Below are 57671 nucleotides of genomic sequence, written 5' to 3'. Positions count from 1 at the left end.
CCATCTGGCACTGCTTGCCCGTTCGCTGCACGCAGGCCTGCTTGACGGCTGGGAAATCCGCGTAAAGCCGCACCCCTACCTGCCGGTTCAGGAAAGGCTGAAGGCCTTGCTGGGCCGCCGTGCGCAGGATGTGCAGGTGGTAGACGGCCCCATTGCCGACCAGCTTGCTCCCGGCGTGGTGGTCTGGGCCTCCAATTCCACCACCGTTGCGCTTGAAGCCGCCATCAAGGGCTTGCCCGTGATGGCGATGCTGCCCACAGACGACTTTGACCTCTGCCCCCTGCAAGATGTACCCAGTCTGCCGCGCACCGGCAGCGTGGACGATGTGGCCCGCGCGCTGCAAGCTGCAGCGCCTCTGCACCTTCCACCCGAATATCTCGACCTGAACGTCTATCTTCCCAAATGGGAAACACTGCTGCATCTGAGAGGAAAACCATGAGTACGCATGACAGAGTGGCCGCCCTGGTGCGCCACTACTATTGGGACAGGGATCTCAACTGCGCCCGCACAACCCTGCGTTGTCTGGAAAATGTTCTCAATGAACCGCTGCACCCGCAGGTGTACACTGCCACAGTGGGTTGCCACGGCGCTGGCGGCACTGGCGGGCAGTGCGGCCTTGTGGAGGGCGGCTTGCTGCTCATCGGTCTGCGCGGCGCGGAACTGGGCAAGGAAGAATCCGAAATCGTTGATCTGTGCGCGCAATTTGCCGCCCAGTTTACGGAACGCTTCGGCAGCCTCTCCTGCAAGGATTTGCGGCCCGGCGGCATCCACCCCAATGATCCCCCGCACCTGTGTGAATCCGTTTCGGTGGACGCCATATGTTTTTTGCATGACTTTCTTGACGAAATGACACATTCCGCCGAGCCAAACCGCAGAAAACCTGGGTTTGAAGCTGATACGGCAAAATAGGGTTCCAATTCCACCATTTGACAACAATGCCCGGAGCGAATAGGTTCCGCGCAGATGGCCCTTTGCGGCCATGCACTTTTTATGCGTCTGCCTTCTGGCAGGCGCTCACCCTCAACTTTATGGAAGGAGCATCCTACATGTCGTCCGACAGTTGCCACAGTTCCCCTTCGGAACCTGACAGTTTACGTCGCACCACTCTTTCCACGCCATTCCGTTCCCGTAGCTGAAAATCTTCCTGCGGGTAACGCGTTGCGCGTGCTCTCAGGAGGCTTTTATGGTTCTGCGCTCTTTTCTGCCGCACGGCCTTGTTGTGCCGTTTGCCCGTATTTTTGGCCGCAAAGGTCACGCCGCCGCACATTCCGTCAGCACTGAGCTGGTTCGGCAGGCTGCAACCCGTCTGCTGGATGCCGCCCGCGTTGAGCCGGACGAAGCCCTGCAGACGTTCAACTCTTCGCCCGATGGGCTTACCCGCCATCAGGTGCATGAGATGCGCCACCAGTACGGGGCCAATATCCTTGCCGCAAAGGGCAGGGACAGCCTGCCCAAACGCCTGTTCACCTCGTTTATCAATCCCTTCAGCATTGTGCTCCTTCTGCTGGCCTGCATTTCTTTCTTTACCGACTATCTGCTGGCAGATGCCGGAGAAAAAGACCTCACCGCCGTTATTATTGTGACGGTCATGGTCTGCATCAGCGGCGTGCTGCATTTCGTGCAGGAGGCCCGCTCCGGCAATGCTGTGTCCCGCCTTGAATCGCTGGTCAAAACCACTATTGAAGTGGTACGTGAGGGCGAAGGCAAGGAGCTGCCCATCAATTCGCTGGTGGTGGGCGATGTGGTGCGCTTGGCCGCAGGCGACATGATCCCCGCCGACATGCGTATTCTGCGGGCCAAGGATCTTTTTGTCAGCCAGTCTTCCCTCACGGGCGAGAGCGAACCGGTGGAAAAGTTCCCCCATGCCCTGCCCGCCGACACCGCCGCCGCCTCGCCCCTTGATTGCGACAATCTGGCCTTCATGGGCAGCAACGTAGTCAGCGGCGCGGCCTACGGCCTTGTGCTGGCTGTGGGCGGAGCGTCGCTTTTCGGCTCTCTGGCGCGCCAGATTGCTGCCACCACCACGCCTACCAGCTTTGACAAAGGCGTGAATTCCGTTTCCTGGCTGCTTTTGCGGTTCATGATCTGCATGGCACCGGTGGTGCTTTTTATCAACGGCTTCACAAAGGGCGACTGGGTGGAGGCCGCCTTGTTTGCCCTTTCCGTCGCCGTGGGCCTTACGCCCGAAATGCTGCCCACCGTGGTATCCGCCAATCTGGTGCGCGGGGCCGTGTTTATGGCCCGTAAAAAGGTGATTGCCCGCCGGCTTAACGCTATCCAGAACCTTGGGGCCATGGACGTGCTGTGTACCGACAAGACGGGCACCCTCACGCAGGACAGGATTGTGCTTGAGTATTCGCTCGACATTCACGGCACGGAAGACGCCCGTGTGCTGCGCCATGCCTTTTTGAACAGCTGGTTCCAGACTGGCCTCAAAAACCTGCTGGACGCCGCCATCGTCAACCACGCCGATGAACTGAGCATGCAACCCCTGCGCAAGGAATACAGCCTTGTGGACGAAATGCCCTTTGATTTCAGCCGCCGTCGCATGAGCGTGGTGGTGGCAGACACCACGGGCAAAACCCAGATCATCACCAAGGGCGCGCTGGAAGAAATGCTCACCGTGTGCGCTTATGCCGAATATCACGGGCAGGTTGAGCCGCTTACACCCGAACTCCAGGCCGAAATACTGGAGCGTGTGCGCCGTTACAACAACGACGGCATGCGTGTGGTGGGCGTAGCGCACAAAACCATGTCCGCGCCGGGCGGCGTTTTCTCTGTGGCAGACGAAAAAGATATGGTGCTGTTGGGCTATCTGGCCTTTCTTGATCCGCCCAAGGATTCGGCGTCAAAGGCTCTGGCCGCGCTCAATGAGCACGGCGTGCGCGTAAAGGTGCTGACAGGCGACAACGACGCCGTTACCCGCAGCGTATGCCGTCAGGTGGGGCTGCCGGGCAAAAACATTCTGCTGGGCGCAGAAATAGAAGGGATGGACGATGCGGCCCTGAAAACCGCCGTTGAAGAAACCGACATTTTCGCCAAGCTCAGCCCGCGCCAAAAAGCCCGTATTGTGACCTGCCTGCGCGGCAACGGCCATGTGGTGGGCTTTATGGGCGACGGCATCAACGATGCCCCGGCCATGAAAAACGCCGATGTGGGTATTTCCGTTGATTCCGCTGTGGATGTGGCCCGGGAATCCGCAGGCGTCATCCTGCTTGAGAAAGACCTCACCGTGCTTGAGGCCGGTGTGATGGAAGGACGCCGCACCTATGCGAATATAATTAAATACATCAAGATTACGGTTAGTTCCAACTTCGGCAACATGTTTTCCGTGCTGGCGGCCAGCGTGTTTCTGCCGTTCTTGCCCATGACGCCGCTACAGATTCTGGTGCTCAACCTGCTCTATGATGTCTCTTGCACGGCCATGCCCTGGGACAATGTGGATGAGGAGTTTTTGCGCAAGCCCCGCAACTGGAACACGGACAGCATCCGGCGATTCATGTTCTGGCTCGGGCCTACCAGCTCGATCTTTGACCTCACAACCTATGCCCTGCTGTTCTGGGTGATCTGCCCTGCCGTGGTGCCCATGCCCGCAGGCGGCTGGCAAGCCATGAGCAGCGCAGATCAGGCGAGCTTTGCCGCCCTGTTTCAGGCGGGCTGGTTTGTGGAGTCGCTGTGGACGCAGACTATGGTCATCCACATGCTGCGCACCCCTGGCATTCCCCTGATGCACAGCCGCGCCGCGTGGCAGGTGACCCTGCTCACGGGCCTTGGCGTTGCTGTGGGCACGGCCATTCCCTTTACCGTTCTGGGTCAGGGGCTGGACATGGGCGCACTGCCAGCCATCTACTTCCCCTGGCTGGCTGCGGTGCTCGTGGGTTATCTGGCCCTGGCCACCCTGGTAAAGCAGGCCTTCATGCGCCGTTACAACACATGGCTATAAAAGAACTGCGGTCAGGGGGCTGACTTTCAACCTCCTGACCGCAGCACGAAAAGAAACAGTCATTTGTTCCCGGCAAGGCTGCCTTAAGCAGCCAGCAGGCAAAAGAGCTGTTCAGCGTTTGCTGTCAAAAAAATCCTTCTGATCTCCCACCCCATACAAAAACGCACCCCGGTGGTCGGCAGTGTCGCCAGCATATACGGCCTCAGCCCTGGCTCCCCCTGCGGTGATGGTGTAGCCCACGGCAAGGGTGGACACGTAGGGCGGCATGACCTCATCCACCTTGCCGTAATAGTAGCGGCAAGGCGTTGCCGAGCGCCACATGAAGGCCTGATTGTCGCGCAATCTGCGAAAAAATGTGTCCATGCCCGCCGAGGATTGGGCCATGACTTCCTCTTGCACTAGGTCGGCAATCTTGGCGGGTATCTGCGGCTGCAGCTCTTCCCAACTGATTTTGTTTTCGTAAAAATCGCGGCAGGCAGCCTGATACTCGGGCTTGATGATGGTTTGCGGCAGGCCGGGCATGTCGTAATAGTAGGCGTAGGAATGGGTAAACAGAATAACGCTGCCCGCGAGCCACGTGGCGTCAAGCGCTGAGGGGTTGTTTATCCAGCGGGTCAGCAACAGATACAGATCGGCTGGTGTAGCAGCCGTTGCCGCCGCCTTGACGGGCATGTTCAGGGATTCGAGCCGATGGCGGAATTGCTGGGTGCTCCAGCTGCCCTGCGACCAACCGCTGAGATAGAGGCCATCCTCTTCAATACCCAGATCAGCCAGCACCGCACGGGCGGCAAAAAGCATATCCATGCAGGCCTGCACTGTTGACTCGCGCACCATGTAGCTGTCCGGCTCGATGGAATCCCCCTTGCCGATGTAGTCCGCGCCTATCACCACATAGCCGTTCCCCGCCAGCCGCGCGGCTACAATGCGCGTTTCATCCGACTCCTCGGGGCGAGAGGGCACCGCCGTACGGGTAAATACCGTGCCGTGCTGATATGAGACCACGGGCAGTTTCTTTTGCGTGATTTGCGGCACTGCCACAAGGCCGGAAGCCATGGTGGGCCGATTGCCCTGTTCCGGAATCATGGTTGTGTACAGCACCTTGTACAGGCTCACGCCATTGGCGGCCTCCGAATACTGCATTTTGAAATTGCTGAATGCCGCCACTTCTGACGTAAGAATTTTATTCAGCCGTTCAACGCTGTAGTCGCCGATGTGCGTATAGCGCACACCTGAGGCCACATTCTTGTAATCTGCCGCGTTGGCAGTTACCGCCAGCAGCATGAACAAAAGAGCAATGATTGTGGTCTGCCGCATGGAGCCTCCGGGTTTGCTGGTGTTTTTTCCACACTACTGATGCTCTATTCTTTTGCAAGCCTCTGTGAACAGACCTGTGCTGATTTGAAAAAACAGATGAAAAGAGGCCCTGCCATGCGGCAAGGCCCCCCCGGACACTGATACAAAAAGACCAAGCGGCTAATGCCCGGATTTCAAACTGCTGATAAGCCCACGCAATACCTGTGCCTGCTGGGCCATGTCGGAAACCGCCCCGGCAGAATGCTGCATGGCGGAACTGGTTTCAAGCGAGATGCGGTTCACGTCTTCAATGGAGCGGTTGATCTCCTCACTGGTGGAGGACTGTTCTTCCGCAGCGGTCGCGATGGATTGCACCTGCTGCGCTGTGGCGTCCACCAGTTGCACAATTTCATGCAGGGCCTCGCCCGAAGTGCCCGCGAGTGTGGTGGCGGTATCAATCATATTCACAACCTGCTCCACGTTGCCCACGTTTTTGCGGGTGCCGTTCTGGATATCGCGGATGGCGTCGCCCACTTCCTTGGTGGCGGTCATGGTTTTTTCCGCCAGTTTGCGCACTTCATCGGCAACTACGGCAAAGCCGCGCCCGGCCTCGCCTGCGCGCGCCGCTTCAATGGCGGCATTGAGGGCCAGCAGGTTGGTCTGGTCGGCAATGTCCGAAATAACACCCAAAATCTGCCCCGTACTCTCGGCCTGCTTGCCGAGCGTGGTCATTTCCGATTTCAGCTCCACGGCGCTGGTCTGGATAAGGCTGATATCCTTTACCACACTGGCCACCACATCCGCGCCGCTTTCAGCCTTGCTCTTGGCTGCCTTGGCGGATTCCGCCGCCTGCCCGGCGTTGCGTGCCACTTCAAGCACTGTGGCGTTCATTTCTTCCATGGCAGTGGCTGTTTCGCCCACGCGCACGGTCTGGCTTTCAGCGCCACGGCTGGCCTGTTCCACCTGGGCCGAAAGTTCTTCCGAAGCAGTGGTTACTGCCTCCACAACGCCCTCAAGTTCGGTGGCGGCATGCAGCATGCCGTCCGCCTTGGCCTGCTCGGCGGCCATGCGGGCGGCTTCGGCATCTTGTGTTGCACGGGCGGCACGCTCTGATTCTTCCTGCGCCAGACGGCTTTTTCCGTCAGCCTCGGCTATCTTGTCTTTAAGGCTGCCCACCATGCTGCGCAGGCTGTCCGCCAGATGACCAATTTCATTGCGCCGCACCAGCGTCAGGCTGCGATCAAGCTCGCCCCCCGCCACTGACCGGGCATAGGATTCCAGCTCTTGCAGCGGCTTGACGATAATTTTTTCAAGGGCCAGCAGGGTAATACCCACAAGTAGCAGGATTGCGGCAAAGCCAGCGCAAACCATGATGTTGCGCTGGTTATTGGCCGAGGCTTCGATCTCCGCGCGATCCATGGTGATGACGACCTTCCAGTTCCAGCCCGGAACCGACGCCCACGCAAGCATTTTTTCCACGCCGCCACGGGTGAAGGATTCCACGCCCGTCGGAGTGGAAAGAATTTTGGCGATGCCTTCTTCCTTGGAAACATCCTTGAGTACGCGCTCGCTGTCGGGGTGCCCGACCATGACGCCTGTGGGTGCGACAATAAACGGATAGCCCGTTTTGCCCAGATGGATGTCGTTAATGTAGTTTTCCATCAGACCGTCAATGGCATAGGCCATGCCCACGCCGCCAATGACCCTGCCGCTGTCGTCCACTATGGCATCGGCAACGCCCACAATGGCCTTGCCCGTGATCGAGCTCTTTGACGGTGTGTCGCTCAGGCCGGGCTTGCCCTTGAAGGTTTCGCGAATGTACTCGCGATGGGCAAAATTTTTGAGGCTGCCTTCCTTGCCGTGAACACGGTTGATCAGCTGGGTGCCTTCCGTGTCAAACAGGAAGAAAGAGTTTACTTCGTCTGCCGAGCGCGACATGGCAGAAAGGAAACCTGCGGCCTCGCTATTATCATGCCGGTTACGCAAATATTCCTTGAGGGCTGGTTGCAGTACCGCTCCGTGGAGCACCATCTGCTGCTGCTCGCCAAAGTCACCCAGCGACTTGGCAATGGTGCCAGCCAGAAGGCGCATCTGATCAACGCTTGACGTCAGGCTGGCCTCATAGCTGTAGCGGGCGACCACGACAATCAGGGCTGACTGCACCGCAAAAACCACCCCGCCCACAAGAAGCATCATTGCCATTCTGATGCTGCGTACCGACATAAACTAGCCTCCTCACTGCAAAACAGATCATTTCAATTCAGGCTGTCCACTGCGATCTTGCTAAAAACATCAAATAGGAGGCGGATGCAATATACATTCCAATATATCAAGATATTTAATTTTTCTATTATCAACTGAAATAACTAACAATTCATTACTATCTGAATTTTGATTTCTTCACGCCACGTTCCCTCATGTCTACATTTTTTAACACTGATATTAAAATAATTAACAGTAACACCTGCACGTGCGCCTTGTGCCGGCGCAAAAACGAGGATGAAAAAAGCGGCCCCCACGTGAGCAGGAGCCGCTTGCAGTCAGACATCAAGCCTAATTTTAAAATACTTCAGCTACAAATCCAGCATAGCAAGGCATACCAGCCGTTGTTTTTCGTCATCCTTGGCTAGTTTCCGGATTTCATACTGCTGATAAGCCCGCGCAGCACTTGGGCTTGCTGGGCCATGTCGGAAACGGCCCCGGCAGAATGCTGCATGGCGGCGCTGGTTTCGAGCGAGATGCGGTTCACGTCCTCAATGGAGCGGTTGATCTCCTCACTGGTGGAGGACTGTTCTTCCGCAGCTGTAGCAATCGACTGCACCTGCTGTGCTGTGGCGTCCACCAACTGCACAATTTCATTCAAGGCTTCGCCCGAGGTACTCGCAAGCGTGGTGGCGGTGTCAATCATGCCCACAACCTGATCTACATTGCCCACGTTTTTGCGGGTGCCGCTCTGGATATCACGGATGGCGTCGCCCACTTCCTTGGTGGCGGTCATGGTTTTTTCCGCCAGTTTGCGCACTTCATCTGCAACCACGGCAAATCCGCGCCCGGCTTCGCCAGCGCGCGCCGCTTCAATGGCGGCATTGAGGGCCAGCAAATTTGTCTGGTCGGCAATGTCCGAAATAACGCCCAGGATCTGCCCCGTACTCTCGGCCTGCTTGCCGAGCGTGGTCATCTCCGTTTTCAGTTCCACTGCGCTGGTCTGGATGCGGCTGATGTCCTTTACCACGCGGGCCACCACATCGGCACCGCTTTCTGCCTTGTTCTTGGCGGTTTTGGCGGAATCCGCCGCCTGCCCGGCATTGCGTGCAACTTCAAGCACGGTGGCGTTCATTTCTTCCATGGCAGTGGCTGTTTCGCCCACGCGCGCAGTCTGGCTTGCAGCGCCACGGCTGGCCTGTTCCACCTGGGCCGAAAGTTCTTCCGAAGCCGTGGTTACTGCCTCCACAACGCCCTCAAGTTCGGTGGCGGCATGCAGCATGCCGTCGGCCTTGGCCTGCTCGGCGGCCATGCGGGCGGCTTCGGCATCTTGTGTTGCACGGGCGGCACGCTCTGATTCTTCCTGCGCCAGACGGCTTTTTCCGTCAGCCTCGGCTATCTTGTCTTTAAGGCTGCCCACCATGCTGCGGAGGCTGTCGGCCAGATGCCCAATTTCATTACGCAGGTTGATTGTCAGGGAAGATTCAAGATTGCCCTCAGCAACGTCAGAAGCAAAAGCCTGCAACTGCCGCAAGGGGCGCACAACCACCTTGTCCAGCGCGAACAGACAAATGCCCACCAATGACAGAATAGTGATAAAGCCCAGCACCAGCATAGCGTTGCGCTGTTCATGTGCCGGAGCTTCAATTTCATCGCGGCTCACGGTCACGCCCACGCGCCAGTTCCAGTTGGGGGCCACATCCCACGCCAGCATGCGTTTTTCGCCGTTACGCACAAATTCTACGCCATTGCCGGAATCAGCCTTGACCATATCGCTGACGCCCGGCTCCCCAGCCATGTTTTTGAGGATAAGGTCGCTGTCCACGTGGCTGATCACAACGCCCTCTGGCGAAACCACAATGACGCGGCCAGTCTTGCCTATGGTGATGCCCTTGAGGTTATTGGTCAGACTGTCAATGTCGTAGGACATGCCCACGCCGCCAACCACTTTGCCGTTGTCGTCAAAAATGGGCGTAGTGACGCTGACTATGAGCTTGCCCGTGGCAATGCTTTTGAGCGGGGCGGAACTGTACCCCACCTTGCCAGCCAGAGCAGCCTTTATGTATTCACGCTCAGCCAGATCGTTAACCTTGCCCAGTTTACCCTGTGCGCAAAGAATAACCTGCTTGCCCGAAGCATCAAACAGATAGAGCGTATTTATCTCGGGTGCAGCCTGCGACATGGCAGCAAGAAAAACTTCCGCGCCCTTTTTGTCTTCGCCCGTAAGCAGAAATTCACGCAGTCTTGGCGGCTTGGAAACACCGTTTACAAACATGCTGAGCTGGGTTCCAAAATCGCCCAGAGATTTGCTTACCGTATCTGCGGTGAGGTCCATTTCGTGAGTGCTTGCCTTAAGGTTCGCCTCATCCCCCATGCGCGTTACAACAACAACCAGAGCCGACTGCACCGCCAGGACCACGATGCTGATGACCAGCAACATGGCAGTTCTGATACTGCGTGAAAACATAAAAACATCCTTTGCGTAATAAACCTGTCATCTTAGCACATTGATCCTTGGCGATTCATACGCGGCATCTCCCATTTCGGGAGGATGATAATTCCCCAAGAGATCATGCCATGCAGCCCGCAACGCGGCTATTTTTCAAATACCACGCAATCTACGTACCAGAGCAGGGGCGGCATACCGCACAGCAAAAAAGAAGCGGCAGCGCAACAGATCTGCGCTGCCGCTTCTTTGATTATCGGCTTCTAAATTATAAACTTTACTTTTTTTGCAAAGAAAGTCGTCCGGCCACAGCATCCGCCCCCATGCGGGCGAATTCGGCCACTTCACGCCCCTGACGAGCGCTTTCGGGCAAGAGCAGTTCCGGCTTGTTAGCCAGGCTTTTGTCCGGCGTCACTCCATATTCCGGCGGGAAGGAGTCGTTGAAATACATGTCCTGAAAACCAGCAAACTTGAGCGCATGGGCTGTGGCGTCAAGCACGGCATGCTCCTTGTCGCTGATCAGGCCAAGGGCTTTGGCGTTCATAAGGCCCGCGAGGCACTCACCGCCCTGGGTGCAGGCAATGTGGCCGTGACGGTTGGCCACGATCATGGCGTCCATGATCTGCTGTTCGGTCACGCGCACCACCTGGAAGGCCCCCTCGCCACCCTTTTCGATAAACATCTCCGCCAGCTTGCGCACACGCGGGAAGGAAACGGGATTGCCGATCATGGCGGCCTGCGCCACGCTGGGCGTGACGGTTACGGGCTGCCAGTGGCGGGCATCCTTGGGCGCATCGTAATACCGCCACACCGGATCGGCATGCTCGGACTGCACGCCGAACACGCGGGGCAGCGAGGAAATGATGCCAAGCTCCAGCATTTTCAAAAAGCCGCACATGATGGCCGTGATATTGCCCGCATTGCCGATGGGCACAAAGAGGCACAGATCGGTCATGTCCCAGCCGTACCATTGAGCTGTTTCATACGCGTAGGATTCCTGCCCGAGGATGCGCCAGCTGTTCTTGGAATTGAGCAGGGCCACGCGGTAATTTTCTGCCAGCAGCTCGACCACCTTCATGCAGTCGTCAAACACGCCGGGCAGTTCAAGCACAGTTGCGCCGCTGCCCAAGGGCTGCGAAAGCTGCTGGGGCGTCACCTTGCCGTGGGGCAGAAGCACCACGCTCTTGAGGGGCGCGCCCACATACGAGGCGTAGAGGGCCGCCGCCGCCGAGGTGTCGCCAGTGGAGGCGCACACGGTCAGCACTTCGTCCCACTTGTTGCGGCGGCACAGCCACTTGAGGTAGCTGAACGCGCAGGCCATGCCGCGATCCTTGAAGGACGCGCTGGGATTCTGGCCATCGTTCTTGTAGGCAAAGGGCACGCCCACGCGGTCGCGCAGGGCCGGGGCCGCTTCAATAATCGGCGTGATGCCTTCGCCCAGATACACGATATCGTCCTCGTCCAGCAGAGGAGCAAGCAGCTCGTAAAAACGGAATATCCCCCGAAGCGCAGTGCTGCGGCTGGCGGAGCGGGCGTCAAAAAGCTCGCGCCACTCTGCGCCGCTGCGTTCTTTCAGTTTGTCGAAATCCAGGTTTTCCAGCAGAAACACGCCGCCGCACTGCGGGCAGGTGTACAGCAGGCTGTCGCCGGGATGACGCGCGCCGCAGTCAAGACAAACATACTCCATGCGGCCGCGATAGGCCGGAAAATCCGCATGCGCCATGAGAGAAACTCCTTGATAATGGCATCAGGAAGGGGCTTTGCAATCCCCATCCTCACCCCCGGTCTGCAAAAACATTTTGCGGCCAGGAGCGCTTGTGGCTGTGACAATGGCGGCACAGGAGACCGCAGCATTGCCGAAATCTGCGGGAAAGCCAGACTATCCCTTATCTTCCTGCTTTTCAGCGTGCTTGCCCTTGAGCCAGCTTTTTTCGGTGCCTGCGCGCAAGCGCGCGATATTTTCCTTGTGTTTCCAGACCACCACAGCCAGCACGCACAGGGAAAGAGGCAGCCACATCCACTGGCCTGTAACCGCCAGAGCCACAACCAGCGCCGCAACGAGGCTCAGTGACCCAAGCGAAACAAAGCCGCTGCGCCAGATGATCAGGCAGCACAGGGCAGAAGCTGCCAGCAATTGCCAGAAAGCCAGGGGCATGAACACGCCAATGCTGGTGGCAACAGCCTTGCCGCCCTTGAACTTCATGAAGCAGGAAAACACATGCCCAAGCACGCAGGCCAAACCCACTATGCTGACAAATACGGGCGAGGGGTTAATGCGGAACGCCAGCCACACCGGCAGCGCGCCCTTGCAGACGTCGCACGCAAGGGTTGCCACACCCCAGCCAAAGCCGCACAGGCGCGCCACATTGGTGGCCCCTGTGTTGCGGCTGCCGCTTTCGCGCGGGTCCAGATGGCAAAAGGTCTTGGCTATAACAAGACCCCACGGCACAGAGCCAAGCACATAAGCCAGCGCAATCCACAATACTTCCAGCATATAATTCTCCGCTGCAAGCCTCTGAAAATACGGGCAGATATGCCCGCAAACCCCAAAAGTCTTCTTAAAAACACAATCTTACATGGCAGCGCAAATACCTGTTGGCGCGCATGCCAAGCTGGGACGCCGCCCGACGGAAGCGAAAGGCCGATCTAGCCTGCCGTAACAGCTTCCAGAATCATGATTTCATTATACAGGGGCTGCACCTTGCCGATGCGCACATCCACGGCAAGGCCGGGGTGCGAACGCTCGTCAAAGAGCCGCCTTTTACCGCGCACAAACATACCCTGATCGGGCAGGCTCACGGTAATAAAAGCATCGTTTTCTTCAGTGATGACGCCGTTCCACCAGACCTTGTCGCCCTTCTGGCGGAAGAAAAGCAGCTTCCAGTAGCGTGGACGGAAGCGTTGCACCTGCCCCGCCGCGTCCAGTGCGGGCGAAAGCATGTTGAGCAGGTCAATCAGCTCGGCTTCTGTCCAGCGCGGCGCGCCAGTGCGGAAAAAATGCACCAACTGTTCTTCGTTGACAAGATCGGGATAACGCCTGAGCGGCGAGGTCACAGGAGTGTAACGAGCAAGCCCGAGAGCCGCGTGGGGCCGGGCCTGCACCTCGAGGCCGGAGGGCGTGAGCGCGCGCATGATGCGCGTCATGTCCTGCGGTGTTGTCCAGATGCCCGCGTATTCCCTGGGCAGGGCTACATCCTGCACGCGGTGCAGCATGGCGACGCCCTTGTCCGCAGCCCACTGGGCCACTGCGGCGCTGGCAAGGATCATCATTTCCGCCACCAGCATCTGCGCGTCCGAGGCCTGATAATCCTGCCCCACTTCCACCCGCACGTCTGCCCCTTCGCCCTCAAGGCGAATGACAGGGTCGGGCCTGTCCATAATTACCGCGCCGTCCGCAATGCGGGCAGTTTGCCGCTGCCGGGCAAGCTCAAGGCCCAGACGCAGCTGTTCGGCATAGGGCGTAGCCGCATTCTGCGGCAGGGGTTCGCCGGCGGCCTGCGCGTCAAGCACGGCCTGGCTGTCCACATAGGTCAGGTTGGCTGCAAGGCTGGTCTGCACAACCGAAATCTCGCACTCGCCAAGGGTGCCATCCGCCGCCACATGCACAAGCACGCTCAGCGCGGGGCGCGTCTGGCCCGCCAGCAGCGAATAGGCGTCCGTGCCCAGCACTTCGGGCAGCATGTGACAGTCGCCTTCCGGCAGATAGATGCTGGTGCCCCGGTGCAGCACCATCTTGTCGAGCGGCCCGCCAAAATTCCAGAACAGCGAGGGGCAAGCCAACATGAGGGTCAGCGCCCATCCGTCGCCCTCCGCCTCCACATGAAAGGCATCGTCCACGTCGCGCGTGGTCGCGCTGTCTATGCTGATGCAGGGCAGATCGCAAACATCAAGGCTACTTTGTTGCCCGTTTTGGGCAAGGGCAGCCAGAGGATCGCGCCCTGCGGCGGCAAGGGATTCGACCTCATCGGCGCAGGCCTGCCACCATGTGTCGCCCGAGGCATAGCCCGCGCGGTCAAGCCAGAAATTATAATGCGGCGGCACCTTGCCCCAGGCCACCAGCAGTTGCAGGGGCAGATGCGGCACATCAGGCATGCCCTTGCTCAGGGTGCGCCAGATGTTTTCCCATTCCTGACTTTCAGGATCAATCATTCGGGAAAAAAGAACTTCTTCCAGCCGCTCGGCCACTTCCTGCGGGGGCCATTCGCCAAGGGCTGCACCCTCACGCGGGGGCTGGGGCAGCTCGCGCTTGCGGCAGGCAACATCCCACAAAAGGCGCAGAAAGGCGGCTCCGCCTGCAATGAGCGATTCGCGCTCAAGGCGGATTTTCTCCTCGGCCATGCGTTTTTCAACCATATCGGCTGAAAAAACCTGAAAATCCGGAGGCTGAAAACGGAAATGACTTTTGCAGGCCAGCAGGGCCCGGCCATAGGCAGCCACATGGTCGGTGGTGGGATCGCTTTCAAAAAGCTCGGCAAACCAGCTTGCCGGGGCTACTTCCACCTCGCCCTGAGCGAGTTCCCACACGTCCATAACGGGGATCTGGGCGGCCATGTCCTCGCGGTTCTTCCTGTGCGTTTCAAGCACGCGCACCGCGTCTTCCCGCCCCATATCCGCCCCGTGCATGGGCCCTATCCAGGGCAGCAGGCGCGAAGAATTGAGCCGGGTTTCCCTTCTGTTGGGCAACAGCAGCCGCAGCCTGCCCCCGACCTCTTCAGTGACCAGGGCAATCTGCACGGCATTGCCTTCCATATATTCCACCACGCAACCCGGCGCCGGGTAGCGCACACAATCAGACATGCCCGCTCCTTCAGAAAAAGCGCGTCCGCTCTCCCATAGACCGTCGCGCTTGCAGCCAAAGACATTCCTTTATTTTTGGTCTTCTGGCAAGTGCCGCCGGGGGCGTAGCACTAGGCATACTGGACGCAAGGGCTGTAAACCGCTATATTAGCGGCTTACGGCAACAATTTTTACCACGCGCATAGCGCGAGCAGGGCGGACACCCAATGAGCAACATTATTCACCAAACTGGAGGCAGCCGTACCCTGGTCATGCAGGAGCCGGAAAAACCGCAGCTCTACCGTGAGCTTTTCCCTTACACCAGCGTTTGCCGCACCTCGTTTGACGAGGTTCTGCTGTCCCCCCGACCGGCAGATCAGATGCGCATTACCGACACGACCTTTCGCGACGGCCAGCAGGCCCGCCCACCCTATACGGTCAAGCAAGTGGCAAAGATGTTCGATTTTCTGCACCGACTCGGCGGAAAAACCGGACTCATCACGGCTTCGGAATTTTTTCTGTACTCGGCCAAAGACCGCAAATGCATTGATGTATGCCGCGCCAGAGGCTACCGCTTTCCACGCGTAACCGCCTGGATACGCGCCACCAAGGACGACCTCAAGCTCGCGCGCGACATGGAATTTGACGAAACCGGCATGCTCACCAGCGTGTCGGACTACCATATTTTTCTCAAGCTGGGCAAAACCCGCCAGCAGGCCATGGACATGTACGTGAGCATGGCCGAGCAGGCGCTGGAATGGGGCATCATCCCCCGCTGTCACTTTGAAGACGTGACCAGAGCCGATATTTACGGTTTCTGCCTGCCCCTGGCCCAGCGGCTCATGGAACTTTCGCGCGAGAGCGGCATGCCGGTCAAAATCCGCCTGTGCGACACCATGGGCTACGGCGTGCCCTACCCCGGCGCGGCGCTGCCCCGCTCGGTACAGCGCATTGTGCGCTGCTTTACGGACGAGGCCGGCGTTCCCGGTCAGTGGCTTGAATGGCACGGGCACAACGACTTCCACAAGGTGCTGGTCAACGGAGTTACCGCATGGCTCTACGGCTGCGGCGCGGTCAACGGCACGCTGTTCGGCTTTGGCGAGCGCACGGGCAACACCCCGCTGGAAGCCCTGCTGGTGGAATACATCTCGCTTACGGGCGACGATGCCGCCGCTGACACCACAATTCTGAGCGAAGTTGCCGAGTTCTTTGAAAAAGAACTGAACTACCGCATTCCCCACAACTATCCCTTTGTGGGCCGCGACTTCAACGCCACCAGCGCGGGCGTGCACGCCGACGGTCTGGCCAAGAACGAAGAGATCTACAACATTTTCGACACCAAGCATCTGCTTGGCCGCCCGGTGCCCATCATCATTACCGACAAAACGGGCCGCGCGGGCGTTGCCTACTGGATCAACGCCAACCTTAATCTGCCCAACGACCAGCAGGTCTCCAAAAAGCATCCTGCCGTGGGCCAGATATACGATGCCATCATGGCCGTGTACGAAGAAACGGGCCGCACCACCAGCTTCTCGCACGAAGAAATGGAAGCCCTTGTGCAGCGCTTTATGCCCGAACTCTTCGCCTCCGAATACGACCACATGAAGCAGCTGGCTGGCGAACTTTCGGCCAACATCATCATCCGCCTTGCCCGCAGCAAGGATCTGCTGGACTTCAGCAAACACGCCTGCGGACGGTTGGACGAATTTGTGCGCGAATACCCCTTCATCCAGTACTGCTACCTCACCGACGATCAGGGCAAGCTGCGCTGCTCGGCCATCACCGACCCTGTGTACCGGGAAACCTACGAGGCGCTGCCCATCGGCTACGATTTCTCGGAGCGCGAATGGTTCAAGATGCCCATGAAAACCGGCGACCTGCACATCATGGATGTGTACCAGTCGCACTTTACAAGCAAGCTCATCATCACCGTTTCATGCGCGGTGACGGATGACAAGGACAACATCGTGGGCGTCATTGGTGTGGATATCCAGCTTGAACTGCTCCTGAAACGCGCGCGTGCGCTCCAGCAGGAAGTGGCGGCAGCTGACGACAGCGACAACGACTAAGGTAAGGAAATTCCATGAACAAGAGAATCTACTGGATTGAAGGCGACGGCATTGGCCCCGAAATCTGGAAGGCCGCGCGCCCTGTCATTGAAGCTGCCCTTGCTGCCGAGAATACCGGCATCAATCTGGAGTGGACAGAGCTGCTGGCGGGCGACAAGGCCGTGAAAGAAACCGGCTCTCCCCTGCCGGAAGAAACCATGCAGACCCTGCGCAGCGCAGAGCTTGCCATGAAGGGCCCCCTCGGCACCCCCGTGGGCACGGGCATCCGCAGTCTCAACGTGGCCCTGCGCCAGGGGCTTGATCTCTACGCCTGCATCCGCCCGGTACGTCATTTTGAAGGGCTTGAAACGCCCGTCAAACACCCCGAGCGCGTCAACATGGTCATTTTCCGCGAAAATACCGAAGACGTTTACGCCGGTGTGGAATTTGCCGCCGGGACTCCTGAGGCCCGCAAGCTTATTAACTTCCTGCGCGAAGAACTGGGCGTGAACAAGGTGGGCGATGCCGCCGCCGTGGGCATAAAGCCCATGACCGAGGCTGGCTCCAAGCGTCTGGTGCGCCGCGCCCTGCGCTTTGCCCTTGACCAGAAGCAGCAGAGCCTCACCCTTGTGCACAAGGGCAATATCATGAAGTTCACCGAAGGCGCCTTCCGCCAATGGGGCTACGATGTGGCCGCGCAGGAATTCGGCGACCTGACCTGCACGGAAAAAGAACCCGTGGCAGGCAAGCTGGTGGTCAAAGACCGCATTGCCGATGCCATGTTCCAGGAGGCCCTGCTGCGCCCCGAGCAGTACCAGATTCTCGCCACGCCAAACCTCAACGGCGACTACATCTCTGACGCGCTGGCGGCGCAGGTGGGTGGCCTTGGGCTGGCCCCCGGCGTCAACATGTCGGACACCCTGGCCTTTTACGAAGCCACCCACGGCACTGCCCCTACAATTGCAGGCAAGGACAAGGCCAACCCCGGCAGCGTCATTTTGTGCGGCGCGCTGATGCTTGAACACATCGGCGTGCCCAAGGCCGCCGAGCGCATCCGCAATGCCGTGAGCAAGGCCATTGCTGCCAAGGCCGTGACCGAAGACCTCGCCGCTCAGGTGCCCGGTTCGCGCACCGTGGGCTGCGTGGAATTCGGCGACATCATCGGCGCGAATCTGTAGCATGCGCAGCGCTGGCCCCGACACCCTGCCCGCAGCGGCATTGGGTGTGGCGTGGCTGCCGCTGATATGTCTTTAAGAGCAAGAGGAGAAAAGGAGTGTTTTTACGGCGCGGCCCGGCGGTCAACCGACTGCAGGGCGCAACCGCAAGGCGCTCCTTTTCTCCCATCCGCTCTGGCCTGAATGAAGGACTGCACCATGATCTCGCTTGACAATCTGCTGCTCTTTGTACCCATGGCCGCCATTCTGGTAATGTTGCCGGGGCCGGATTTTGCACTCATTGCCAAAATTTCACTCATGAATGGCCGCCCGCAGGGGCAGGCCGCCGCAGTGGGCGTGGCCCTTGGCATCTGCGTACACACCTCCGCCGCCATGCTGGGCATTTCGGCCATCATCGCACAGTCCGTGCTGTGGTTCAGCATCCTCAAATACGTAGGTGCGGCCTATCTGGTGTGGCTGGGCATTCAGGCCATACGCGCCGGGCAACGTGCTGGCCAGCCTGTAAGCGCTGCGGTGGTCAAAACCGCTCAGGAGCCGAATCCCGCCCGGTCTGTGCAGCGTCTGACGTTGCGCCAATGGCTGCACTTCTTCGGGCAGGGCTTTCTGACCAATGCGCTGAATCCCAAGGCTGTGCTGATTTTTCTGACTTTCCTCCCCCAGTTCATGGATCCCCACGCACCGCTTGCCCCGCAGTTTCTCACCTTGGGCAGCATCATGTCTGGCCTGTGTCTGTTCTGGTATGTGCCGCTGGCCTATATGCTGGGCCGCGTCCGGCACATCTTTGAGAACAGCCGCTTCCAGAAGTGGATGCAGCGCTGCACTGGCCTTGTGTTCATTGCCTTTGGCCTCAAACTGGCCACGGCGCAAGCTCGCTAACCCGCGTCGCGCCAGCGACCCGCAAACCCCTGAAGGTCTGCCATGATCGAAATTGTGAACAGTTCTGTCGTGATTGACGCCAACGGCATACGCATGGCTGAAGAAGCCCGCGCCAAGGGCGTGGACATTGAAGCCGCCCGCAAGAACAGCCTTTCCGCCCGCATTCTGGCGGCACACAATACCGGCACGGACGACAACGTGCTGCGCATCCGCTTTGACGCCATGGCCTCGCACGACATTACCTATGTAGGTATCGTGCAGACGGCCCGCGCCAGCGGCCTCAAGGAATTTCCCGTTCCCTACGCGCTGACCAACTGCCACAACAGCCTGTGCGCGGTGGGCGGCACCATCAATGAGGACGACCACCTCTTTGGTCTTTCCGCCGCACGCAAGTACGGCGGCATCTTTGTACCCCCGCATCTGGCGGTCATCCACCAGTATGTGCGCGAAATGATGACCAAGTGCGGCGGCATGATCCTTGGATCAGACAGCCACACCCGCTACGGCGCGCTGGGCGTCATGGCCATTGGCGAAGGCGGGCCGGAACTGGTCAAGCAGTTGCTTGGCAAGACCTACGATGTGACCAACCCGCAAAAGGTGGTCGTGTGGCTTGAAGGCGCGCCCCGGCCCGGTGTTGGCCCGCAGGACGTGGCCCTTGCCATAATTGGCGCGGTGTTCAAAAACGGCTTTGTGAAGAACAAGGTCATGGAATTTATGGGCCCCGGCGTGGCGGGGCTTTCTGTGGAATACCGCTGCGGCATTGACGTCATGACTACGGAAACCACCTGCCTGTCGTCCATCTGGACCACTGACGAAAAGGTGCGCGACTACATGTCCATGCATGGCCGCGCTGGCGACTACGCCGAGCTGCGCCTTGAAGGCCCGGCCAGTTACGATGGCCTTATCAGGGTTGACCTGAGCCGTATTGTGCCCATGATCGCCCTGCCCTTCCACCCCAGCAACGTGTACCCCGTGGCCGAAGTTGCCAAGCACGGGGCCGAATTGCTGGCCGAAGTGGAAGCCGAAGCCCAGCGCCAGTTTGGCGATGCGGCCAAAGGCCTGAATATGCGCGCCAAGGTGCGCGACGGCGGCGTGTGGGTGGATCAGGGCATTATTGCTGGCTGCGCTGGCGGCAATTTTGAAAATATCGCTCTGGCAGCCGCCATTCTGGACGGCAAATCCACAGGCAATCAGGCCTTCAATCTGGCTGTGTACCCCGCCAGCGAACCGCAGGGCCTTGCGCTCGTCAAAAACGGCGCAACCGCCAAGCTCATGCTCGCAGGCGCCGTGATGAAGACGGCCTTCTGCGGCCCCTGTTTCGGCGCGGGCGACACCCCGGCCCACGGCGCGCTCTCCATCCGTCACACCACCCGCAACTTCCCCAACCGCGAAGGCTCCAAGCCTTCCAACGGGCAGGTTTCCACGGTGGCCCTCATGGACGCCCGCTCCATCGCCGCCACTGCGGCCAATGGCGGCCGCCTTACCCCGGCGACCGAGCTTGACTGGTCCGCGCCCGCGTTGGCCAATGTCGATCTTTCCTACACGTTTGAGCCGCTCATCTACCACAGCCGCGTGTACAACGGCTTTGGCAAGGCAGAACCCGAAGCCCAGCTTGTACGCGGCCCCAACATTGCCGACTGGCCGAGCATGAGCCCTCTGCCCGAACATCTGCTCCTGCAGGTGGTAAGCGTGATCACCGACCCGGTCACCACCACTGACGAGCTGATCCCATCCGGCGAAACTTCGTCTCTGCGCTCCAACCCGCTCAAACTTGCGGAATACACGCTTTCCCGCAAAGACCCCGGCTATGTGGGCCGCGCCAAGGCTGTTAACGCCATGGAAGCCGCCCGCCTCGCCAATCCCGCCGATGCAGAACTGCTTGCCAAGGCGCGTGGGCTCTTTACCGTGTGCGGTCTTGATGTATTGCAGGCCGCAGCCGACCTCAAGCAGGTGGGCCTTGGCTCCACAATCTTTGCCGTAAAGCCCGGCGACGGCTCGGCCCGCGAACAGGCGGCCTCCTGCCAGAAAGTGCTGGGCGGCTGGGCCAATATGGCTGTAGAGTACGCCACAAAGCGTTACCGCTCCAACCTTATCAACTGGGGCATGCTGCCCTTTATCGTTGATCCCTCGCTGGCCGACAGCCTGAAAGTCGGCGACTGGCTGGTGGTGCCCAACGTGCGCAGCGCCGTGCAAAACGCCGACCCCACCTTCACCGGCTACGTTGCCAGCGAAGGCGGGCAGGCTCAGCAGATCAGCCTCGCACTCAAGGAACTGACCAGCGACGAGCGCAAGATCATCCTCGATGGCTGCCTGATCAACTTCTACAACAGCTAGGCGAGAGTTTTACGGGGGAGGGACCCCCTCCCCCTAAATTTTTTATTCTCCTATCTCGTATTCAAAGCACCAAAAGGCCTCTGTGGGAATCCACAGAGGCCTTTTTACGTAATATGCTAAAAGAGAGCTGCTTACTTGGCGGCTTTCTTGTCTGCCTTTTTATCAGCTTTTTTATCCGCCTTTGCGTCTGCTTTGGCATCGGGCTTGCTGGCGGCAGGCTGGGATTCTTCCACAGCGGGGACCTTTTCCAGTTCCTGCTTGATGGCAGCCTTGAGTTCTTCGCTGGCAGCGGCATCGGTCAGGCCTGCGCGCAGGTGTTCCGCCCCGCGCTTGGGATCTTCAAGAAAGTAGATGTACAGCACGCCGAGGCTGTAGCGTACCGAGGCTTCGTCCTTGATCTTCACGACCTGCTCAAGGGCTTCAGCAGCTTCCTTGTGGCGGCCCTGATTGTGCTGGATAACGCCAAGCAGATACAGGGGCTTGGGATTGCTCACGTCCATGGTCACGGCGCGCTGGGCAAAGGTTTCTGCCGCATCCCAGTTCTGCGCGGTCACAAGATGCTCGATCAGGTGAATAAGCGCGCCAAGATCCTGCGGGTTTTCCGCCACCTGACGCATGAGCTTGCCCACGGTCTGGGCGTCTTCGCCAGCTTCACCCCCGCCCATGCCCTGCTGTTGGCGGGCGGGCACTGTCAGATGCGGATTCTGGAACCGCGCCTTGAGCGAGGCCCCAAGCATCACAGCCAGCGCAACAGCCAGCGCGATAATGAGTATGCGGGCGGAAAGGTTGCCTTTTGTTGTATCAGTCATGGTTAAGCATCTCCATCTGGGCAAGGCGCGCGGCCAGTGAACGCTGGCGAGCCGCCAGAAAAGCCATATACGAGCCAATGCCAATCCACACGGCGGCATTGGCCATGATTACCCATGTCAGTGTATCCATAGTTCCTCCGGGTGGAGTGAATGATTTCAGTTAGGGGCCGAAATATCAGGCGCTCAGCCGATTTTGCGCCAGCGCGTCAAGGCGGTCGCGCAGATCAAGCTGACGCTTGCGCAGCCACACCAGGGCCGCCCACAACAGACCAAAACAGGCAACGCAGGCCATGACGGTGACGCGCATTTCAGGTTCCAGCCCGCCGCCCTTGCTGCCAAAAACAGCCGGGTGGATGGACCGCCAGATGCGCGCCGACATAAAGACCAACGGCACATCCAGAAAGGCCACCACGCCCACCACGGCGCACACCGTATTGCGGCGCTGCGGCGGCAGATCAAGCCCGCGCAAAACCAGATAACCCGCGTACACGAACCACATGATCAGGGTTGTGGTCAGGCGCGGATCCCACGTCCACCACACGCCCCACGAGCGGCGCGCCCAGAGCATGCCCGTGACCAGCGCAAGGCCGCCCAGCAGCACGCCCACTTCTGCGGCGGCGGCAGCCAGCCTGTCCGCAGCGGGATTACGCCGCCACAGATAGGCCACAGATGCGCCAAACACCACAAAAAAACTCACCAACGCCCACCACGACATGGGCAAATGGATGTAAAATATCTTTTGCGCCAGCCCCAGAGTGACTTCCTCGGGGGCATAGGCAAACACAAGCCACTGACAGGCGGCAAAGGCAACGCCCCCCAGCAGGGCCAGAATCTGCGGCAACGCCGAACACTTGGGCATTACTCGTCCCCCGCGTAGATGTATCCAAACAGCAAAAGCCCGGCACCCAGAAAAACGGCGTCAAAAGCTGCGGCAACGCCGAGCCACGCCCCTGGCCCATCCGGATTGGGCGCGCCGAGCGCCTGCGCCCCCACGCTGATGCCGGCAAGCAAAAGCGGCGTCAGCAGCGGAAACAGCACAATACTCAGCAAAGACTCACGGGCGGCCTGCCCCTGCGCCAGCGCCCCCAGCAGGGAGCCAAGAGCGCACATGCCGATATCCGTCAGCACAAGGGCCAGCAGAGCCTCGGGCAATGGCCCGCCAAGCTCCTGCCCCAGAAAAACTACCGCCGCAGGCAGAAAAACAACCTGCGCCAGCACCAGCAGAGCAAGACCCGCGCAGCCCTTGCCAAGCCATACGGCCTGCACCGGGGCGGGGCAGAGCAAAAGCCCGAGACGGGAATTGTTAACTTCTTCCAGCGCATAGAGCTGGTTGAAAATAAGCACCTGACAAAAGGCGGAGCTTATCCAGAACACAGCCGCAGCGCCTTGCGGCGCCATGCGCTCGCCAATGCCCTGCGACAGGCTGAATACAAAGAGCAGCAAAAGCCCGAGCAGCAAGGCCTGCACCAGCCCGCTGCCACGTGCCAGCGTGAGGGCCAGATCCTTGCGGGCCATGGCAAACATCAGGCGCAGCATGCGGGGCCTCCCTGCGCGCGTTCAGAAGCCTCGTCGGCAGCACCAGCCGGTGTTTCCACCGGAGCAAAGCCGCCAAAGCCAGCGGGGGAGCCGTCATAGGCCAGCTTGCGGTGTTCCAGCGCCAGCAGCCTGTCGGCCAGAGGCGCATCGCCCGCCAGATCATGGCTGATAAGCACCACGCAGGCTCCGCGCTGCCGCGCTGCCATAATTTCACGCCGCAGCAGTGCCAGCGAGGCAACATCAAGGCCTGTGCCGGGTTCGTCCAGCAGGAGCACGTCCGGGGCCTGCATGAGCACCCGCGCCAGATTGAGGCGCTGGGCCATGCCGCGCGAGAACACGGCCGCCCGTTCGTGAGCGTGGGCTTCCAGCCCCACGCGGGCCAGCCCTGCCATGATATCGTCACGCGTCAGCTTGAGGCCGTAGGCATCGCGCCAGAAGGCCAGATTTTCCACCGCCGTGAGGCCGGGATACAGAAAGGTGGCGTGCCCCAGATAGCCCACGCGGGCCTGATCTGCCACGTTGGCAGCGCCTGCGCTTGGGCGGGAAAGCCCTGCCATAATACGCATGAGGGTACTCTTGCCCGCGCCGTTGCCGCCCACGAGCAGCGAGACACTGCCCGCAGCAAGAGCGCAGCTTACGTCTTTAAAGACGACCTTGACGCCATAGACCTTGGCAACGCGCACAAGTTCCAGCAAGAGGGCCTCCTGCGGCTAGGCCGCGCTGTTCTCGCTGTCCGACTCCGGCGCGGAATTCTTGCGGCGGCGCAGCCCGGCGAGCGGCACAAGGCACATGATGGTGCCGCCGATCCACAGCCAGTTGACCAGCGGTTCCACGCTGACCTTGACCACAACCCTGGAACTTTCATCCAGCCCCAGCAGGGAGGCGTAGATTTCGTTGCCAAGGCCGGGGATCACGTCCACTTCGGAGAACTGCATGGTGCCGAACTTGTCGTACAGGCGGCGCTCCGGCGCGACGATGCCGATGGATTTGCCGTCCTTGAAGATTTCCAGCCGGGCGGCGATGAATTCATGGTCAACGCGGCGGCCCTCGCCCAGTTCGAGCAAGGTGGCGGTATAGCTGCCCACGGTGCTGCTTTCGCCCTTGGCGAGGATCATTTCGCGGTCAGTGGTGTACGGGCCGGAAAAGGAAATGCCGATGGCAACCAGCGCCATGCCGATGTGCGCGCCCAACGCCCCGAGGGTGACAGGCTGCGAGCGGTTGGCCTTGTCTGCCAGCAGCATGACGGCCCCAAGCACAATAGCCACAGCGGCGGAAGCGCCCAGCAGGGCCGTGGGCTGATGGTAGCCCAGCGCCCAGATAACCCCGGCGCTGACCACAAATGCGCCGATCACGGCAAAAAAGCCCTTCTTGTTGCGCAGGCCCCCGCCCCAGCCAAGCCAGGGACAGGCAGCCATCATCACCACCAGCAGCGCGCCGAGGGGCAGGCACACGCGGTTGTAGAAGCGGGCGTCAAGGCCGCGCGGCGCGGCGGACCACAACTTGCTGATAACAGGCCACATGGTGGCAACCAGAATAATCACGGCAAGCGCCAGCAGCACCCAGGCCACAAGGGTCAGAAAGCCCTCGCGGCTTTCAAGCCCGGCAAGGGGTTTGCCGGTTTTGGGCGTGGCAAAGGGAATCCACAGGGCAATGACAAGGCCGCCCAGCACAAAGATGGTCAGGGGCGTCCCCACGCTGCCGTCGCCAAAGGCGTGCACGGAGTCGATAACGCCGCTGCGCACAAGGTAGGTGGCAAAAAAGGCCGAAACCGTGGTGAGCACCATCATGGCAACGTTGACGCGCCCAAGCTTGCCCCGGCGGTCTTCAACAATCAGGGTATGCAGCGAAGCCGTGGCGATAAGCCAGGGCACCAGAGAGGCGTTTTCCACAGGGTCCCATGCCCAGTAGCCGCCCCAGCCAAGCTCCATGTAGGCCCACCATGCGCCAAGCACGATGCCCGCCGTAAGGAAGAGCCACGCCAGAATGATGAAGGGCCGCGAAAGGCGGAACCACGAACCCTCGCTGCTGCTCTGCCCCGAAAGACACTGGGCCAGCGCCAGACAGGCAGGCACGGCAAAGCCGCCGTAACCAAGGAACAGCAGCGGCGGATGAAAGATCATGCCGGGATTCTGGAGCAGGGGGTTCAGGCCGTTGCCGTCTGCCGGAACAGGCGATTGCAGCACAAAGGGATTGCTCCAGCTGGTGAGGATAAGGGCAAAAAAGCCCATGATGACGTAAAAAAAGCTCCAGTACCACAGACGCGTTGGGCGGCTGAGGTTTCTGTAAGCCCGCGTGAGGGCAAAGGCGCTGCCGCTCAGGCCCACTGCCAGCGCCCAGAAGAGCATGGAGCCGGGCTGCCCTGCCCAGAAGGCGGTGAGGCGGTAAAATACGGGCAGCACGCGGTCAGTATAGCTGGCAACGTAGGCCACGCTGAAGTCGTTCCAGAACAGGGCGTGCAGCAGCAGTGCCGAGGCCAGCAAGAGCGCGCCGCTGATAACGAGGTGGGCTTTTTCCACCACGGCGAGGGAGTCTTCCCGGTTTTGCCACAGTTGCAGTAGGGCCAGACCACAGCCGCCAAGTGCGGCCAGCAGGGCCACCAGTTGAAGGGCAAAGGCAAAAACGTACATAAGACTCCTTTATCCCGCTGAGGGGGCGGCCCGCCGCAGGGCGGGGCGTTGCTATCGTTTGGGCATCGGGTGCCCGATTACGGCTCTGCGCACTGAACTGAAACCCGGCCATCTTTGCAGGGAAAGCCCGCGCCCGTGGCCCGCATGGCCCGCAACTATGGACAGAGCGAAGGGCCAGTAAGGCCAATCGCACTCGCCAAACGGCAATGCCGCTGAGCAGGCTCAGCTATTGCGGTTCTCTTTCTGGTATTTGGAGGGGCATTTGGTCATGAGCGTCTTGGCCTGAAAGCGGCCTTCCGGCCCCATGCCGCCTTCAACAATAACTTCCGCGCCAGCCTTGAAGGTATCCGGCACCGCGCCGGAGTAGCTTATCTGGATGGTCTGGCTGGCGTTGTCCTTGTCTTCAAGGCGAAAATCCACACCGGGCGCGCCCCGGTGCTTCTCAATGCCGTCTTCGGCCACAGTACCAAAAAGCCGCGCCGCCACGAGTTTTTCGGGCGTTGCGGCCTTGGCTTCCGACACGTTCAGAAAATACACGCTGTTTTCAGAAAAGCCGGAATATGCAAGATAGCCCACCCCGCCCAAAAAGAGCAGCAGCGCGGCTATGTAGATGCCAGTATTTTTTTTGCGGGCCATGCGTTTCTCCTGAAACATTGGGTCATGTTTGGTGCTGCCCGAAAGGGGCCATGACCTTCGGCCCGTTGCGCCGCAGGGGCGCGCAGACCGAACCTGCCGGGCTGGGGCTTTTGCCCTGGGCCGCCCGGCCCTGATTGCTCAAAACCTTACGCTATTTTACACCTGCTGACAAGATAGGAATTATTTTTAATAGAAGTATAATGCAGCTTGGGGCGCGGGTTCTGTGATTGCGGTCACACTTGCTGCAAGCTTTGTGTGCGGGCGCACACGACTGTATCAGCAGGCAAGCACGAGCGGCATCCGCACAAGCGCACGCATAAGCACACAGGCAAGGCAGAATGTGGCCTGCGTCTTATCATACTACTGCAATAAGATTTCTGCCGCAAGGGATAATACAATTATTCCTCGCTGCCCAAGCCGCTCCAAATGGCGCGAAAATGCGGCACGCCGATTTTGCAAGCCGGACATGGCGGGCGCAGCACAGGACAAGGCAGCAGATCAGCCCTGTCGGTTCACGCTCAGTTCGCGCCGCCGTTGACGCGCAAGCGCGCGCAGATCATCCACATTATCGCTTTCGTCCACAATTTCGCTGCCGAGGATTTCTTCCAGCACGTCTTCCAGCGACACCACGCCAGCAAGCCCACCGTATTCATCCAGCACCACAAAAAGATGCACGCGGGCCTTGAGCAGATCGTGCAGCAGCACGTCAAGCGTCTGGTTTTCAAGGATAAAGTGCGCCGGGCGCATAATCTTGCTGAGGGTCACATCCTTGCGGCCCTCGTTGATGCAGCGGCCCAGGGTGCGGCGCTCCACCACGCCCACGATGTCTTCGTTATTGTCGCCGTACACGGGTATGCGGCTGAAATGCCAGGTGCGCTGATCTGTGTAGGCCTGCTCCACGGTGAGGTCGTCCGGCAGTTCAAAAACCACCGTGCGGGGGGTCATGATCTCGCGCACGCGCTTTTGATCCAGCGCCAGCACATTGCGGATAAAGGCTTCTTCATAGGGCTTGATGCGCCCCGCCTGACGCGAAAGGCTGGTGACGGCGCGGATGTCGTCCTCAGAAATGACCGGGCCAGCAGGCGGCGGGGACACAAGGCGGGTTATCATGCTCGTAACCCACAGCAGGGGCGACATGAGCTTGACCATGATGGCAAGCGGGCGGGCGAGCATTACGCCGAGCGGCTCCGCCTTGGTCACGCCCAGATTCTTGGGCAGGATTTCGCCCATTGTCAGAATCAGCACCGTAAAGCCCACGGCAAAAATCGACATGTATTCCGGCCCGTACACAGCCAGAAAGGCCGCGCCCGCTACCGTGGCCCCGGCGGTGTTGGCAATGGTGTTGAGCGTAAGGATGGCGGCAATGGGTTTGTCCACCTGGGTGCGCAGGGCGTACAGCAGCTCGCCGGACTTGCTGCCGGACTTGCGCAGCCGCTCGATGGTTGACCACGAAAGGGAATACAGCACCGTCTCAAGCAACGAACAGGTAAAGGAAACGGCAACAGCAATGACAACGGCCAGAACAAGGGTGAGCATGGCGAAACATCCGAAAGATTTGATGCGGCGGGTCGCCCTGCAAAACGCAAGGCGGCGCTGACAGCCGAAGTTTAGCCCCGCGCGGCCCTGTTTGCAATCGCCGGGGCGTTGAGCGAGGGGGGATGTGGATGCTGACCAGCAAGCCCCGGCGTAATCTCAGCAAATGGAATGGAAAAAAGGAACGACAGTTACTGCGGCAACTGGCAAATGAGATTATGCTGACTGAAAAATGCGACTCAAAACAAAAATATTTTTGAGAAGTAAAAGGCAATATCACTGCGCAAACAAAGGGTTTCAGGCCCTGACAATCATTTTTAAATTACGCTCTTTCAAAAAAATTTATAAATTTCCTTGACAGTCAGAGGCCAAGCGCTTAGATATCTGTTCTCGCAGCGAGAAACGCTGCACGTGTCGCGGGGTGGAGCAGCTCGGTAGCTCGTCGGGCTCATAACCCGAAGGTCGTAGGTTCAAATCCTGCCCCCGCAACCAGATAATACAAGCCCTTACGGAGACGAGCCGTAAGGGCTTTTTTTATTGCTCGCACGTAAGAGTCTGCGGTAGGACTTGGCGAACTTTAGACAAGGAAAGACACTCCTCCCTTTCGTAATTCGCCGAATTCTTGATTTGATTTAACTTTTGTCAATTTTTTCTCTTTAAAGAGCTCATAAATAAAAACCCAGTATTCATCATCAAGCCCCAGGGAGACGATCTCTTTTGCAAAGTCAATCAAATTTCCGGTGGGTGCAGAGTTCTCCTTGCTATATAAATACAAAGCCATAATAAGAATACAATCTTGAGATGAAATTATTTCATTCATAGAATTTATTAATATATCTACTTTCTTTTTATATTTTAGGGCCGTAAATAATGCATATGATGCTGATGACCATTCTTTTGCGATTAGAGAATTTGAAAATATATATTCAATACATTCATTAAATATATGATCATTACAATCTTTAAGAACACTCGGAAGCAACGGAGCTAAATACGGAAACAAAAAAATTAGATGCGCGGCTTTTTTTTGAAAATATTGTGACGCTTTTGGGGACATTTTTGCACCCAAAAGCATTTTTATTGCATAGTTCAAAACTGCTGCATTATTTTCCTGTATTTCTAAAGATATCGCATAATCAAAAAAATCTGACATTTCATGAATCGATCCATCATCAATCAATATTCTATTTTGCTGATTTCTTTTTTTAAAATTATATGTACGCAACTCTCTTGCCCAAGAATTATTTATACAACACGGGAGTTCCCGTATTGTCGTTTTATTCGCATTCAATCCAAGGCGCAGCTCATTTAGCAAATCTGCAAGTGTAACAATAAATAGAGACGCCTCGTCTCTAGTTTTTGTATAGCATTTATAGTCGTCAATATACCTAGTAAATGCAAATCCTTTTTGCAACAATGCATTATCCACTTGTGACAGAAGGATATCTGAAATTAAATTTGATGAATGCGGACCAATATGAATACCATTACTTTCTTCATTCTGAGAATTTCTTATATAAAAATCTAACGTGTTAAACCATTTCTTATTATTCTTCATTCTAAAAGCATTTTTTCTTCCAACAATTGACCATGCAATACTATGTGTATATATTCCTGGAAAAAAATTTGCTATATCTGTTTCTACTAAAAAACGCTTTCCAATTGATATATTAAGATATTCAAAAGCTGCAAAATTAGTTCTCGAGGCATAATTCATCTCAAATATCTTATTTGAATTGTTTATTTTTCGTACACATCCTAAATTACAAGTACCTCCGACCCATCTCCTATTTATAAGTGCACTTATTTTACCCCAATTATCTCTTATATGCTTACAAATTGTAAAATATGCTCTTGGGTGTGGGATTGAGTATTTTCTAATTTTTGATTTATTGCTTAATGCACGTTGCGATATATAGCCATATTTTGTGTTTATATTATTAGAACAGAAATCTGTTGCTCCATCAGATAAGACAAATTTGTAAAAATTATCACTAGTAAAAATTGGAATAATTTTGTCTGAAAAAAAACCATGCGCAAGTAGCCCTTGGAATACGTAATCCGCATTATTGAGAAAAGGAAATCCGCATAGTTTGGCTATGTTACCCATGGCGCATCCTCACCAACGTTACAATTTTATCCTCTTCTATCGCTTCCGCTGGCATTTTCCAAGTCTCTATCCGCGTTACAGATCACCAACAAAATGTTCACCACCACCACCTCACATCAACCCCACAAGCAGGGTCTTGCCGTCTGGCGCGAGCTTAAATACCCCAAACTTTGCGCCAGCGTACTGGTGGGCGGTTCCTTCCTGAAAATAGAAGGCCGTGGCGGCGGTGAGCACTTCGTAGCCGCGCAGCCTGTAGGCCAGCAAAAATTCATCAGCTTGCAGGGGGCTACCATCGTCCAGCCGCACAAATGATGCCGCGTGCGGCACCGGGTCATTGGTAATGCGCAGCACGGCAAAGCCTTCCGCGTTCCTGCTTTCATCATCTATATTGCGGCTGTTTGCGCTCGCTGTGGGGGAACTGGCACTGCCATCCGTGCCTCCGCCGTTTTCCGCATTCATTTGAGCAGCCTTTTGGCCCGCGCTCTGTGCGGCGCTCTGCCTTCGCAGTGCATTACGAATATCGTTGTTCACCACATAGCGCAGGGCCATGTAGTCGCCCATGAGCGGCGCGCGCGGGTCAACCGGGGCAAGGGGCAGCAGGATTGTTTTGCCCTCCGCCAGCACGGTTTCCAAGCGATATACGGAAAGGGCGTAGCCGCCCAAAAACAAAACCAGCACTGCAAGAATATAGAGCTTACGCATGTGCTGCCTCCCGCGCCGCAGCTTTTGCCTGCCATAGCCGCAGAATCAGGGCCAGTACCAGCAAGCCAAGGCCTGTTGCCATCAGATAGATGGATTTTTGGGAAAACGGCACAGCCAGACTGTAGTAATAAAAAACCATGTAGGCGAAGAGATACGCCAGCACAAAGCCCTGCATAACCACGCTGCCCATCCGCCTTGCCAGCGTTAGCCCCAAAAGGGCCAGCCCCGCCCCCGGCAGATACCACGACACCGCAAACACAAGGGGCATGCCCGCCATTGTGAGCAGCCGGGCAGTCCTGCCCGCCCCTTTGCCTAACCAGTATGCCAGCGCGGCCACAGCCAGAGCCGGGGCAAGCCCCAAATATCCCGTAGCCAGACCGGGCAAACCCATATCGCTGGCGAGGCTGTACGCCGGAGCAAGGGTGAACATCTCAAAAATCAGCACGGAAGCGTAAAAGCCGTAAAACCACCCTTCCGCCACTTTGCCACGCGCCGTGCCGCGCCACATGTGTTCACGCAGGCAATAGCAGGCCAGCCCCGCGCAAACCAGCGCCCACCACAGCGAAAACAGCTCCACCGCGCCGCCTATTTCGGAGGCGGCAAAACCATTGCGCGCATACCCGTAAGAGAACGCAATCCCCAGCGCCACAGAGTTGCCAATCACCACAGCCATAATTCCCGAGTAACCAGCATTGCGCATGAAAATACTGAGAACAGTAAACGCCGCTGCCAACGCGAAGCAGGCCAAGCCTTCGGGGTTGATGCTCATGCACAGGGCAATGCCAACCCCGGCAGTGCCCGCAAGGGTCAAGGCAAAGCCAAAGTGCCGGGCAAACAACTGCTGCCTTGCCAGCAGCACCCGCCCCATAAGCAGCACCGGCACAGATGCCGCAAAAACGGTCAGTTCCTCATTGGAGCTGATCCCCAGACTCTCAAAAAGCAAAAATCCAAAAAAGGCGATGAAGAAAACCGCCGCCACCCATCCGCCAAAGGCCAGCATGCCCCTGACATACCAGGGGGAGGGTTGCGCCCCCAGCCTGCCCAATGCGTCAGACAAGGGCTGATTGAGCGGCACAAAATCGCCCGCCTGCAAGTGCGCCCACAGCGTTTGCCAGTTATTCCCGGCAGCGGCGCGGGCAAGGATTGAAGGGGAAATAGCCACTGCTTCGGCCTCATGCCGGGGGGCCGTTATCATGCTGCGCTGCAGGTGCAGCAGTATCTTTGCCAGCCCCGCAGTCACGCCGGTGACAAGCAAACCCCACAGCAAAAAGGTTGCCATGCTTCCGGCGCTGAAAAACAGCTCCGCTTCCGCCAGAATGGAAAGCAACACTGCCGCGCCCGCTGCCAGAAGGGTCGCAAGCATAAAAAGGTCGGGTTGCCGGGTGCGATACCACCACCACGAAAAACCCGCCGTGACCAGGGCAAAACCTACAACAAAATTGGGCGAAAGCCAGAGCATCTGCCCATCCCTGAAATACAGGTCAAAAATAGTGGCAATCAAAAAAAACGTGGTGCGGGAAACCATGTCAAAAAAGAGCAGTCTGGGCATCCAGCGCGAGCAGAGCCACGCCTGCGCATGGGCCTTGTTTTTACTTTGGCTTTCATTCTGGCCTTTGCTCTGGCCTGGGGCATTATCTGGGCCATCATCCAGATTCTGTTGCAGTCTGGTTGCCGCCCTGCGGGCCATCCACTCCCAGCACGCAATGACGCAGGCAATGGCAACAAGCCACTCCGGCACCATAAAAAACTGCCCCAAGGCATCAAGAGGCGATGAAAGGCTACGCCCAAGCCAGAGCGCCGCAAAAATATTGGCCGAAATCCACGCGGCAAACCACAACCCGGCCTGCCTGCCCGCCAGCGCAAGCAGCACCAGCAGCGCCGTCCATACCCGAAACAGCTCCCACAACTCGGCCCCTGTCTGGTAGGTCTGCCCAAACACCGCCAGCATCGGCCCCATTGCAATGCCGCAGGCCAGCAGCAAAACCTGCCCCAGCCGCGTATCCGGCCCCAGCAGCACAGGCCCAAGGCCGCTCCCGGTCACCAGCGCACCCGTGAGCGCCATGCGCGCAAAGGGCGTCATGGCTCCCCAGTTCCAGGCAATGAAGCAGATCACGCCCGCCAGAAAAAACAGCGCCCCGCCCAGCAAAAACATCTGCCGCCAGTAGGCGAGCCAAGCCTTGCCGTCCGGCCTGAAACCGCAAAATTCCACGGCCCGCTGCCATGCTACAGTGCTGATTACCCCGGCATCGCACAGGGTGTTGAGCGAGGTCTTGGTCAGCGGCGGCAACACTCCGCCACCGGGGGCGAGGTCTGGCGCAATATTTGGCGCATGACTGGGCGTTGCAGAAGGATCAGAATTTTCAAATTCACTCATGGGCGGCTTCCTAACAGTGCGCAGGGGCTTGAAAAGCAATGACGGTTATCAGCGTAATGCCAGCATAACAAAACACCCTCTGACGGAGAACAGGAATATATCTCTGTAATTATAGCGAGATATACAACTCTGCCGCCACGTGCGGCAGCAGGTAAAGCAGCGCGCATGCTCAGCGGCGGCACCCAGGCGCGGGCAACAAATCATAGTGAACGGGTTTTATACGGTTGCCTTTCAGCGCAAGCTGTACCAATCTTGGGAGCTTGAGACAGCGCGAGTGCGCGGGCAGGCCATGCGCCCTGCCCTTGCGCAGCGTAAAACCGTTTTTGTAAACCACTCTATTGGCCCCAACGCGGCACCAATTCATGAAATATACAGCCCACATACTGTGCGCACTGGCGCTGCTTTTTACCGCCGCCTGCTCGCTCCTGCCAGAACACACGCCGCTCACAATGGAAGAACGCCGCTGGATCAAGGAACACCCGGACGGCGTGCGCGTGGGCGTAAGCCTGCACTATCCCCCCTACGAAATTTACGACATGAACGGGCATTATCAGGGGCTGAGCGCAGACTACATCCGGCTTATTACGGAAAAGACCGGGCTGAAATTCGTGCCTGTCCGCTTTCGCAACCGGGAAGAAGCGCTCAAGGCGCTTGAATCGCACAAGGTCGATATGGTGGCGGCTCTGGAGATGACCCCCGAGCTTCAGGAGTATCTGGATTTCACCCAGCCCTACATCAGCGTGCCCGCAGCCATCATATCCCGTAAGGAATACGCGGACGACCTCACCCTGGACAAACTGGTGGACATGCGCATCGGCGTGACTGTTTCCGACCATTTCACCAAATATCTCAACGAGCATTACAGCGGCACGAGCCGCACCATCCTTCCCGTTACCGGCGGCTATATCGGCGGCCTGCGCGCGCTGGCCGTGGGCGATGTGGACGCCCTCATCTGCGACATGGCCCTTGCCTCTCACTACATTGCCAATGCCCGCATCAGCAACCTGCGCATAGCTGGCATTACCAATTATTCCATAGATCTGCGCATAGCATCCCGCAAGGATGAGCCCATGCTCGGCAGCATCGTACGCAAGGGGCTTGCCCTGATTCTTCCCCACGAACGGCAGGTTATTGAAGAGGAATGGCTTTCCCTTCAATACCGCCCCTTCTGGGCGAGCCGCACGTTCTGGATGGGCGTGTTTGCCGTATTTGGCCTTGTGTTTGGCAGCATTGTGCTGGTGCTGTTCTGGAACCGCAGCCTCAAGCGGCAGGTCAACCAGCGCACCCTTACCCTGCGCTCCATCAACACCGTGCTGCTGGGGTCGCTGGATTGCCATACGGAGCAGGAGGTTATGCTGCGCTGCCTCATGGAGGCCCGCGTCATGTCCGGCAGCGAACACGCCACCCTGGCCCAGTTGCAGCCCCAGGGCACGCTCAACCACCTGCTGACGGTCTATCCCGAAGATGGCGAGCCGGACGGTAAAAACACCAGCGGGCGCGACGCCATCCAGCTTGGGGAAGCCCAGCTCAGCGAACTGCGCTCCGGCAATGTTGCCCGCGCGCATCTTGCCAGCGAAGGCCTGCACATGGTGATCGTGCCCTTGCAGCAAAAGGACGCCGCTGTTCTGCGCTGCATCACGGTAATACGCCGCCGCAAGGATTACACCCCAACGGAAATACTCGGGCTGACGCAGGTACTTTTTGCCTTTGAAGAAGCCCTGCAACGCAAGCGTGCAGAAATCTCCCTGCACGACAAAGAGCTGCAATTGCAGCGAGTGCAGCGCATGGAGGCCCTTGGCACTCTGGCAGGCGGCATTGCCCACGACTTCAACAACCTGTTGGGCGTCATCATTGCCAATGGCGAAATGATCGAACTGTTCCATCTGGAGGGCGATGCAACGCTGGAATCCAAGACCAAGGCCATTCTTGCCGCAGCCTACCGGGGCCGCGACCTTGTGAGCCAGATTCTCAGCTTTACCAAACGCAGCAATCAGGAAGTGCAGCTCGTACACGTCAGCCATATTATCAAGGAAACCGCAAAGTTCCTGCAAACGTCCTTGCCTGCGCCCATCTCCATCCACTACAGCATCGGCGACCCGGAGCCTCCGGTGCTAGCTGATCCCACGCAGTTGCACCAGGTGCTCATGAACCTGTGCACCAATGCCGCCCAGGCCATGGAAACCAGCGGCGGCGTGCTGACCATCGGCATAGAAACGGCGAATGAAGCCCCCTGCGCCGCAAAAATATCCGAACGCGGTTTTTTGTGCCTCACCGTTTCAGACACGGGCTGCGGCATGAGCAAAGAAGTGCTCGAGCGCATTTTTGATCCCTTCTTTACCACCAAAACGCCGGGAAAGGGTACGGGGCTGGGGCTGGCTGTGGTGCAGGGCATCGTCAAGGCCTGGGGCGGCTGCGTGCAGGTTTCCAGCGAGGCGCGGCGCGGCTCTGTGTTCCGGGTGTACATTCCCGCAGCGCGTGAGCAAAAGTACGCCCAGCCAGCCAAGACCGGGCCGCAAAAAATGCCCGCAGGCACAGGCTCCATCCTCTTTGTGGATGATGAACGAGAACTGGCGGAGACCTTCCGCGTGTTTCTCGAAAGTCTCGGCTATACCGTGCATGTGGAGACGGAAAGCAATGCCGCGCTGGAACGCTTTGCCCAGTGCCCCAAGGCATACGATCTGGTCATCACCGACTACAGCATGCCGGGCCTGTGCGGCGACAAGCTCGCCCGCGCCATACTGAACATCCGGCCCGATGTTCCCATCATCCTGTGTACCGGCTACAGCCATACCTTTGGTGAAGACGAGGCCGCTGCCATTGGCATTGCGGCATTTCTGAACAAACCTGCGGAGCTGCACAGTCTGGCCGAAGCCGTGAAAAAACTGCTGCATCCTGACGATACCAATCCATAATATTTCTGAGACATTGCAGCGCCGCTGGCGCTGTCTGGCACTACGGAGGAACGCATGGCCCGCATGCTGGTGATAGATGACGACAAACTGACCTGCGACGCACTGGTGGAACTGGTGCGCACTATCGGACACTCGGCTGACTTTGCGCTCACCGGGGCCGACGGCAAACGCATGGCTCAGGCAACGGAATATGACATCATATTTCTGGATGTGCGCCTGCCCGACACCAACGGGCTGGTCATTCTGCCAGACCTGCGCCAGGGCACGCCCCCGCCCGAGGTCATCATGCTCACAGGGTTGGGCGACCCGGACGGCGCGGAGCTTGCCATACGCAATGGCGCGTGGGATTACCTGCAAAAACCGCTTTCTCCCAAAAAGATATTGCTGCCGCTGCAACGCGTGCTGAAATACCGTGACTCGCTCAGGGAATGCAGCGCTCCGCCGCTGCTCCTCTCCCGCGCTGGCATCATCGGCCACAGCCCGGCGCTGGAGCGCGCCCTGGAACATCTGGCCTCCGCTGCCAGAGGCGACGGCAGCGTGCTTATCCACGGCGAGACGGGGACGGGCAAGGAACTGTTCGCCAAGGCCCTGCACCGCAACAGCAGGCGTAAATCCGGACCCTTTGTGGTGGTAGACTGCGCCTCGATCCCCGCGACTCTGTTGGAGAGCACCCTGTTCGGTCATGTTAAGGGAGCCTTTACCGGGGCGGACAGAGCCAGCGACGGTCTGGTGCTTGGGGCCAACAACGGCACTCTTTTTCTGGATGAAATCGGAGAACTGCCGCTGGAACTGCAAAAAAAGCTGCTGCGCGTGCTTCAAGAGCGGCGCTACCGCCCTGTGGGCGGCAGTATTGAGGTGGAAAGCGATTTTCGGCTGGTGGCCGCCACCAACCGCAATCTGGAGCAAATGGTCGAGGACGGCGATTTCCGCCGTGATCTGCTCTATCGACTGGGGGCCACCACCCTCCATTTGCCGCCCCTGCGCGAGCGGAAGGAGGATTTTCCGGAATTAGTGGAAAGCATGGTGCGACGCATGGCCCGGCAGTATGGCGTTCCGGAAAAGAGGCTCAGCACGGGCTTTCTGGAAACGCTGGAATCCTACGACTGGCCGGGAAATGTGCGCGAACTGGACAATGTGATTGAAAGCGCCTTTACAGGGGCCTTTGACCTGCCGGAACTGTGCGTCCACAACCTGCCGGAAGGCGTACGCATTCGCATTCTCAAGCATTCCATCGAGCTTAATGGCGAACATAACGGCCCTGCAGCGCCACACCCAGTGCTCTCCGCCAGCGGGAACCTGGGCGCGGCCCCGTCCGCTGTGGGGTCGTACAAAGACTTTCGCCAGCAGGTGCTGGCCGTGGCCGAGCGGGAATATTTTTCACAACTGATGGAAACCTCGGCCTGGGATATCAGGAGGGCCTGTGAAATCTCGGGCCTTGGCAAGAGCAGGCTGTACGCACAGCTCAAACACTACGGGTTGGAAAAAGACTAAATTTTCCACCAAAAATGGAAAAATCTGGACTATGCGTAGGCGTTCTGTCCACCTTTTTTGTAAAAAGCGTGACAGTAAATTTCAACATACTGATGTTAAACGATATTTTATTTGGCACATAAATTGTTAAGCCCGCTCATATGTACTGATTGGTTACAAATTTCACAATAAGACCTTGAGAGTAGATATGAGCAAAAAAAATCCCCCCGAAACTGCGCCTGGCGGAGAAATCACACGGCGCTGCGTTCTCAAGTGGGTTGCCGCTCTGGGCGGACTGGCCGCAGGCGGCGGGCTGTTCTACGGCCTCAACTACGCTGTGAGCGCGCCCGCCAAGGATGGAAAGACCATCTGGACCTCGTGCAACGTCAACTGCGGCAGCCGCTGCCTGTTGCGCGCCCATGTCGCCGACGGCGTGGTTACACGCATTGATTCGGACACAAAGGGCGACAGCGAATACGGCCTGCACGAAATCCGCGCCTGTCTGCGTGGCCGCTCCATGCGGCACCGCCTGTACGCTCCCGACCGGCTCAAATACCCCATGAAGCGCGTTGGCGCTCGCGGCGAAGGCAAATTTGAGCGCATTTCGTGGGAGCAGGCGCTGGACGAAATTTCTGCCCGTCTGAAAAAGACCATTGCCGACTACGGCAACGACGCCGTCTACATCAACTACGGCACGGGCAACCTCGGCGCCACGCTCTCCATTTCATGGCCCACGGGCAACACCCCGCTGGCGCGCCTGATGAACTGCCTTGGCGGTTATCTGAACATGTACGGCACGTACAGCACCTCCCAGATCAGCCAGGCCATGCCCTTCATGTACGGCGAATATCTGGGCAACAATGCGCTGAGCGACATTGCCAATACCAAGCTTGCGGTCTTTTTTGGCAACAATCCCGTAGAAACGCGCATGAGCGGCGGCGGCATGACCTACGATCTCATGCAGGCAAAGCAGAAGGGCAACGCCCGCATTGTGGTTATTGACCCCCGCTACACCGATACCGCCGCCGTTGCCGATGAATGGATTCCCATCCGCCCTGGCACGGACGCCGCCCTTGTGAGCGGCATGGCCCATGTGCTGATTACGGAAAATATGGTGGACACTGATTTTCTGAAGCGCTGCACCGTGGGCTATGACGAGGATTCCCTGCCGGAGGGCATCCCCGCAGGTAATTCCTATAAGGCCTACATACTCGGGCATGGTGAGGACAAAACCCCCAAAACGCCTCGCTGGGCTTCAGCCATTACCGGGATTCCGGAAGACAAAATCATCAGCCTCGCGCGCGAAATCGGCGGCGCAAAGCCCTGCTACATCTGTCAAGGCTGGGCTTCCCAGCGCCATGCCAATGGCGAGCAGACCTCGCGGGCCATCACCATGATGGCCATGCTCACCGGCAACATGGGCCTGCAAGGCGGCAGCACGGGCGCGCGCGAAGGCAGCGCCAACCTGCCCGTTGCAGTCTTCCCCTTCCTGACCAACCCGGTCAAAAAGGCCATCTCCGTTTTCTCGTGGACAGAAGCCATCAAGCGCGGCGCGGAAATGACCGCCCTGCGGGACGGCGTACGCGGCGCGGACAAGCTGGACGTGCCCATCAAGTTCATGTGGAACTACGCGGGCAATGCCATCATCAACCAGCACTCCGACGCCAACGAGACCAGCCGCATTCTCAAGGATGAATCCCTGCTGGAAACACTGGTGGTCATTGACAACTTTCTTACGCCAAGCGCAAAGTTTGCAGACTATCTGCTGCCGGGCACCTTTAACCTTGAAGAAGACGACATCATCCCGCAGGGGTCTTCATCCCAGCTCCAGTACGTCATCTTTGCCCAAAAGGCCGTGGAGCCGTTCTTTGAATCGCGTTCTATTTACGACATCTGCACCGGCATTGCCGAGCGCTTCGGCGTTCAGGAAAAATATACCGAAGGGCGTACGCGCGATGCATGGCTGCGCAAGCTGTATGACGACACCCGCAAGAAAATCCCTGAACTGCCCGCAACGGTAGAAGAAGCCTTCAGCATGGGCGTGCTCAAGCGCAAGGCTCCCCAGCCGCCCGTTGTGCCGTACAAGGCCTTTCGCGACAATCCCGAGGCCAATCCGCTCAAGACCCCCACGGGCAAGGTGGAAATTTTCAGCAAGAAACTCTGGGATATCGGCCACACCTGGGAACTGCCCGAAGGGGACCGCATCACCGCCCTGCCCGAATACCTGCCCACATGGGAAGGTGTTTCCGACCCGCTCAGGAGCAAGTACCCGCTCCAGCTCATCGGGCACCACTACAAACAACGCACCCACTCCACCTACGGCAATGTGGACTGGCTGAAAAAGGTGGCCCCGCAGGAATTGTGGATCAACCCGGTGGACGCCGAAAAACGCGGCCTCAAGGCGGGCGACACGGCCAAGGTCTTCAACGACCGGGGCACGGTGTTTGTTCCCGTCAAGGTCACGCCGCGCATCATGCCCGGTGTGCTCAGCCTGCCGCAGGGCGCGTGGTATGAACCGGATGCAAAAGGGCAGGATCACGGCGGGTGCGTGAACGTGCTCACTTCCTTGCGGCCCAGTCCGCTTTCAAAGGGCAACCCGCAGCACACCAACCTTGTTGAAGTCGTCAAGGTCTAAGGAGAAGCTTCATGTACAAAAGACCTGCCTTTCATATCGACACTTCACGGTGCACCGGGTGCAAGACCTGCATGATCGCCTGCATGGACAAGCATGACCTGCCCGAGGGTGTGCTGTGGCGGCGCGTTACGGAATACGTTGGCGGCGAATGGGCCGCGCGCCCTGACGGCACCTATACCCAGAATATTTTCGGTTATTATCTGTCCATTGGCTGCAACCACTGCCAAAACCCCATCTGCGTGCGCTCCTGCCCCACCACGGCCATGCACAAAGGCAAGGACGGCATTGTTTCGGTAGACCACACCAAGTGCGTGGGGTGCAGATATTGTGAATGGGGCTGCCCTTACTCCGCCCCCCAGTACGATGCCAAACTCGGCAAAATGACCAAGTGCGATTTTTGCCGCGACTATCAGCAGGAAGGCAAGGCACCGGCCTGTGTGGCGGCCTGCCCCAACCGCGCGCTGGATTATGGCGAATATGAAGAGCTTGCTGCTAAATACGGCGAGGTCAACGTTATCGCGCCCTTGCCCGATCCCGGCATTACCCAGCCGAATCTTGTGATCACACTGGGCAAAAATGCCAAACCGGCTGGTTCCAAGGCCGGGAAAGTCAGCAACCCTGAGGAGGTGTAGCCATGCTGTCCAGCGAATGGAGTCTCGTCATGTTCACCATCCTCGTGCAGGCAGCTGTGGGGATGGTGCTGGTTTCCGAGGCGGCGCGGCTTTGCTTTGGCGTAAAGGCTGCAAGCCTGCGCTGGCAGACCCCGGTGGCCTGCGCAATGTCGCTTGTGGCCGTGCTGCTTTCCCTCACGCATCTGGGCACGCCCTCGCACAGCATCTTTACCGTGCTGAACATCGGGCATTCGTGGCTGAGCCGCGAAATAGCCTCTGTGGGCTGTTTCAGCGGCCTCCTGCTGGTTCTGTCCGTACTGCGCAGAAACAACGCCTCAATTGCTCCGCTGGCTCTGGTCACGGTGTGTATGGGCCTTGTGACCGTGGGCATCATGTCCAAGGTCTATCTGCTTGAAACCATCCCGGTCTGGAACACGGTTTCTACCGTGTTGGGCTTCTTCAGCACCGTGCTGCTCACGGGCGCTGTGGTCAGCGGCATGGTCTACAGCCTTGAGAAAGACGCGGGCGGCATGGGGGATGCAAACTCCGGCAGGCTCATGGGCGTGGGCAGCCTTGCCGCCACTGCGGGCCTGGCTCTCAAGTTTGTGAGCATTCCTCTGAGCATGCTCACCCTGGGCGTGGTCGGCAGCACAGGCGCCAGCGGTATGGACATGCTCGCCGGAACAGGTGTGGGCATACTGGTGATCTGCATCCTGCTGGTCTTCTTTGGCGGCGCCCTGTTTGCGTGGAGCGCGTGCCGCACGGTTTTTGCCGGGCACGACAGACCGCTGATCGGCTCCACCCTGTGCGCGCTGGCCCTTGTGCTCGCCGGCGAAGTTCTGTCCCGGCTCATGTTTTACGGAAGCTACCTGCGCATCGGCCTGTAACATTTCACATTGGCCCGGGGGGCAACCTCCGGGCCACTCCATACCTATGAATACAGAAACTCTTGGCGCATGCGCCCTGGCATACAATTTTTTCAGCCGTATTTTTCTGCATGCCCCTGACCCTTTGTTGCTTGATCTGCTGGCCAGAGAGCGCCTGTTTGAAAACTGGCCCATGCAGCCGGAAACTCCAGAGGGCGTCAGCGGTTTGGCCCTGCTTGCGGACTTTTTTCGCAGTTACACAGATGCGGCCTTGCCGACACTCAACGCTGATTACACGGCCCTGTACGCAGACCCGGCGCAGGCAATCCCCCTGTGGGAATCTGTGTGGACGACCCGCGACCAGCTGCTCTTTGACGGCCCCATGTTTGACGTGCGCGCCGCCTATGCTGAGTATGGCCTTGTGAGCCCACGTGCTGCGCATGAGCCGGACGATCACATAGGGCTGGAGCTTTCCTTTTTGGGCGGTGTACTTAACGAAGCCGCCGGGGCCGCAGACAGGCAAAACCCTGAGGAAGCGTTGAGCCATCTAAAAGTCGCACGCAATTTTCTGAACAGTCATCTGGCACGCTGGGCCGGAAATTTTTTGCTGGAAACCGCCGCGCGAGCCACGACGCCACTGTACGGCGGAGCTGCGCTGCTTTGCCATGATACGCTGTTTCAGACAGGGGCATTGCTGCAAGCAGATTCTGCACACTCCCTGTAAATCCTGCACGATACATTCCGCTGACCGCACTGTAAGCAGCTTTGGTATTGCATGTGGAATCCCCCGGCGCTCCGCCCGAGCGCCGGAACGGCGGTTTGCCGAATCATGCAACGCAGACCGGCACAACTTCCGGTCGATTCTGGCAACTCCTCTCTCGGTTCAATAAATCTTCCCCATATGGGCTTCCTGTTCACCGACAGTTACGCGGCAACGCCCTTGCGCCCAGCAAGCAGGTGTTACTTTTTTGTGCCGTTATACTAGCGAGGGCCTGTTCTCCCTATTGTTTTTCCCTGCGCGTCCGTTTAGAACCAAGCATCACATCTGTCATTCTATGATATAACTGCGAGGGAACGGCAATGCTGAAAAATATCTCTGTTGCCAGAAAGTTCACCATTCTTATAGCTTCTGTATTTTTGGGGATGACTGCCCTTTTTGTCATTTCAACATACACGATATCAAAAACATCAATTGGTTCCGCAACATATCAATCCATAGAGAACAGCAAGGATTTGCTTGCCGATATTTTGCCGCCACCGCTCTATGTGATTGAAACATATCTTGATGCATTGCAAGCTGTTAGCTCCACAGATGCCGCCAGCCTTGAAAAAATTTACGGATCCATTGCCCAGCACAAAAAAGCATTCCAGCGGCAATATGAACTCTGGCATTCCGGCGCTATTGACCCCAAGATCAAGGAAATTCTCAATCAGGAACTGTATCCCACCGGAAAAGCCATCTTTGAAATATTTGAAACCAGGCTCAAGCCTGCGCTCCAGAGCGGCAACAAGGCGGAAGCTGAAAGCATTTGCCTGAGCCAGCTTGCGTCTGCCTATCAAAAGCACCGGGCCGTGGTGGACAAGCTTGCAGTCCTGCTGGATGACTATTCCAAAAAAGTTTCGGACGAAGGGCGCAGCGTTGTTGAAACCGGGCGCATTTTCTTTACCGCCATGTTTATTTGCGGTCTGGCGCTCATCACGGTGATCTCGCTGGCCATTGCCATGGGCATTATCAAGCCGCTCAGGGAGTGCATCTGTTTTGCAAAAAACATCAGCGACGGCGCGCTTGATTCAGAAATGACCATGCAGAGAAAGGACGACTTTGGCACGCTGGCAACAAGCCTCAGCACCATGCTTGTGGAGCTGAAACGCAAAATTTCTTTTGCGGAAGAAAAAAGCCAGCTTGCCGAGCAGGAGGTCGCCAAGGCCACCCGCGCCGCAGAAGAAGCGCACGAAGCCAGACAAAAAGTGGAAGAGAACCGCAACAAGCTTGTGGAAACAATCCACAGGCTTGAGAGCGTGGCAGGTGTTGTGACTGCGGCCTCCGAGCAGCTTTCTGCGCGCGTTGAGCAGTCCAGCCGGGGCGCGGACGAGCAATCAGGCCGAGTGCGGGAAACCGCCACAGCCATGGAAGAAATGAACGCCACCGTGCTTGAGGTGGCCAGAAATTCCCAACGGGCTGCCAGCGCCTCCACCGAAACGCGCGGGCAGGCTCAGGACGGAGCCGCCATTGTGGACAAAGCGGTTAAAGGCATTGAAGACGTGCGCGCCCACTCCCTTGCCATCCGCGAAGACATGGCGGTACTGGGCAAACAGGCGGACGGCATCGGGCAGGTCATGAACATCATTGCAGACATAGCCGATCAGACCAACCTGCTTGCGCTCAATGCCGCCATTGAGGCTGCGCGCGCAGGTGATGCGGGTCGCGGCTTTGCCGTGGTGGCCGACGAGGTGCGCAAACTGGCGGAAAAAACCATGACGGCAACCCAGGATGTGGGCCGCGCGGTAAACGAAATTCAGGCTGGTACACGCAAAAATATTTCCAGCGTGGAAACCGTGGTCAAGGCCATTGAAAACGCCGCCGCCCTTTCTGCCCACTCTGGCGACTCGCTGAAAAATATCCTCGGCTTTGTGGATCAGGTCAATGATCAGGTACAGTCCATTGCCACGGCCAGCGAGCAGCAGTCCGCAACCAGCGAGGAGATCAACCGTTCCGTTGAGCAGATTGCCACCATCTCCGCAGAAACCGCGCAGGCAATGGAACAGGCCTCCACAGCGGTATCCGACCTCATGCAACAGACCCAGATATTGCATCAACTCATAAAGGACATGAAGGCGCAAAGCCAGACAGCCTGAGTAATCCCCGCACAAGATCGCAAGCTCCCCAATGGCCGCCTTTGGGGAGCTTTTTTGCGCACTGCCCATGCCGGGCAACTGGACGCGTATCAGGCATAACGGTATAGCTTGCCCATGATACCCCGCGCTCGCTTTATCATGCTGAATCTGTACCACATCCTGATTGACGGCCTTTTCGATTCCGTTCCGGTTGTGCTGGCATTCATGGCTCTGGCCCTTGGCAGTGGAGAAACGGACGTGGGCCTTGTGGTGTCGCTGGGCGCGGCCCTGAGCACTGCCGTGGGCCTTGGCACGGGCCTGTTCTCGCGGCGGTTCGGCTTTTACGGTTCTGTGACCTTGCTCATAGGCATGGCCGGGCTTGGCTATCTGGGCGCGGCCTTTGCGGGCAGCATGAAGACCGCCGGTGCGTGCTTTGTGCTGGCAATGGCTGGCTTTGCCGCCTTTCATAATATTTCTTTTTCCTACATCACGGCCAATACTGAAAGGCAAAGCCTTGGCCGGGTCATGAGCGACTTTACCGCCATTGGCGATGTGGGGCGTATCCCGCTGGTGTCTTTTGCCGCCTTTGCGGCGGCCTACTCTGTGGGAACCATGCCGGGCTGGCGGGCAGTCTGCCTGGCCTATGGCGTGCTGGCCCTGTGCGCCGCCCTATCGCTCTTTTGCTCCGCCGTAAAAAAATCCCCGGCGGCAGGCGGCAGCACGCAACCGGGCGATTCCGCTTTCGATCCAGCGCCCGGCGCTGAGGCCAATCCTCCCGTGCGCCCGAGGCGCAATCCTTTTGCCGGGTTCAGCATACTGAAAAACCGGGATGTCTTTCTGGCCATGCTTGCCAGCATGCTCAATGCCTTCAGCAATGACCGAATCTTCACCTTTCTGCCATTGCTGCTGGTGGCAAAAGGCATAGACGCCAAAACCATCGGCTCGTTCGCTCTTGGCTTTACCCTTGGTTCCTTTGTGGGAAAGATGGCCTGCGGACGCCTGATAGATATTTTCGGCACCCGAAAAATATTTGTTATCGCAGGCATTATCCTTGCCCTGCTGCTTTGCGCCCTGCTCCAGTCAAGCAATCTCATACTGACGGTGATTATATCCCTGGCCATCGGCATAGTAACCAAGGGGACAGTGCCCGTCATACAGACCATCATCACGGAGCCGGTACGCGGCGCAACCGTCTACGATGCCATTTTTTCGCTCAATTCCTTCGGACGCGGCATAATCAACATGCTGACGCCCGTACTCTTTGGCGGCATTGCCTCCCTCTGGAGCATGGAGGCCGTCTATCTGCTCATGGCTGCGGTCGCCGCGCTGGGCATTGTGCCTGTTCTGCTTATGAGCTGGAGCCGCACCGCCGAGTAAGCAACCGCTGCCGCCTGCACGTCCTGATAAAGCGAAAGCGCCCATGAAATCATGGGCGCTTTATTTTCGCGGTGCTTCAGGGGCTGACCGTGCGCAGCCTAGAACTGATACACAAAGGTCACGGCGGTGTTCCAGGCATCGGCGCTACGGTCGCTCTTGCCGTTCATCTTGCTGTTGCCCCACACAGAGGCGCTCTTGTCAAGGAAGAGCGCGTCATAGTTGGTTTCCACATAGATGGTGAAGTTGTCGTACATCTTGTACTTGGTGCTCAGGCCAAATTCCACAAGGGTGTCGTTGCGGGTCAGATACAAGCCCTCGCGCCCGGGAACAGTGCCGTCGTTGGGGGCCATCCAGCTTCCGGTGGCGTTTCTGATTTTTTTCAGGAGCGCCGGGTCGTTGGTGCCGCCCATATAATTGATGCGGAAGGTGTGGCTGAGGTTGTCGATAAAGCTCATATTCTTGAGCCGCGCGCCAATGCCCCAGGTGCCGGTCATGGATTTGCCCACAATGCTGTCGCGGCCCACAATGGGGTCGCCGTGGAAGGCGAATTCCGAAAAATCGTTGGGGTTGTTGGGGTGGATGTTGGGCATGCGCTCGGAGCCGTTGCCCGGATTGTCATCGTCGCCTGAAGTATACCAGCCGTAGAGGCCAGGGGTACTCCAGTCCAGCTTGTATTCGAGCAGCAGGGAGGCCAGCCAGCCAGCACGGTTCATGGCGGCATCGTCATACTGCACGGAGCCGTAAACAACATCCCACGACACGCGGAATGGATCGAACAATGTCACCTGACCGGGCAGGCCCACCCACATGGCATTGCCGTATTCGCTGAGCTTGCGTTTGTGAAAGCCGCCATACAGGGGCAGCAGGCCAGCCTTGGGGCCACCGGCAGAGGCTACGCTCGCGTAGCTGGTGATCTGCTCATTTTTGACGTTGTTGTAGTTGATGGCCGGGCCAATGCCCATATACATGCCCCAGGGCGTGAGGCTTACGCCGTCAAACGTCAGGGGCAGGGTCAGGCCTACGGCATCCATGTTGTCCATGTAGCCGGGGTTGCGGTTGGTTGCGTCAGTGGTGTTGTCGTTGAAGAGGCGCGCCCAGAAGGCCGTGACGCCCACGTTTTCGTTAACGGCGTAGGAGGCGGTGATGCCCGCCGCGTCATCGGCCAGCACCTGGCTGTTGTTGATGTAGTCGGGCAACTGCATGGGCTGAATACCCATGCGCACCTTGAGGGCAGTCTGCGGCACAGTCCAGTCAAGAAAGGCATTCTTGACCTTGACCCAGTTGCCGTCCGCGCCCAGCGAACCGCCGCTGTTGCTGGCGCCCCAGTACTGCATCATGCCCCGGTTGTAGCCACCCAGTTCAAAATGCACGGTGCCGGAAAGATTCTCTGAAGCCTTGGCGTCCAGTTGCAGGCGAACCTGCTGGGCGGCTTCAAATTCGTCTTCACCTGTGCTGTAGCCCGTTTTGTTCCCGCCCTCGGTAAAATTGCCGTGCTGGCCGTAGCTGAAATTATAAGCCCAGCGGCCCTTGGCCGAAAAATCAATGGCGCTTGCTCCCCCGGGCACTGCGCACAACATCCCGGCTACCAAAAGTAACACTGCAATTTTTTTCATCCCCGGCTCCATCTTCGTTTCCTGGTTCAGTAAGTCAATGACCAAATCAACAGCATTCCAAAATCTGCACACATAGGGGGGTCGCCATTCCTAACTCCGCAGGTGATATTTTTCCACACTATTTTTTACCAAGCCGTGGAACGTGTGGGCTTGGCGTGCTAGGCCCGTGGGGTTTCTGGGGATATTTTGCAAAATATTGCTATCTGCGGCAGCACCTCAAAACCTGGTGGAAACACCCATTTCTGCGCACTTGCCGCCATTTGCGGCCCCACAACGCACCTGATATGGTAGCTCATGGCTGGCAAGCCCACGCCTGCCGCAACTGTGCCGCACACTCACAGGCGGAGCCCAGCCACGGGCCGCCGCCACAATCCGGTCTGCCCGCCAGCATGACCGCCCCCATCGGTTTGCCATGCTGCACGCCATCAGAAATTCCAGCCTGTTCGTCAAGCTTGTGGTCATGGTCAGCCTTGCGCTCTGCCCGCCCATGTTGCTCGGGCACATGGCTGGCTCCTATTTTATCAGCAAGTACGGATATGAGGATGCGGAAAACACCGTCTCGAGCGTGGCGCAACTTGCGGCGGAATCGCCGCTGGTGGTGGAGGCCATGCGCACCCGCCAGCCCGAGGCGTACAGGCAGATGACCGCCTTTCTTGAAACGCTCACCCGCGCCTCGGACGTGAAATTTATCGTGCTGATAGATATGCAGGGTATCCGTCTTTTTCACCCCGACTCAGCAAAAATCGGTCAGCACTTCGTGGGCGGCGATGAAGGCAAGGCCCTTGAAGGGCTGTCCTACCTTTCATCGGCGCGAGGCACATTCGGATTTTCGCTACGGGCGTTCCGGCCCATTTTTGACGCGCAGGGCAATCAGCTGGGCGCGGCTTCCGCAGGAATTTTGTCCAGTGATATCGAAGCGGGCGTGGCGCGCCTGACCGGGCCTCTGGGCTGGCTGCTGGCCCTCTCGCTGGTTATTGGCATCGTGCTGGCAGTGCTGCTTTCGCGCACCATAAAAAAAATTCTTTTCGGGCTGGAACCGCACCAGATCGCGCGGCTGCTTGAAGAACGCAACGCCATACTGCGCACCACCCGCGAGGGCATTATAGCCGTTAACAGGGACGGCACCCTGGTACTTGTTAACGAAATGGCCGAAAAAATCCTGCGTTCGGCGGGCGTCTTCGGCCCGTTGGAGGGCCAGCCCGTGCAGAGTGCCATCCCCGGCACCCGTCTTGATGCCGTGGTCAGGGAGGGCAGGCCGGAATATGACCAAGAGCAGAATATCAACCGCTGCGTGGTGCTGACCAACCGTGTGCCAATCTTGGTGCAGGGGGAAATAATCGGCGCGGTGGCGACCTTTCGCGACATGACGGACGTGCGCGCCCAGGCCGAACGCCTCACTGGCCTCAGCAATTATGTTGAGGCGCTGCGCTCGCGCTCGCACGAATACCTCAACAAGCTGCACGTCATTTCCGGCCTGTTGCGCAATGGCCGCCACGCGGAACTTGATGCCTACCTTGAGCAGATCATCGGCAGCAAAAAACTGGAAACCTCCGCCATTGCCGCCTTGGTCAAGGATCCCATTGTTGCGGGCTTTCTGGAGAGCAAGTACAGCCGCGCTCATGAAATGGGCGTAACACTTGTGATTGAGGGACGCGGCGTTATCCCCCCGCTTTCGCCCAAGGGTTCGCACGCCTTGGTCACGGTGGTGGGCAACCTCATTGACAATGCCTTTGAAGCCACCATCTACGCTGTAGAAAAAAGGATCACCCTGAATATCGAAAATATCCCGACCCAGGCGGGCGGGTCTGACGAACTTGTTATCAGCGTGTCCGACACCGGACGCGGCATTTCCGATGAACACCTGGAAAAAATCTTCACCAAGGGCTTTTCCACCAAGGGGTCAAACAGGGGCATCGGGCTTTACATGCTGCTGCTTACGCTGGAAGAAATGGACGGTTCTGTGGAAATCGACGCAAAACCGGGGCACGGCACGGTCTTTACCGTGCGTGTTCCTGTGGCTGCGCTGGCGCAAGGAGAACAGGAATGATCCGCGTGCTCATCGTTGAAGACGACCCCATGGTGGCAGATTTGGCGGCAATGTATCTTGAGGGAATAGAGGGCTTTTGCCTTGAAGGCAGGGCCAGCTCCGGCGAGACCGCGCTGGAACTGCTGCGCGCCGGAGAGATTGATCTGGTGCTGCTCGACATGTTCATGCCCGGCATGACCGGTATGGAACTGCTGCGCATCATCAAGACCAGTTTTTTCAATACAGACGTCATCATGATAACCGCCGCGCAGAACAGCGACGACATTCTCAATGCCCTGCGCATGGGCGTTGCAGATTATATCGTCAAACCCTTCACGGTCGAGAGGTTTCGCACCGCCCTTGAGCAACTGCGTGAAAAGCGCCAGCTGCTCACATCGCCCGAGGTGCCCATCACACAAGAAATCCTGGACAAGCGCATCTTTATTAAAAAATCTGGCCAGCCTCCGGCAGATACTCCAAAGGGCATAGACGCCACCACCCTGCAAAACATCATACAGGTGCTGCAAGGCTGTTCCGGCCCGTTCAGCCTCAAGGATATTGAGCCGCTGACGGGCATTTCGCGCATATCGCTGAAAAAATATTTCGACTACCTTGCGGCGGCAGACCGCCTGGGCAGTGAAAAAGACTACGGCGGTCACGGCAGGCCCGTGACCAGATATCACTGGAAAGGCTGAAGTGCAGACGTACCGGCGGTTGGCCTAACCCAGCGCCCGCCATGCGATAAACAGTCCTATGGCCATGCAAAGCCCGCTGACCATGCGCTTGAGCAGGCTCACTGGCACACGGTGGGCAATGTGCGCCCCCACGGCTATGCCCACAAGCTCGCAGGCCGTGACCCACCAGACCGTGGAATAGGAAATGAAGCCGTTGCTCATGTTGCTTGCAGAGCCGGAAACAGAAATTACCATCTGCAAAACCTGGCTTGTGGCAATGCACTGCAAGGGCGCGTAGCTGAACAGCAGCATGACCGGCACGGAAATGATGCCCCCGCCAGCCCCCGTCATGCCGCACAAAAAACCCGTAAAAATGCCAATACCAAAGAGCAGCGCCGTATTGCCCCTTGGGCTGAGCCGCTGTGCCATACCCGTGCCCTTGCGCGCAGGAAGCATGGAATACAGGCTGGAAAAGATTATCAGACAGGCCAGCAGAATGTTGAGTCCGCGCGCCGGAACATACGCCCCCACATACGCCCCCGCATAACCCGACAAAAAACTGCCCGCCACCACTGGCAGGGTAACCCGCCAGTCAATGGTGCCGTAGCGCTGATAGCTCACCGTTGCCACAATGCCCGCAAACAGAAAGCTGAACAGTGCCGTTGCCATGGCCTCATGCGTGCCAAGCCCGCCGAAAAACATGATGGCTGGGATCAGCAGCACGCCGCCCACCCCTGTTGCGCCAATAAGCGCGCCCACCAGAAATGACGAAACCGCAAGCGCCACAAGCATAAAGGCTCCTTTGGATTGCTGCAGGCATGGGCAGTGCGCCGGGCCGAGGGTTAGCCCGGCGCACGCCCGCAATGTCGGCAACATTTCGGCAGAGTGACTGGCTAAACGTTGGCTGCAAATTCCGTCCGGCCTGTCCGCTGCAAAAGCGCCGCCCTGCCGTTCTGGGCCGGGAGGCGCAAGCTGCGAGCGTGACGGGGTCCGGCATATGACCCCGTCACGCGGGAGGAGAGTGTTTAATCCGAGAGAGGTTACACCGCCGCGTCGGTCACGGCAGATTCAGAGGCTTCTTCCACGCTGCTGGCAGGCACAGTGTGGTACAGATCGTTACGTTCACGGATGGTTCCCAGCCATATGGTGGATATGGTGCTGATAAGACCGGCCGCAAGCAGATAGCCGCACAGATACCAGGGCTGCGAGCCATTGGCCTGTACCAGCATTGTGGCGATCATGGGCGTCAGACCCGAGGCGAAGATGCCCGAGAACTGATACACGAAGGAAATACTCGAATAGCGCACTGTAGCATCGAAACTGTCCGAGAACAGGCTCGCCATGCTGGCATATGCTGCGGCGTAGACGATACCGAAGGGAACGATGATGGCAAGGTACACAAAGAACAGGTTGGTGGTGGCGTAGTTGTGCAGCACCCAGAACACGGGGAAGGAGGTGATGCCCAACAGCAGTGCGGCAGTGCCGAAAATACGGCCTTTGCCGATGCGGTCGGCCATGGCGCCCCACATGGGGATAAAGCAGGCCATGACAGCGGATGCCACCACCACGGCCATGAGGGCCACGGTACGGTTCACGCCGCAGGTATTTGTAAGGTAGGTCAGGGAGAATACGCCAAACACGTTGAAGGCGATACCTTCCACAAAACGCGCGCCCACGCAGGCCATCAGGGTCTTGGGGTAACGCTTGAAGGCGTCAATCATGGGGTAGCGGATTTTTTCCACATGCTTTTTGGCACTGGAGAAGTCCTGAGTTTCCTGCACGGAGGTACGGATATACGCGCCAACAAGCACCAGCACGGCGCTCAGCACAAAGGCCACGCGCCAGCCCCAGGCGATAAAGGCTTCGTCGGGCAACAGCCAGGAAAGCAGGCCGATCACGCCGGATGCCAGCATGAGACCAAGGGAAAGACCCACCTGGGGCAGGCTGCCGTAAAATGCACGCTTGTGGGCAGGGGCCGATTCAAAGGCCATAAGCACCGCACCGCCCCACTCGCCGCCAAGGCCAATGCCCTGGGCAATACGGCAGGTGACCAGCAGAATGGGCGCCCAGATGCCGATGCTGTCATAGGATGGAATGCAGCCAATAAGCACTGTGGCCACGCCCATGATTTCAAGGGTGAGAATGAGCATTTTCTTGCGGCCGATCTTGTCGCCAAAATGCCCGAAGATGAAACCGCCAAGGGGGCGGGCAACAAAGCCCACGGCAAAGGTCGCAAACGCCAGGATGGTACCGACGCCCGACGAAAAGGACGGGAAAAACAGTTTGTTGAACACAAGCCCGGCGACTACGCCGTAGAGGAAAAAGTCATACCATTCGATCACCGCGCCCATCAGGGAAGAAATAACTACGCGGCGCAGGTTTGCCTGGGCAGTTGCTTTATCAACAGCGTTGCTCATGTGTTTTCTCCTTATGACAGGCCCAGCACGCGGCGGGCGTTTTCATACATGACCTTGCGGCGGGCTTCTTCAGTAAGATCAAAGTGCTTGTAGGCTTCAAGAGCATCAGCCAGTTCCACAAAGGGATGGGCACTGGCAAAAAGCACCTTGTCAGGGATGAGGTCGTTCATGGCGCGCACGTACACGTCAACCATGGGCGCGCGCTCGTATTCCGAAATATCCATGTACACATTGGCGTTGCGCAGGCAGGTGTAGATGGCCTCGTTTACAAAGGGGTATCCGCCGTGGCTCATGATGAGCGTCAGCTCGGGAAAATCTCTGGCAACCTTGTCCACATCGCGGGGGTCTGCGTATTCCAGAATGGCCCCCGGCACCTGCGGCGGCGGAGCCATGGTGATGAACACCGGAATATTCAGCTCGCAGCACTTGGTGTACAGCGGATAAAACCTGGCCTCGGAAGCGGGTATGTGCGCAAGGTAAGGGTCAATGGCAATACCCTTCATGCCGTAATCGGCAACCACGCGCTCGATTTCGCGCACCGCGTCCATTTTTTTGTGCGGATCAATGCCCCAGAACCCCACAAACTTGTCGGGATAAGCCCGGCAAAACTCCAGCACGCTGTTGTTGTTGGCCGGAAATCCGTAAGTGGTTTCGCAGTCACGACCGGTTATGACCCCAAGCTCCACACCAAGATTGTTCAGATCAGCCACAATCTCGTCAAGAGGCTGGGGCTTGCGGGCGTCAAAGCCAATGGCTTTGCAGGCCGCCTTGAACATGGCGCTGTTCTTGATGCCGTTAATGATTTCTGGCGTGTTTGGGCGAAAGCGAAAGTCAATAACGTTCATAATGCGGTTCTCCTGAACCCGCTTGGGGGGTTATGCGGCGCTGGCGGCAAGTGCGTCTGCCAGATCCACGCGGGTTGCCCTATCAGGCTGCCCGCGCAGGAAACAAAAAGGTTTCCCATCTCTCTTCTCCAGGCGTTGCTATTTCTAAGCCGTTCAGGTCGCCTCCAACCCACGCGGCTTGTGATATTTTTCGTTTTGCACGATGTGTGCCAGATCACAAAGCCTGACTTTCAGCAATTTCTCACATAATATTCAATTAAATCAGTATAATATTTTTATTTACATCATATTTTTTTAGTATGTTTTAAAGCCGCGTCGCAAATTTGCATCAAGCAGGAATCGTTCTCCCGCAGGCTGAAAAGGGCGCTTGTGAAAATAAAATCATGTTGCTTTTTGTCACGTTACCCCTAGCTGGATAGTTCTTCCAAAAGGCTGTGTCGCAAGTTTGCGTCGCAATAAATGCCCTTATTAACGCCAAGCCCTCCTGACTGGTGCAAATTTGCGACTATGGCTTGTTAAAAACCGCACTCGCAAATGTTGTCGGGAAAAAAATTTTTAAATATTTAAAAACTTCAAATAGTTAAATATTATGGCATGCCGCATGCACAGGGAGAAACAAACGAGGATTGCCACAACCTTTCGGCGTTCTCCGCGCGGCGGCTGCCATTGTCCCGCGCGCCACATATTCATATTTCAGGAGTATCGTGATGAGCACCACCACTTGCGAATGCCGCTCCCCCCAGGAACAGCGTTTGTACGACAAGATCGAGGGCCGGGAAGACAAATTCCGCACAACCCACACCCGCGTTTTCAAGCTGCTGGAACGCTTTGAAGGCCAGAAGCCGCGCATCGACATCGAACGCGCCCTGTACTTCACCCAGTCCATGCAGGAAACAGACGGTCAGCCCCTGGTGCTGCGTTGGGCCAAGGCCCTCATGCACATTGCGAAAAACATGACTGTCTATGTGCAGGAAGACCAGCTGCTGCTTGGCCGCGCCGGTTGCGATGGCCGTTACGGCATCCTGTACCCCGAACTGGACGGCGACTTTCTGGATATCGCCGTGCGCGATCTGCCCACCCGCAAAACCTCGCCCGCCACTATCACGCCTGAAGACGCCAAACGCGTTATTGAAGAAATTGCGCCGTACTGGAAGGGCAAGACCTACCATGAAGCCCTCAACGCCGCTCTGCCCGCCGAAGTGCACAAGCTGACCTATGATGACCCCATGGGGCTCATCTCGCGCTTCATCGTCAATGAAACCTCGTCCTTCCGCTCGTCCATCCAGTGGGTGCACGATTTTGAAAAGATCCTGAAACGCGGTTTCAACAGCATCAAGAAAGAAGCCCAGGACAAGCTGGACGCCCTTGATCCCCTGAGCTGCAAGGACGCCTGCGAAAAGCGGCCCTTCCTTGAAGCCGTTGTCATCGTGTGCGATGCCATCGTGCTGTGGGCCAAGCGCCACGCCGTGCTCGCCCGCGAAATGGCAGCTAAGGAAACCGACCCCACCCGCAAGGCCGAACTGCTGCGCATGGCCGACAATGCCGACCACGTGCCCGGCGAACCCGCCCGCGACTTCTGGGAAGCCTGCCAGAGCCAGTGGTTCACCCAGATGTTCTCGCGCATCGAGCAGAAGACCGGCACCACCATTTCTAATGGCCGCATGGACCAGTACTTCTTCCCCTTCTACGCCAAAGACCGCGCCGAGGGTAAGCTCAACGATGCCCAGGCCATGGAATTGCTGGAATGCATGTGGGTGGGCATGGCCGAATTCATCGACATGTACATTTCGCCCACCGGCGGCGCTTTCAACGAAGGTTATGCCCACTGGGAAGCCGTGACAGTTGGCGGCCAGACCACCGACGGACGCGACGCCAGCAACGCGTTGACCTACCTGATCCTCAAGTCCAAGCGCGAATTCCCGCTGCACTATCCCGACCTCGCGGCCCGCATCCACTCCCGCGCACCCGAGCGCTACCTTTGGGACGTAGCTGAAACCATCAAGTACGGCTCGGGCTTCCCCAAGCTTATCAACGACGAAGAAATCGTGCCCCTCTATGTTTCCAAGGGCGCAACCTTTGAAGAAGCCCTGGACTACGCGGTTTCCGGCTGCACCGAAGCCCGCATGCCCAACCGCGACACCTATACCTCCGGCGGCGCGTACATCAACTTTGCCGCTGCCGTGGAAATGGTGCTGCGCAATGGCCGCATGAAGAAGTTTGGCGACCAGCTGCTGGGCGTGGAAACCGGCGATCCCCGCAACTTCAAGACCTGGGACGAGTTCTGGAACGCCTATGTGCAGCAGCACCTGCTGTTCCTTAAAACGGCCTTTACCCAGCAGTACATCATCAACAAACTGCGCGCCCAGCACTTTGCCCAACCCATGGGCTCGGCCATGCACGACCTGTGCATGAAGCACTGCATTGACCTGCATCAGGAACAGATTCCTGAAGGCATCAACCTGGGCTACTTTGAATACATGGGGCTTGGCACTGTTGTGGACTCCCTCGCCGCCGTGAAAAAGCTTGTGTTTGAAGAAAAGAAGCTGACCATGGACAAGCTGCTGGCCGCCATTGACGCCAACTTTGAAGGCTACGACGACGTGCGCGCCCTGCTGCGTTCCGCCCCCTGCTACGGCAACAACGATGAATATGCCGATGCCATTGGACGCGAGATCGACAGGATCTCCGTGGAATACGGCGGCAAGTACTCCATGAAGGAACTGGGCATCCACAACGATGTGCGCTATGTGCCCTTTACCTCGCATGTGCCCTTCGGCAAGGTGGTTTCCGCCACGCCCAATGGCCGTACCGACGGCTTCCCGCTTTCCGACGGCTCCTCGGCCTCGCACGGTGCGGACGTCAACGGCCCCACCGCCGTGCTGCTCTCCAACTACCAGACCAAGAACATGGGCATGCGCGACCGCGCCGCCCGCATGCTGAACATCAAGTTCACGCCCAAGTGCGTGGAAGGCGAACAGGGCACGGAAAAGCTGGTGTCCTTTATCCGCACCTTCTGCGACCTCAAGCTCTGGCATGTGCAGTTCAACGTGGTAAACAAGCAGACCCTGGTGGCCGCGCAGAAAGACCCGCAGAAGTACCGCAACCTCATCGTGCGCATTGCCGGGTACAGCGCCTACTTTGTTGATCTGTCGCCCGACCTGCAAAACGACCTGATTGCCCGTACCGAACACGACGCGATGTAACAAATCCACGGGCGCGACTGGCCGAAAGGTTGGCCGCGCCCGTTTTTTTATAAAAGGATGGTCTTATGTGTCAGGATGACAGCCAACGGCAAGGCATGGTTTTTAACGTCCAGAAATATTCGGTTCATGACGGCCCCGGCATAAGAACCATCGTTTTTCTCAAGGGCTGTAGTCTTTCCTGCCGCTGGTGCAGCAACCCCGAATCACAGCAACGCGAACCGGAACTGGCCTTTAACGCTGGCCGCTGCCTGGGGGTTTCCAAGTGCGGGCACTGCATTGTGGCCTGTCCGCATGGTTCCATAACGCTTGGCGAAGACGACAAGCTAAACATAAACCGCAGCCACTGCACCGAATGCCATATGCCCTGCGCTGCGGCATGCCCCGCCCAGGGTTTGCTGGTTTATGGCAAAAAGCGTACAGTGGATGATGTGCTGCAAGTGGTTGAGCAGGACATGGCCTTCTACGCCCGTTCTGGCGGAGGCCTGACCCTTTCGGGCGGCGAACCCCTGTTGCAGGGTGAATTTGCCGTGGCCCTGCTGCGCGAGGCGCGCACCCGGCGCATCAAGACCGCCGTTGAAACCTGCGGCATGGTTTCGCCAGAGACCATCCGCGAGGCCGCGCCATACCTCAATTACGTGCTGTTCGACATCAAACATATGGACAGCGCAGTGCATGAAGCGCAGACAGGCCTGTCCAACAGGCATATCCTCGAAAACTTCCGCATTCTGGCAGAAGAATTTTCTGATCTGCCAATACTGGCACGCACG

General features: G+C 58.0%; 40 protein-coding genes and 1 tRNA gene (2 of these 41 only partly in view). 20 read left to right on the top strand and 21 right to left on the bottom strand.

Annotated elements, in window-relative coordinates; genetic code table 11:
- The 3 genes from JMF94_RS01490 to mgtA form a co-directional block, all read left to right on the top strand.
- On the top strand, positions 1 to 439 hold the final stretch of the coding sequence (locus JMF94_RS01490) for a TIGR04326 family surface carbohydrate biosynthesis protein (RefSeq protein ID WP_240823449.1). Its footprint begins 1583 nt before the window's first position; only the last 439 of its 2022 coding nucleotides appear in the window; the start codon falls outside the window, past its left edge; it ends in the stop codon at positions 437 to 439.
- Entirely contained in the window at positions 436 to 909 is a 474-nt protein-coding gene (locus tag JMF94_RS01485) for a C-GCAxxG-C-C family protein (protein WP_240823448.1), read from the top strand. The genes JMF94_RS01490 and JMF94_RS01485 overlap by 4 nt, the downstream gene beginning before the upstream one ends.
- 274 nt (positions 910 to 1183) lie before the next feature.
- Positions 1184 to 3943 (top strand): magnesium-translocating P-type ATPase, encoded by a 2760-nt coding sequence (mgtA, locus tag JMF94_RS01480; protein ID WP_240823447.1) that lies wholly within the window; start codon positions 1184 to 1186, stop codon positions 3941 to 3943.
- A gap of 111 nt (positions 3944 to 4054) precedes the next feature.
- Here the strand turns inward: mgtA and JMF94_RS01475 are convergent, their stop codons facing one another.
- From JMF94_RS01475 to JMF94_RS01450, 6 genes are all read right to left on the bottom strand, one after another.
- Positions 4055 to 5257 carry a hypothetical protein gene (locus JMF94_RS01475; protein WP_240823446.1) on the bottom strand — a complete coding sequence of 401 codons (1203 nt, stop codon included), beginning with the start codon at positions 5255 to 5257 and terminating at the stop codon, positions 4055 to 4057.
- Positions 5258 to 5416: 159 nt separating this feature from the next.
- On the bottom strand, positions 5417 to 7459 hold the full coding sequence (locus tag JMF94_RS01470; RefSeq protein ID WP_240823445.1) for a methyl-accepting chemotaxis protein: 2043 nt from the start codon (positions 7457 to 7459) through the stop codon (positions 5417 to 5419).
- A gap of 403 nt (positions 7460 to 7862) precedes the next feature.
- Positions 7863 to 9905: a methyl-accepting chemotaxis protein gene (locus JMF94_RS01465; RefSeq protein WP_240823444.1), complete on the bottom strand. Its 2043-nt coding sequence runs from the start codon at positions 9903 to 9905 to the stop codon at positions 7863 to 7865.
- A 256-nt stretch (positions 9906 to 10161) separates the two neighbouring features.
- The gene (gene thrC / locus JMF94_RS01460) at positions 10162 to 11607 is read right to left on the bottom strand and encodes a threonine synthase (protein ID WP_240823443.1); all 1446 of its coding nucleotides are present in this window, start codon (positions 11605 to 11607) and stop codon (positions 10162 to 10164) included.
- A 156-nt stretch (positions 11608 to 11763) separates the two neighbouring features.
- A complete protein-coding gene (gene plsY / locus JMF94_RS01455; RefSeq protein WP_240823442.1) occupies positions 11764 to 12378 on the bottom strand; it encodes a glycerol-3-phosphate 1-O-acyltransferase PlsY in 615 nt (204 codons plus the stop codon).
- Between the two features lie 152 nt (positions 12379 to 12530).
- Complete coding sequence (locus tag JMF94_RS01450; RefSeq protein ID WP_240823441.1) at positions 12531 to 14681, bottom strand: ribonuclease catalytic domain-containing protein; 2151 nt, start codon at positions 14679 to 14681, stop codon at positions 12531 to 12533.
- A 206-nt stretch (positions 14682 to 14887) separates the two neighbouring features.
- Between JMF94_RS01450 and JMF94_RS01445 the strand changes: the two genes are divergently transcribed.
- The 4 genes from JMF94_RS01445 to JMF94_RS01430 all read left to right on the top strand — a co-directional run bounded on the left by JMF94_RS01445 (position 14888) and on the right by JMF94_RS01430 (position 21093).
- Positions 14888 to 16729, top strand: a complete 1842-nt coding sequence (locus JMF94_RS01445) for a cache domain-containing protein (RefSeq protein ID WP_240823440.1) — start codon at positions 14888 to 14890, stop codon at positions 16727 to 16729.
- A 14-nt stretch (positions 16730 to 16743) separates the two neighbouring features.
- Positions 16744 to 17886 (top strand): NADP-dependent isocitrate dehydrogenase, encoded by a 1143-nt coding sequence (gene icd / locus JMF94_RS01440; RefSeq protein ID WP_240823439.1) that lies wholly within the window; start codon positions 16744 to 16746, stop codon positions 17884 to 17886.
- Positions 17887 to 18081: 195 nt separating this feature from the next.
- Complete coding sequence (locus tag JMF94_RS01435; protein WP_240823438.1) at positions 18082 to 18759, top strand: LysE family translocator; 678 nt, start codon at positions 18082 to 18084, stop codon at positions 18757 to 18759.
- Positions 18760 to 18801: 42 nt separating this feature from the next.
- Complete coding sequence (locus JMF94_RS01430; RefSeq protein ID WP_240823437.1) at positions 18802 to 21093, top strand: hydratase; 2292 nt, start codon at positions 18802 to 18804, stop codon at positions 21091 to 21093.
- Positions 21094 to 21224: 131 nt separating this feature from the next.
- Here the strand turns inward: JMF94_RS01430 and JMF94_RS01425 are convergent, their stop codons facing one another.
- From JMF94_RS01425 to JMF94_RS01390, 8 genes are all read right to left on the bottom strand, one after another.
- The gene (locus tag JMF94_RS01425; RefSeq protein WP_240823436.1) at positions 21225 to 21902 is read right to left on the bottom strand and encodes a hypothetical protein; all 678 of its coding nucleotides are present in this window, start codon (positions 21900 to 21902) and stop codon (positions 21225 to 21227) included.
- A complete protein-coding gene (locus JMF94_RS01420; protein ID WP_022659954.1) occupies positions 21895 to 22032 on the bottom strand; it encodes a CcmD family protein in 138 nt (45 codons plus the stop codon). The genes JMF94_RS01425 and JMF94_RS01420 overlap by 8 nt, the downstream gene beginning before the upstream one ends.
- Positions 22033 to 22077: 45 nt before the next feature.
- The gene (ccsA, locus tag JMF94_RS01415) at positions 22078 to 22761 is read right to left on the bottom strand and encodes a cytochrome c biogenesis protein CcsA (protein ID WP_240823435.1); all 684 of its coding nucleotides are present in this window, start codon (positions 22759 to 22761) and stop codon (positions 22078 to 22080) included.
- On the bottom strand, positions 22761 to 23438 hold the full coding sequence (locus tag JMF94_RS01410) for a heme exporter protein CcmB (RefSeq protein WP_215646926.1): 678 nt from the start codon (positions 23436 to 23438) through the stop codon (positions 22761 to 22763). Before JMF94_RS01410 ends, ccsA (JMF94_RS01415) begins: the two co-directional genes overlap by 1 nt.
- A complete protein-coding gene (locus JMF94_RS01405; RefSeq protein WP_240823434.1) occupies positions 23426 to 24133 on the bottom strand; it encodes an ABC transporter ATP-binding protein in 708 nt (235 codons plus the stop codon). Before JMF94_RS01405 ends, JMF94_RS01410 begins: the two co-directional genes overlap by 13 nt.
- Positions 24134 to 24148: 15 nt before the next feature.
- On the bottom strand, positions 24149 to 26065 hold the full coding sequence (ccsA, locus tag JMF94_RS01400; RefSeq protein ID WP_240823433.1) for a cytochrome c biogenesis protein CcsA: 1917 nt from the start codon (positions 26063 to 26065) through the stop codon (positions 24149 to 24151).
- A 222-nt stretch (positions 26066 to 26287) separates the two neighbouring features.
- Positions 26288 to 26701, bottom strand: a complete 414-nt coding sequence (locus JMF94_RS01395; RefSeq protein ID WP_192113476.1) for a cytochrome c maturation protein CcmE — start codon at positions 26699 to 26701, stop codon at positions 26288 to 26290.
- Positions 26702 to 27199: 498 nt separating this feature from the next.
- Positions 27200 to 28237: a hemolysin family protein gene (locus tag JMF94_RS01390; protein ID WP_215646928.1), complete on the bottom strand. Its 1038-nt coding sequence runs from the start codon at positions 28235 to 28237 to the stop codon at positions 27200 to 27202.
- 412 nt (positions 28238 to 28649) lie between these two features.
- On the opposite strand from JMF94_RS01390, the gene JMF94_RS01385 reads away from it, so the two are divergent.
- Positions 28650 to 28726, top strand: a tRNA-Met gene (locus tag JMF94_RS01385).
- 85 nt (positions 28727 to 28811) lie between these two features.
- Here JMF94_RS01385 and JMF94_RS01380 read toward each other — a convergent pair.
- The 3 genes from JMF94_RS01380 to JMF94_RS01370 form a co-directional block, all read right to left on the bottom strand.
- A complete protein-coding gene (locus JMF94_RS01380; RefSeq protein ID WP_240823432.1) occupies positions 28812 to 30344 on the bottom strand; it encodes an RNA-directed DNA polymerase in 1533 nt (510 codons plus the stop codon).
- 111 nt (positions 30345 to 30455) lie between these two features.
- Positions 30456 to 31046, bottom strand: coding sequence for a GDYXXLXY domain-containing protein (locus JMF94_RS01375; protein ID WP_240823431.1), 591 nt, complete (start codon positions 31044 to 31046; stop codon positions 30456 to 30458).
- Positions 31039 to 33420 (bottom strand): DUF2157 domain-containing protein, encoded by a 2382-nt coding sequence (locus JMF94_RS01370; protein ID WP_240823430.1) that lies wholly within the window; start codon positions 33418 to 33420, stop codon positions 31039 to 31041. Before JMF94_RS01370 ends, JMF94_RS01375 begins: the two co-directional genes overlap by 8 nt.
- 362 nt (positions 33421 to 33782) lie before the next feature.
- Between JMF94_RS01370 and JMF94_RS01365 the strand changes: the two genes are divergently transcribed.
- The 8 genes from JMF94_RS01365 (at position 33783) to JMF94_RS01330 (ending at position 46126) form a co-directional block, all read left to right on the top strand.
- Positions 33783 to 36332, top strand: coding sequence for a transporter substrate-binding domain-containing protein (locus JMF94_RS01365; RefSeq protein WP_240823429.1), 2550 nt, complete (start codon positions 33783 to 33785; stop codon positions 36330 to 36332).
- A 54-nt stretch (positions 36333 to 36386) separates the two neighbouring features.
- The gene (locus JMF94_RS01360; RefSeq protein ID WP_240823428.1) at positions 36387 to 37823 is read left to right on the top strand and encodes a sigma-54 dependent transcriptional regulator; all 1437 of its coding nucleotides are present in this window, start codon (positions 36387 to 36389) and stop codon (positions 37821 to 37823) included.
- A gap of 187 nt (positions 37824 to 38010) precedes the next feature.
- Positions 38011 to 40437 (top strand): DMSO/selenate family reductase complex A subunit, encoded by a 2427-nt coding sequence (locus JMF94_RS01355; RefSeq protein ID WP_240823427.1) that lies wholly within the window; start codon positions 38011 to 38013, stop codon positions 40435 to 40437.
- Positions 40438 to 40448: 11 nt separating this feature from the next.
- Positions 40449 to 41069, top strand: a complete 621-nt coding sequence (locus JMF94_RS01350) for a DMSO/selenate family reductase complex B subunit (protein ID WP_240823426.1) — start codon at positions 40449 to 40451, stop codon at positions 41067 to 41069.
- A gap of 2 nt (positions 41070 to 41071) precedes the next feature.
- A complete protein-coding gene (locus JMF94_RS01345; protein ID WP_240823425.1) occupies positions 41072 to 41935 on the top strand; it encodes a DmsC/YnfH family molybdoenzyme membrane anchor subunit in 864 nt (287 codons plus the stop codon).
- Between the two features lie 46 nt (positions 41936 to 41981).
- Positions 41982 to 42638 (top strand): molecular chaperone TorD family protein, encoded by a 657-nt coding sequence (locus JMF94_RS01340; RefSeq protein WP_240823424.1) that lies wholly within the window; start codon positions 41982 to 41984, stop codon positions 42636 to 42638.
- A 542-nt stretch (positions 42639 to 43180) separates the two neighbouring features.
- The gene (locus JMF94_RS15115; RefSeq protein ID WP_240823423.1) at positions 43181 to 44770 is read left to right on the top strand and encodes a methyl-accepting chemotaxis protein; all 1590 of its coding nucleotides are present in this window, start codon (positions 43181 to 43183) and stop codon (positions 44768 to 44770) included.
- 114 nt (positions 44771 to 44884) lie between these two features.
- Complete coding sequence (locus JMF94_RS01330) at positions 44885 to 46126, top strand: MFS transporter (RefSeq protein WP_240823422.1); 1242 nt, start codon at positions 44885 to 44887, stop codon at positions 46124 to 46126.
- A gap of 98 nt (positions 46127 to 46224) precedes the next feature.
- Here the strand turns inward: JMF94_RS01330 and JMF94_RS01325 are convergent, their stop codons facing one another.
- Positions 46225 to 47739 carry an outer membrane homotrimeric porin gene (locus JMF94_RS01325; RefSeq protein ID WP_240823421.1) on the bottom strand — a complete coding sequence of 505 codons (1515 nt, stop codon included), beginning with the start codon at positions 47737 to 47739 and terminating at the stop codon, positions 46225 to 46227.
- A 412-nt stretch (positions 47740 to 48151) separates the two neighbouring features.
- Here JMF94_RS01325 and JMF94_RS01320 point away from each other — a divergent pair, with 412 nt between their 5' ends.
- Both JMF94_RS01320 and JMF94_RS01315 read left to right on the top strand, forming a co-directional pair.
- A complete protein-coding gene (locus JMF94_RS01320) occupies positions 48152 to 49786 on the top strand; it encodes an ATP-binding protein (protein WP_240823420.1) in 1635 nt (544 codons plus the stop codon).
- Entirely contained in the window at positions 49783 to 50460 is a 678-nt protein-coding gene (locus JMF94_RS01315; RefSeq protein ID WP_240823419.1) for a response regulator, read from the top strand. The genes JMF94_RS01320 and JMF94_RS01315 overlap by 4 nt, the downstream gene beginning before the upstream one ends.
- A 24-nt stretch (positions 50461 to 50484) precedes the next feature.
- Here JMF94_RS01315 and JMF94_RS01310 read toward each other — a convergent pair whose 3' ends face one another.
- From JMF94_RS01310 to JMF94_RS01300, 3 genes are all read right to left on the bottom strand, one after another.
- Complete coding sequence (locus JMF94_RS01310) at positions 50485 to 51231, bottom strand: sulfite exporter TauE/SafE family protein (protein ID WP_240823418.1); 747 nt, start codon at positions 51229 to 51231, stop codon at positions 50485 to 50487.
- A 248-nt stretch (positions 51232 to 51479) separates the two neighbouring features.
- Positions 51480 to 52856, bottom strand: coding sequence for an MFS transporter (locus tag JMF94_RS01305; protein ID WP_240823417.1), 1377 nt, complete (start codon positions 52854 to 52856; stop codon positions 51480 to 51482).
- A gap of 11 nt (positions 52857 to 52867) precedes the next feature.
- Positions 52868 to 53701, bottom strand: a complete 834-nt coding sequence (locus JMF94_RS01300; RefSeq protein ID WP_240823416.1) for an amidohydrolase family protein — start codon at positions 53699 to 53701, stop codon at positions 52868 to 52870.
- Positions 53702 to 54408: 707 nt separating this feature from the next.
- Here JMF94_RS01300 and JMF94_RS01295 point away from each other — a divergent pair.
- Complete coding sequence (locus JMF94_RS01295; protein ID WP_240823415.1) at positions 54409 to 56904, top strand: glycyl radical protein; 2496 nt, start codon at positions 54409 to 54411, stop codon at positions 56902 to 56904.
- A 65-nt stretch (positions 56905 to 56969) separates the two neighbouring features.
- On the top strand, positions 56970 to 57671 hold the 5' portion of the coding sequence (locus JMF94_RS01290) for a glycyl-radical enzyme activating protein (RefSeq protein ID WP_240823414.1). The gene runs 240 nt beyond the window's last position; only the first 702 of its 942 coding nucleotides appear in the window; the start codon lies at positions 56970 to 56972; its stop codon lies beyond the right edge, outside the window.

The organism is Desulfovibrio sp. UIB00, assembly GCF_022508225.1.
Taxonomy (GTDB): Bacteria; Desulfobacterota; Desulfovibrionia; order Desulfovibrionales; family Desulfovibrionaceae; genus Desulfovibrio.
Note: the sequence above shows the minus strand (reverse complement) of the source record. Positions and strands in the feature narration are given on the sequence as shown.

Excerpts from the sequence above, each read along its gene's own strand:
- mgtA (WP_240823447.1), top strand. The coding sequence starts at position 1,184 with ATGGTTCTGCGCTCTTTTCTGCCGCACGGCCTTGTTGTGCCGTTTGCC.
- JMF94_RS01370 (WP_240823430.1), bottom strand. The coding sequence starts at position 33,420 with ATGAGTGAATTTGAAAATTCTGATCCTTCTGCAACGCCCAGTCATGCG.
- JMF94_RS01470 (WP_240823445.1), bottom strand. The coding sequence starts at position 7,459 with ATGTCGGTACGCAGCATCAGAATGGCAATGATGCTTCTTGTGGGCGGG.
- JMF94_RS01475 (WP_240823446.1), bottom strand. The coding sequence starts at position 5,257 with ATGCGGCAGACCACAATCATTGCTCTTTTGTTCATGCTGCTGGCGGTA.
- JMF94_RS01300 (WP_240823416.1), bottom strand. The coding sequence starts at position 53,701 with ATGAACGTTATTGACTTTCGCTTTCGCCCAAACACGCCAGAAATCATT.
- JMF94_RS01315 (WP_240823419.1), top strand. The coding sequence starts at position 49,783 with ATGATCCGCGTGCTCATCGTTGAAGACGACCCCATGGTGGCAGATTTG.
- JMF94_RS01425 (WP_240823436.1), bottom strand. The coding sequence starts at position 21,902 with ATGACTGATACAACAAAAGGCAACCTTTCCGCCCGCATACTCATTATC.
- JMF94_RS01310 (WP_240823418.1), bottom strand. The coding sequence starts at position 51,231 with ATGCTTGTGGCGCTTGCGGTTTCGTCATTTCTGGTGGGCGCGCTTATT.
- JMF94_RS01445 (WP_240823440.1), top strand. The coding sequence starts at position 14,888 with ATGAGCAACATTATTCACCAAACTGGAGGCAGCCGTACCCTGGTCATG.
- JMF94_RS01465 (WP_240823444.1), bottom strand. The coding sequence starts at position 9,905 with ATGTTTTCACGCAGTATCAGAACTGCCATGTTGCTGGTCATCAGCATC.
- plsY (WP_240823442.1), bottom strand. The coding sequence starts at position 12,378 with ATGCTGGAAGTATTGTGGATTGCGCTGGCTTATGTGCTTGGCTCTGTG.
- JMF94_RS01345 (WP_240823425.1), top strand. The coding sequence starts at position 41,072 with ATGCTGTCCAGCGAATGGAGTCTCGTCATGTTCACCATCCTCGTGCAG.
- ccsA (WP_240823433.1), bottom strand. The coding sequence starts at position 26,065 with ATGTACGTTTTTGCCTTTGCCCTTCAACTGGTGGCCCTGCTGGCCGCA.
- JMF94_RS01360 (WP_240823428.1), top strand. The coding sequence starts at position 36,387 with ATGGCCCGCATGCTGGTGATAGATGACGACAAACTGACCTGCGACGCA.
- JMF94_RS01410 (WP_215646926.1), bottom strand. The coding sequence starts at position 23,438 with ATGCTGCGCCTGATGTTTGCCATGGCCCGCAAGGATCTGGCCCTCACG.
- JMF94_RS01320 (WP_240823420.1), top strand. The coding sequence starts at position 48,152 with ATGCTGCACGCCATCAGAAATTCCAGCCTGTTCGTCAAGCTTGTGGTC.
- JMF94_RS01395 (WP_192113476.1), bottom strand. The coding sequence starts at position 26,701 with ATGGCCCGCAAAAAAAATACTGGCATCTACATAGCCGCGCTGCTGCTC.
- JMF94_RS01365 (WP_240823429.1), top strand. The coding sequence starts at position 33,783 with ATGAAATATACAGCCCACATACTGTGCGCACTGGCGCTGCTTTTTACC.
- JMF94_RS01485 (WP_240823448.1), top strand. The coding sequence starts at position 436 with ATGAGTACGCATGACAGAGTGGCCGCCCTGGTGCGCCACTACTATTGG.
- JMF94_RS01340 (WP_240823424.1), top strand. The coding sequence starts at position 41,982 with ATGAATACAGAAACTCTTGGCGCATGCGCCCTGGCATACAATTTTTTC.
- JMF94_RS01330 (WP_240823422.1), top strand. The coding sequence starts at position 44,885 with ATGATACCCCGCGCTCGCTTTATCATGCTGAATCTGTACCACATCCTG.
- JMF94_RS01375 (WP_240823431.1), bottom strand. The coding sequence starts at position 31,046 with ATGCGTAAGCTCTATATTCTTGCAGTGCTGGTTTTGTTTTTGGGCGGC.
- JMF94_RS01390 (WP_215646928.1), bottom strand. The coding sequence starts at position 28,237 with ATGCTCACCCTTGTTCTGGCCGTTGTCATTGCTGTTGCCGTTTCCTTT.
- JMF94_RS01305 (WP_240823417.1), bottom strand. The coding sequence starts at position 52,856 with ATGAGCAACGCTGTTGATAAAGCAACTGCCCAGGCAAACCTGCGCCGC.
- JMF94_RS01420 (WP_022659954.1), bottom strand. The coding sequence starts at position 22,032 with ATGGATACACTGACATGGGTAATCATGGCCAATGCCGCCGTGTGGATT.
- JMF94_RS01355 (WP_240823427.1), top strand. The coding sequence starts at position 38,011 with ATGAGCAAAAAAAATCCCCCCGAAACTGCGCCTGGCGGAGAAATCACA.
- JMF94_RS01350 (WP_240823426.1), top strand. The coding sequence starts at position 40,449 with ATGTACAAAAGACCTGCCTTTCATATCGACACTTCACGGTGCACCGGG.
- JMF94_RS01450 (WP_240823441.1), bottom strand. The coding sequence starts at position 14,681 with ATGTCTGATTGTGTGCGCTACCCGGCGCCGGGTTGCGTGGTGGAATAT.
- JMF94_RS01430 (WP_240823437.1), top strand. The coding sequence starts at position 18,802 with ATGATCGAAATTGTGAACAGTTCTGTCGTGATTGACGCCAACGGCATA.
- JMF94_RS01295 (WP_240823415.1), top strand. The coding sequence starts at position 54,409 with ATGAGCACCACCACTTGCGAATGCCGCTCCCCCCAGGAACAGCGTTTG.
- icd (WP_240823439.1), top strand. The coding sequence starts at position 16,744 with ATGAACAAGAGAATCTACTGGATTGAAGGCGACGGCATTGGCCCCGAA.
- JMF94_RS01380 (WP_240823432.1), bottom strand. The coding sequence starts at position 30,344 with ATGGGTAACATAGCCAAACTATGCGGATTTCCTTTTCTCAATAATGCG.
- ccsA (WP_240823435.1), bottom strand. The coding sequence starts at position 22,761 with ATGCCCAAGTGTTCGGCGTTGCCGCAGATTCTGGCCCTGCTGGGGGGC.
- thrC (WP_240823443.1), bottom strand. The coding sequence starts at position 11,607 with ATGGCGCATGCGGATTTTCCGGCCTATCGCGGCCGCATGGAGTATGTT.
- JMF94_RS01325 (WP_240823421.1), bottom strand. The coding sequence starts at position 47,739 with ATGAAAAAAATTGCAGTGTTACTTTTGGTAGCCGGGATGTTGTGCGCA.
- JMF94_RS01435 (WP_240823438.1), top strand. The coding sequence starts at position 18,082 with ATGATCTCGCTTGACAATCTGCTGCTCTTTGTACCCATGGCCGCCATT.